40 protein-coding genes and 1 pseudogene (2 of these 41 cut by a window edge) are annotated in these 57,671 nt (G+C 55.7%); 18 read left to right on the top strand and 23 right to left on the bottom strand.

Annotated elements, in window-relative coordinates; translation table 11 throughout:
• Window positions 1-234: the 3' end of a UDP-2,3-diacylglucosamine diphosphatase gene (locus tag K0H79_RS06235; protein WP_220077681.1), read on the top strand. The gene continues 483 nt to the left of window position 1, outside the view; only the last 234 of its 717 coding nucleotides appear in the window; its start codon lies off the left edge, out of view; the stop codon is at window positions 232-234.
• Between the two features lie 22 nt (window positions 235-256).
• Here K0H79_RS06235 and miaE read toward each other — a convergent pair whose 3' ends face one another.
• Window positions 257-1,024: a tRNA isopentenyl-2-thiomethyl-A-37 hydroxylase MiaE gene (gene miaE, locus K0H79_RS06230; RefSeq protein ID WP_220078105.1), complete on the bottom strand. Its 768-nt coding sequence runs from the start codon at window positions 1,022-1,024 to the stop codon at window positions 257-259.
• Between the two features lie 184 nt (window positions 1,025-1,208).
• Between miaE and K0H79_RS06225 the strand changes: the two genes are divergently transcribed.
• Complete coding sequence (locus K0H79_RS06225) at window positions 1,209-1,805, top strand: Yip1 family protein (RefSeq protein ID WP_011759333.1); 597 nt, start codon at window positions 1,209-1,211, stop codon at window positions 1,803-1,805.
• A gap of 67 nt (window positions 1,806-1,872) precedes the next feature.
• Here the strand turns inward: K0H79_RS06225 and glnS are convergent, their stop codons facing one another.
• From glnS to K0H79_RS06210, 3 genes are all read right to left on the bottom strand, one after another.
• Window positions 1,873-3,540, bottom strand: a complete 1,668-nt coding sequence (gene glnS / locus K0H79_RS06220; protein ID WP_220077680.1) for a glutamine--tRNA ligase — start codon at window positions 3,538-3,540, stop codon at window positions 1,873-1,875.
• 159 nt (window positions 3,541-3,699) lie between these two features.
• Window positions 3,700-5,994: a Fe(2+) transporter permease subunit FeoB gene (gene feoB, locus K0H79_RS06215; RefSeq protein WP_220077679.1), complete on the bottom strand. Its 2,295-nt coding sequence runs from the start codon at window positions 5,992-5,994 to the stop codon at window positions 3,700-3,702.
• The gene (locus K0H79_RS06210) at window positions 5,987-6,241 is read right to left on the bottom strand and encodes a FeoA family protein (protein ID WP_203326531.1); all 255 of its coding nucleotides are present in this window, start codon (window positions 6,239-6,241) and stop codon (window positions 5,987-5,989) included. The genes feoB and K0H79_RS06210 overlap by 8 nt, the downstream gene beginning before the upstream one ends.
• A 401-nt stretch (window positions 6,242-6,642) precedes the next feature.
• On the opposite strand from K0H79_RS06210, the gene K0H79_RS06205 reads away from it, so the two are divergent.
• The 12 genes from K0H79_RS06205 to K0H79_RS06150 all read left to right on the top strand — a co-directional run bounded on the left by K0H79_RS06205 (window position 6,643) and on the right by K0H79_RS06150 (window position 25,648).
• Entirely contained in the window at window positions 6,643-7,593 is a 951-nt protein-coding gene (locus K0H79_RS06205) for a DmsE family decaheme c-type cytochrome (protein WP_408733384.1), read from the top strand.
• A 10-nt stretch (window positions 7,594-7,603) separates the two neighbouring features.
• Complete coding sequence (locus tag K0H79_RS06200) at window positions 7,604-9,700, top strand: MtrB/PioB family decaheme-associated outer membrane protein (RefSeq protein ID WP_220077678.1); 2,097 nt, start codon at window positions 7,604-7,606, stop codon at window positions 9,698-9,700.
• Window positions 9,701-9,726: 26 nt separating this feature from the next.
• Entirely contained in the window at window positions 9,727-11,646 is a 1,920-nt protein-coding gene (locus tag K0H79_RS06195; RefSeq protein ID WP_220077677.1) for an OmcA/MtrC family decaheme c-type cytochrome, read from the top strand.
• Between the two features lie 94 nt (window positions 11,647-11,740).
• Window positions 11,741-13,924 carry an OmcA/MtrC family decaheme c-type cytochrome gene (locus K0H79_RS06190; protein ID WP_220077676.1) on the top strand — a complete coding sequence of 728 codons (2,184 nt, stop codon included), beginning with the start codon at window positions 11,741-11,743 and terminating at the stop codon, window positions 13,922-13,924.
• 327 nt (window positions 13,925-14,251) lie between these two features.
• Window positions 14,252-16,441: an OmcA/MtrC family decaheme c-type cytochrome gene (locus K0H79_RS06185; RefSeq protein WP_220077675.1), complete on the top strand. Its 2,190-nt coding sequence runs from the start codon at window positions 14,252-14,254 to the stop codon at window positions 16,439-16,441.
• Between the two features lie 317 nt (window positions 16,442-16,758).
• Window positions 16,759-18,729 carry an OmcA/MtrC family decaheme c-type cytochrome gene (locus K0H79_RS06180; RefSeq protein WP_220077674.1) on the top strand — a complete coding sequence of 657 codons (1,971 nt, stop codon included), beginning with the start codon at window positions 16,759-16,761 and terminating at the stop codon, window positions 18,727-18,729.
• Between the two features lie 128 nt (window positions 18,730-18,857).
• Complete coding sequence (locus tag K0H79_RS06175; RefSeq protein ID WP_258405526.1) at window positions 18,858-19,778, top strand: DmsE family decaheme c-type cytochrome; 921 nt, start codon at window positions 18,858-18,860, stop codon at window positions 19,776-19,778.
• A 12-nt stretch (window positions 19,779-19,790) separates the two neighbouring features.
• Window positions 19,791-21,872 (top strand): MtrB/PioB family decaheme-associated outer membrane protein, encoded by a 2,082-nt coding sequence (locus K0H79_RS06170; protein ID WP_220077672.1) that lies wholly within the window; start codon window positions 19,791-19,793, stop codon window positions 21,870-21,872.
• Between the two features lie 321 nt (window positions 21,873-22,193).
• Window positions 22,194-23,282 carry a M35 family metallo-endopeptidase gene (locus K0H79_RS06165; RefSeq protein WP_220077671.1) on the top strand — a complete coding sequence of 363 codons (1,089 nt, stop codon included), beginning with the start codon at window positions 22,194-22,196 and terminating at the stop codon, window positions 23,280-23,282.
• Window positions 23,283-23,490: 208 nt separating this feature from the next.
• On the top strand, window positions 23,491-24,045 hold the full coding sequence (locus K0H79_RS06160; RefSeq protein WP_220077670.1) for a hypothetical protein: 555 nt from the start codon (window positions 23,491-23,493) through the stop codon (window positions 24,043-24,045).
• Window positions 24,045-24,638, top strand: a complete 594-nt coding sequence (locus K0H79_RS06155; protein ID WP_220077669.1) for a uracil-DNA glycosylase family protein — start codon at window positions 24,045-24,047, stop codon at window positions 24,636-24,638. The genes K0H79_RS06160 and K0H79_RS06155 overlap by 1 nt, the downstream gene beginning before the upstream one ends.
• Before the next feature lie 35 nt (window positions 24,639-24,673).
• Window positions 24,674-25,648 carry a sensor domain-containing diguanylate cyclase gene (locus tag K0H79_RS06150; protein WP_220077668.1) on the top strand — a complete coding sequence of 325 codons (975 nt, stop codon included), beginning with the start codon at window positions 24,674-24,676 and terminating at the stop codon, window positions 25,646-25,648.
• A 48-nt stretch (window positions 25,649-25,696) separates the two neighbouring features.
• Here K0H79_RS06150 and K0H79_RS06145 read toward each other — a convergent pair.
• Window positions 25,697-27,055, bottom strand: a pseudogene (locus tag K0H79_RS06145) (M4 family metallopeptidase); the annotation flags it as partial.
• Between the two features lie 664 nt (window positions 27,056-27,719).
• On the opposite strand from K0H79_RS06145, the gene panP reads away from it, so the two are divergent.
• Entirely contained in the window at window positions 27,720-29,363 is a 1,644-nt protein-coding gene (gene panP, locus K0H79_RS06140) for a pyridoxal-dependent aspartate 1-decarboxylase PanP (protein ID WP_220077666.1), read from the top strand.
• Window positions 29,364-29,477: 114 nt separating this feature from the next.
• Here the strand turns inward: panP and K0H79_RS06135 are convergent, their stop codons facing one another.
• The 7 genes from K0H79_RS06135 to agaR form a co-directional block, all read right to left on the bottom strand.
• Window positions 29,478-30,794: a sugar MFS transporter gene (locus K0H79_RS06135; RefSeq protein WP_220077665.1), complete on the bottom strand. Its 1,317-nt coding sequence runs from the start codon at window positions 30,792-30,794 to the stop codon at window positions 29,478-29,480.
• Window positions 30,795-30,862: 68 nt separating this feature from the next.
• Window positions 30,863-32,113 carry an N-acetylglucosamine-6-phosphate deacetylase gene (gene nagA, locus K0H79_RS06130; protein ID WP_220077664.1) on the bottom strand — a complete coding sequence of 417 codons (1,251 nt, stop codon included), beginning with the start codon at window positions 32,111-32,113 and terminating at the stop codon, window positions 30,863-30,865.
• Window positions 32,106-33,113 (bottom strand): ROK family protein, encoded by a 1,008-nt coding sequence (locus tag K0H79_RS06125; RefSeq protein WP_220077663.1) that lies wholly within the window; start codon window positions 33,111-33,113, stop codon window positions 32,106-32,108. The genes nagA and K0H79_RS06125 overlap by 8 nt, the downstream gene beginning before the upstream one ends.
• Before the next feature lie 3 nt (window positions 33,114-33,116).
• Window positions 33,117-34,310 carry an SIS domain-containing protein gene (locus K0H79_RS06120; RefSeq protein WP_220077662.1) on the bottom strand — a complete coding sequence of 398 codons (1,194 nt, stop codon included), beginning with the start codon at window positions 34,308-34,310 and terminating at the stop codon, window positions 33,117-33,119.
• Between the two features lie 5 nt (window positions 34,311-34,315).
• Window positions 34,316-35,584 carry a class II D-tagatose-bisphosphate aldolase, non-catalytic subunit gene (locus K0H79_RS06115; RefSeq protein ID WP_220077661.1) on the bottom strand — a complete coding sequence of 423 codons (1,269 nt, stop codon included), beginning with the start codon at window positions 35,582-35,584 and terminating at the stop codon, window positions 34,316-34,318.
• 4 nt (window positions 35,585-35,588) lie between these two features.
• Complete coding sequence (locus K0H79_RS06110) at window positions 35,589-36,956, bottom strand: Gfo/Idh/MocA family protein (RefSeq protein WP_220077660.1); 1,368 nt, start codon at window positions 36,954-36,956, stop codon at window positions 35,589-35,591.
• Between the two features lie 18 nt (window positions 36,957-36,974).
• The gene (agaR, locus tag K0H79_RS06105) at window positions 36,975-37,757 is read right to left on the bottom strand and encodes a transcriptional repressor AgaR (RefSeq protein ID WP_220067233.1); all 783 of its coding nucleotides are present in this window, start codon (window positions 37,755-37,757) and stop codon (window positions 36,975-36,977) included.
• Window positions 37,758-38,085: 328 nt separating this feature from the next.
• Between agaR and K0H79_RS06100 the strand changes: the two genes are divergently transcribed.
• Window positions 38,086-40,932 (top strand): TonB-dependent receptor, encoded by a 2,847-nt coding sequence (locus K0H79_RS06100; RefSeq protein ID WP_220077659.1) that lies wholly within the window; start codon window positions 38,086-38,088, stop codon window positions 40,930-40,932.
• Window positions 40,933-40,980: 48 nt separating this feature from the next.
• Here K0H79_RS06100 and K0H79_RS06095 read toward each other — a convergent pair whose 3' ends face one another.
• The 5 genes from K0H79_RS06095 to K0H79_RS06075 form a co-directional block, all read right to left on the bottom strand.
• Window positions 40,981-41,688, bottom strand: coding sequence for a YafY family protein (locus K0H79_RS06095; protein ID WP_220077658.1), 708 nt, complete (start codon window positions 41,686-41,688; stop codon window positions 40,981-40,983).
• Between the two features lie 102 nt (window positions 41,689-41,790).
• Window positions 41,791-42,174, bottom strand: coding sequence for a VOC family protein (locus K0H79_RS06090; protein ID WP_220067230.1), 384 nt, complete (start codon window positions 42,172-42,174; stop codon window positions 41,791-41,793).
• 146 nt (window positions 42,175-42,320) lie between these two features.
• On the bottom strand, window positions 42,321-44,078 hold the full coding sequence (locus K0H79_RS06085; protein WP_220077657.1) for a phospho-sugar mutase: 1,758 nt from the start codon (window positions 44,076-44,078) through the stop codon (window positions 42,321-42,323).
• Window positions 44,079-44,327: 249 nt separating this feature from the next.
• Window positions 44,328-47,888, bottom strand: coding sequence for a M1 family aminopeptidase (locus K0H79_RS06080; RefSeq protein WP_220077656.1), 3,561 nt, complete (start codon window positions 47,886-47,888; stop codon window positions 44,328-44,330).
• Between the two features lie 11 nt (window positions 47,889-47,899).
• Window positions 47,900-48,781 carry an ABC transporter ATP-binding protein gene (locus K0H79_RS06075; protein ID WP_220067227.1) on the bottom strand — a complete coding sequence of 294 codons (882 nt, stop codon included), beginning with the start codon at window positions 48,779-48,781 and terminating at the stop codon, window positions 47,900-47,902.
• Between the two features lie 286 nt (window positions 48,782-49,067).
• Between K0H79_RS06075 and K0H79_RS06070 the strand changes: the two genes are divergently transcribed.
• On the top strand, window positions 49,068-50,258 hold the full coding sequence (locus K0H79_RS06070; RefSeq protein ID WP_220077655.1) for a transglycosylase SLT domain-containing protein: 1,191 nt from the start codon (window positions 49,068-49,070) through the stop codon (window positions 50,256-50,258).
• A 162-nt stretch (window positions 50,259-50,420) separates the two neighbouring features.
• Here the strand turns inward: K0H79_RS06070 and oleD are convergent, their stop codons facing one another.
• The 5 genes from oleD to K0H79_RS06045 form a co-directional block, all read right to left on the bottom strand.
• Window positions 50,421-51,476 carry a 2-alkyl-3-oxoalkanoate reductase gene (oleD, locus tag K0H79_RS06065; protein ID WP_220077654.1) on the bottom strand — a complete coding sequence of 352 codons (1,056 nt, stop codon included), beginning with the start codon at window positions 51,474-51,476 and terminating at the stop codon, window positions 50,421-50,423.
• Window positions 51,473-53,167 carry an olefin beta-lactone synthetase gene (gene oleC / locus K0H79_RS06060; RefSeq protein ID WP_220077653.1) on the bottom strand — a complete coding sequence of 565 codons (1,695 nt, stop codon included), beginning with the start codon at window positions 53,165-53,167 and terminating at the stop codon, window positions 51,473-51,475. The genes oleD and oleC overlap by 4 nt, the downstream gene beginning before the upstream one ends.
• Window positions 53,164-54,081 (bottom strand): alpha/beta fold hydrolase, encoded by a 918-nt coding sequence (locus K0H79_RS06055; RefSeq protein WP_220078104.1) that lies wholly within the window; start codon window positions 54,079-54,081, stop codon window positions 53,164-53,166. Before K0H79_RS06055 ends, oleC begins: the two co-directional genes overlap by 4 nt.
• 14 nt (window positions 54,082-54,095) lie before the next feature.
• The gene (locus tag K0H79_RS06050; RefSeq protein WP_220077652.1) at window positions 54,096-55,145 is read right to left on the bottom strand and encodes a 3-oxoacyl-ACP synthase III; all 1,050 of its coding nucleotides are present in this window, start codon (window positions 55,143-55,145) and stop codon (window positions 54,096-54,098) included.
• A 303-nt stretch (window positions 55,146-55,448) separates the two neighbouring features.
• A complete protein-coding gene (locus tag K0H79_RS06045) occupies window positions 55,449-56,831 on the bottom strand; it encodes a methyltransferase (protein ID WP_220077651.1) in 1,383 nt (460 codons plus the stop codon).
• A gap of 194 nt (window positions 56,832-57,025) precedes the next feature.
• Here K0H79_RS06045 and K0H79_RS06040 point away from each other — a divergent pair, with 194 nt between their 5' ends.
• Entirely contained in the window at window positions 57,026-57,253 is a 228-nt protein-coding gene (locus K0H79_RS06040) for a DUF1289 domain-containing protein (RefSeq protein ID WP_220067836.1), read from the top strand.
• Window positions 57,254-57,274: 21 nt separating this feature from the next.
• Here K0H79_RS06040 and bla read toward each other — a convergent pair whose 3' ends face one another.
• Window positions 57,275-57,671: the 3' portion of a subclass B1 metallo-beta-lactamase gene (bla, locus tag K0H79_RS06035; RefSeq protein WP_220077650.1), read on the bottom strand. Its footprint extends 320 nt past the window's final position; only the last 397 of its 717 coding nucleotides appear in the window; the start codon falls outside the window, past its right edge; its stop codon occupies window positions 57,275-57,277.

Genomic DNA, 57,671 nt, shown 5'->3' with positions numbered 1-57,671 from the left:
GGTAATCAGCTGAAGAGCCAGTACATCATGGATGCTGAACCCCATGCCGTTGCCGACCTCTTGCAAAAGCACGGCTGCACGCAGATGATCCACGGCCATACCCACAGACCAGCTATACACCATGAAAGTGCCGGTACCCGTATTGTGGTGGGTGACTGGTACAGCCAAAGCAGCGTACTGGAGATGACCGCCGAAGGACCCAACCTTCAAGCTAAGCCGCTTGGCGGCAACTGAAAGCTGCGCCAACTAAAAGCGCTCAGATAAGCGGTACGCCGCTGTGAAAGCGGAACTCCTCATCGACTCCTTGAATCAGCGCCGCTTCCACCCCGGTAAAATAAGCGATACGCTGGTCGATATTTTCCCCCGCAATCATCTCGGCAAGGGTCAAATAATCCTGATAGTGCCGGGCCTCTGAACGTAAAAGCGACACGTAAAAACGCTCAAGCTCTTCGTCCATAAAGGGGGCCAGTTTGGCGAAACGCTCACAGGATCGGGCCTCGATAAAGGCGCCTACGATAAGCTTATCAACCAGGGTAGCAGGCTCACTGGTACGCACATGACTCATCATGCCCTTGGCATAACGCCCTGCGTTTATATTGGTATAGGGAATATCTCTGGCATGCATGATTTCAAGCACCTGCTCGAAATGATGAAACTCTTCCTTAATCAATCGAACCATTCTGGCAATCAGTTCGTCGCCAAACGCAAAGCCTGATTTGGGTTTAAGCTCAGTAGCCAGTTCGTTCTTTTTCCCGGTACGGGCCAGGAAGGCCGCCATATCCCGGTCTTTGTGATAGACAAATTCTTCATAAGGCTTAGCCCAGGCAAGTAGCGCCGAACCGCACTCTGGGTCTACCGCATATTTGCGGATTAAGAACAGGGCCGTTTGTGCGGCTTTAAGCTCACAGTTGCAATGGTCAACCAAAATCGACTGTAACACACTGGGGTCTTTGGCTTTCTCAATCCAGGCATCCGGGGTTTCGCAGGCAAGAAATGCTCTGACCGGCGCCAACAACTGCTCTATCACACAGCTTTCCTCATTCGATTAAAGCCCGCCATTCTACTGGCTTCGCCCGCGCGTTAACAGTAGCAAGATTTGCCCACCTTGACGGATGTCAATTTTTGTTCAATAAATAATCTCAGAGCTGTAACAGGCTCGTCTGCAGTTTGGCGAGCTCGGGGATCACTGCTGAACAAGGATAATTATAATGGTACTGAATCACTTATTGGGGTTATACACTCATCCAAAAGAAGAGTGGCACACAATTGAAAAGAACCACGAAGCACTGAAAAGCAGCATGAGCCATCTATTGCTCATCGCACTCATTCCACCCATTTGCAGTTACTTTGCCATGGCCCATATCGGCTGGAATCCGGGCGCAGGAGAGCCTTTATTCCTGACCAGTCAAAGTGCCATCTATATGTCCGTTGGTATGTATTTTGGCTTGATAGCCGGTGTGTTTGGACTTGCCTACCTGGCGCATTGGATGGCCATTACCTTCGATGCCAAACCTGATTTTACTCAGGCCCTCGAATTGGCAACCTACACCGCGACTCCCCTCTTTATGGTGGGCCTGTCGGCACTCTACCCTGTGCTTTGGTTTATGATGGTGGTTGGCCTGATTGGTCTGGCTTACTCGGTTTACCTGCTTTACACCGGCGTGCCCATCATCATGAACATCCCTGAAGAAAAAGGCTTTATCTATGCCAGCTCTGTGGTTACCGCAGGTCTTGTATTGCTGGTTGCTCTGATGGCGGGCAGCGTGATTTTGTGGAGCCTCGGCTTTGGCCCCATGCTTCAGTAATCAATACTGCAAAAACTTACCAATAAAAAAGGCGCCATTGGCGCCTTTTTTATTATCTGCTCAATAATCAGAAGGATTCGCGCAGTGCAACTGTCAGGTTAAACACCAGTTTGCCCGGAGCTGAGTCTTTGCTGTCAGCACAGAAATAACCTTCACGCTCAAACTGATACGCTTGAGAGGCTTTAGCATTGGCCAGCGGCGCCTCGGCAAAACCATGCACCACCTCCAACGAGGCAGGATTGAGTACTTCATCCACGGTTTCAGCGGCTGCCGGATTGGCATCGTTGAACAGACGCTCGTACAGGCGGAACTCAGCAGGCAGAGCGGTGGTCGCTTCAACCCAGTGGATCACACCTTTCACCTTACGGCCATCACTTGGGTTTTGGCCCAGAGTCTCAGGATCGTAGGTACAGTACACAGTGGTTACATTACCTTCGGCATCTTTTTCGCAGCGCTCAGCTCGAATTACATAAGCATTACGCAGACGCACTTCCTTGCCCAGCACCAAACGCTTGTACTGTTTATTGGCTTCTTCACGGAAGTCGGCGGCGTCGATGTAAATCTCACGGCCAAACGCCAGCTCACGCTCACCCATCTCTTCGAGGTTGGGGTGCACAGGCGCCCTCACATACTCGAGCTCAGGGGCGGTGAAGTTCTCGATGATCACCTTAATAGGGCGAATAACGGCCATGGCGCGTGGGGCGTTTTCATTGAGATCTTCACGAATACAGGCTTCGAGCATGCCCACTTCAACCAGGTTGTCCTGCTTGGTCACACCAATGCGCTGACAAAACTCGCGGATAGACGCTGGCGTGTAGCCACGGCGACGCAAACCGGCGATGGTTGGCATACGAGGGTCGTCCCAACCGGACACCAGGCCACGTACCACCAGGTCGTTCAGCTTGCGCTTGGACATCAGGGTGTATTCAAGATTCAGACGGGAAAACTCGTACTGACGGGTACGGTTTGGCGCCTGGAAGTCATTGAGGTTATCCAGCACCCAATCGTACAGACGACGGTTGTCCTGGAACTCCAGCGTACACAGCGAGTGGGTGATGTTTTCCAGCGCATCCGAGATACAGTGGGTAAAGTCGTACATCGGATAGATGCACCACTTGTCACCGGTCTGATGGTGATGGGCGAATTTAACGCGGTAAATCACGGGGTCGCGCATACACATAAAGGGCGACGCCATATCGATTTTGGCACGCAGCACGCACTCACCTTCTTTGAAGCCACCATCGCGCATCTTTTCAAACAGCGCCAGGTTTTCTTCGGGTGAGGTATCACGATATGGACTGTTACGACCCGGCTCTTTCAGAGTGCCACGATACTCACGGGTTTCCTCAGCATTGAGGAAACACACATAGGCCAAGCCCTTGTTGATGAGCTCAACCGCATAACCGTAAAGCTCATCGAAATAGTTGGAGGAGTAGCGAACCTCTCCATCCCACTGGAACCCGAGCCACTTAACGTCTTCCTGAATCGAATTCACGTAGTCGATGTCTTCTTTTTCAGGGTTGGTATCATCAAAACGCAGGTTGCACTGGCCCTTGTAATCCTCTGCAATACCAAAGTTCAGGCAGATGGATTTGGCGTGGCCAATGTGCAGATAGCCGTTTGGCTCCGGCGGAAAACGTGTGTGCACACTGGTGTGCTTACCGCTGGCCAAATCTTCATCTATGATGTTGCGAATGAAGTTACTGGGACGTACTTCGTTGTCCACGTGACTCATGGAGTTCCTCTTGCAAACAGTGGCAAATTTTTCAAAACCTGCATGATCCTACAGAAACCTGCCGCTGACAATGCCTGCACATAAAAAACAGCCCGGTTCAGTGCCTTGATAGTAAAAAAGCAGCCCACAGGCTGCTTTTCGATTTCCCGTTGACGCTCATCACTCTGTGATGATGCGTATCCCGGGAATAATCTGCTGAGTCTTACGACCTTTCTGCTTCAGATAGATGAAGAAGGCTATCAGAGCACCAGCAATAACCGCAGTCCAGAGCACAGTTTGCAGCGGATGCAAAGCCACGTTGCCCCACTGATACACCAGGGTTGCAGTGCCGTAGGCCAGGCCAAAGGTCCAGGTAGCCGCAAACACAGCCCAGCCCTTGCCAAACTCGTTTACCAGAGCGCCCATGGCGGCGACGCATGGGGTGTAAAGCAGCACAAACACCAGATAAGAGAAGGCTGCCAGCTGACCACTGAAACCGGACTGCAGTGCACTGAAGGTTGAGCGATCAACGCCCTGCTCTTCTGCTGCAGTATCCACACTGGATACATCACCCACCGACATGGACATAGGATCTTCAGGGGCAATCCCCAACAAGTTTGCAGGAATGGTGGCAAGCGCTTCACCGAAAGACTCAGACAGCGGCGTCAGTTCCTCTTCATCAGCACCTGGCGTGCTGTACAGGCTGTTCAGGGTGCCCACTACGGCTTCTTTGGCAAAAATCCCAGTGATGATACCCACTGTGGCAGGCCAGTTGCCTTCTTCAATTCCCATGGGTGAGAAAATGGGTGTCACCTTCTGGCTCACTACACTGAGCACAGACTCGCTGCTGTCTTCATGGCCAAAGGTGCCATCCACGCCCACGGCATTGATAAAGTTCAGCAGAGTCACCACCAGCACGATGGTTTTACCGGCGCCAAGGATAAAGCTCTTGGTACGCTTACCGGTACGGGATACCACAGCCTTGAATTTAGGCATCTCGTAGTTTGGCAATTCCATTACCACGGCGCTGCTTACCCCCGGCAGCAGGGTGCTTCGCAGCAACAGCCCGGTGCCGATGGCGGCGATAATACCTATGATATAAAGCAGGAACACCAGATTCTGACCTGAGTTCGGGAAGAATGCAGCCGCAAACAGCGCGTAAACCGGCAGACGGGCACCGCAGGACATGAAGGGCGCCATCATACCGGTGACGATACGTTCACGCTCACTGCCCAGAGTACGGGTAGCCATAATGGCCGGCACAGAGCAGCCAAAGCCAACAATCATGGGCACAAACGCCTTGCCGGGCAGCCCGATGCGGCGCATCAGCCCGTCCACTACAAAGGCGGCACGGGACATATAGCCAGAGCTTTCCAGCACTGACAAGGCCAGAAACAGCGCCATAATCACCGGAATAAAGGTCGCCACGGTTTGAATGCCCTGACCAATACCACCAGCCAGCAGGGTAACCAGCCATTCTGGCGCGCCCCAATCGCCAAGCAGAGCGCCGAAGTGGTCCACAAACAAGGCGCCGGCGGTAATATCGAAGAAATCAATAAAGGCACTGCCCACGTTAATGGCGAACATGAACATCAGATACATGACCAGCAGGAACACGGGCACACCCAATACCGGATGCAACACCAATCCGTCCAGACGGTCACTTAACGTAGGCGCATCATCATTGGCAACAGCCGCACGGTAAACACGCTCCACAAAATTAAAGCGGGTCGTGGCGACCATCAATTCGATGTCCAGCCCCTTGGCCTTAAGCCCATCGGCGCAGCGACTTACTTCCGACTCGAACTCGCTGTTCTTGCACTGACCGCAGCCCAAACCGTTGCCCAGCATGGCAAGTGCACGGCCACGGCTAAGGCCGTTATCTTTTGCCAAAAGCTCAGTGACAGCGCGCTCAATGGCACCCTCATAACCGAGCATCAAGGGAGCTTCTGAGACCTTGCCTTCCAGCAGGGCAACAACCTGCTCCTGCACCTTAAGAACGTCTTTAGCTTCTCTGGCGCATACCGCAATCACAGGACAGTCCAGCTCCTGAGACATCTTTTGAATATCGACATGGACACCACGTTTCAGGGCGATGTCGATTTTATTGACCACCACCACCATGGGGATGCCAAGTTCGCGCAGTTGCACGGTGAGATACAGATGGCGCTCAATATTGGTGGCATCTATCAGATTGATGATGCCATCCATGTGCTGTTCTGCCAGATACTGCTGGGCAATTTGTTCATCGAGGGAACAATCGCAGCTCTTGCCTGCAGGCAAAATATCATAAATACCAGGTAAATCAGTGAGGTAAACATCGGCACCGCTCAGACTGAAATGGCCGGTTTTCTTTTCTACCGTTACCCCTGACCAGTTCCCCACCTGCTGGTTGGCACCGGTTAAGGCATTAAAGAGGGTGGACTTACCGGCATTGGGATTGCCAACGGTGACACAGTGAAATTGCTTAGCCATGAACGACTCCCGCCTCAATGGGATTGACCTCTATGATTTGAGCCAACTCCAGACGCATACAAAGCTTACTGCCGCGGATATCGAGTTCAATACCACTGCCCAGCGGCGCCTTACGGATAAATGTCAAACGGGTGTTGGGCGTTATCCCCATGGACAACAGTTTGCGTTTAACTGTTTGAGGCAGGTCCAATTGCCCTACTTCGGCGATTACTGCTTTATCACCCGGGCGAAGGTCACTCAATTTCATTAACAAGGTCCACCCTGCTTAATCTCAATCATCAACTGCCTGGCATTCTAACCAAGTCCATCAGTCGATAATCGTACCTGGATCAACTTTTTGACTGGTAACGATAATAATTTTCAATTAGTCATCAATTATGCGGCAAAAGATACGCAGAATAAATGCCTCTGTTGAACTAAATCGGTACGTTGCCTAGACCAACCAGCAAATCCAGACGTGACCAGCATCACACTTCCACTATATTCCTTGAAAAATCAAACTAATTATTAATACCTGGATGCAGATGTGTTAATGACTTGTCGCAAATTTAAACTACACTTTTGCATTAGTGTTTCGCTCAATTACTCAATTAGCGAACCATAAATAACTATAAACCCGAACGCGCCTCAGGAAGTGTGAGAATGAAGATGGAAATCCCCGTTCAATGCAGGATGCTGACCCTGTGTCTGCTGAGCCTGCTGTTTTCGTTTCAGGCAGCAGCAACGCCTTGGAAAGACATGCCGCCCTCAGAAGTTGAGGCAACGCTCGACAAAAAATTCGCCGAAGGCAAGTACTCCCCAAAGGGCGCTGACACCTGTCTGATGTGCCACAAGAAGAGCGCAACCGTCATGGCGCTGTTCGACAACGTCCACGGCAGTACCCACTCCAGCGCATCCCCCATGGCCGATCTCCAATGCGAAGCCTGCCACGGCCCCATGGGCAATCACAACAAGGGCGGCAAGGAGCCGATGATCACCTTCGGTAAAGACGCCCCGGTTGCCGCAGACAAGCAAAACAGCGTGTGTCTTTCCTGCCACCAGGACGACAAGCGTATGGCGTGGGAAGGCAGCCATCACAACAGTGCCGACATTCCCTGCGCAAGCTGCCACCTTATTCATGCCGCCAAAGACCCGGTTCAGCAAAGAACCACTGAAGTTGAGGTGTGTACCACCTGCCATCTCGAACAAAAAGCCGATATCCACAAGCGCTCCAGTCATCCGGTCGAAAACGGCCAGATGGTGTGCAGTGACTGCCACAATCCCCACGGCAGTCTGGGGGAGTCCAGCCTCAAGCAGATGAGCATCAATGAAAATTGTTATGCCTGCCACGCCGAAAAACGCGGCCCCAAACTCTGGGAACACGCCCCGGTAACGGACAACTGCGCCAGTTGCCATCAGGTGCATGGCAGCGTTAACGAAGCCATGCTCACCATTAAGGCGCCGCAGCTGTGCCAGCAATGCCATGCCAGTGTTGGCCATACCGCCAATGCCCAGTTCGGCACGGCGCCCAGTGCCTTTACAGCCGGGCAGAGCTGTATGAACTGCCACAGTCAGGTTCATGGCTCAAATCATCCATCCGGCAAGCTGCTGCAGCGCTAAGGAGACTCAAATGAAACCCCATTTCTCCCCCACGCTGAGCCTGATTGCATCCGCCATACTCCTGGGGCTGTCCGGACAGGCCATGGCGGGTTACGGGCTGAAAGACGCCAACCGCACCTCAGTGAAGAAAGACGCCTGGGTTTGCAAAGGATGTGAAAGCAAATCTGAATCCACCTCAGCCATCACCGCCGGCATCGCCTGGCAGGACGGCGAAGACAGCCACTTTGCAAACACCACAGGCACAGACGCCGATGGTGCCACTGGCTATGTCAGTGCTGACATTCAACACCGCGGCGACAAGGATTACCGACTCGATTTCCAGGCCGACAAGCTGGGATTTGATGCATCCAGCGCCAGGCTCGCCATCAGAAAGCCCGGCCACTATCAGTTTTATCTCGACTATCGCGCGCTTGCCCGATACGACACCAATCAAGGGGTAACGCCATACAGTGCCGAGGGTGACCTGCTGGTATTGCCGGATAACTGGCAAACCGCCGGTACCACCGCAGGCATGACAGGATTGCGGGATGCAACTGCCGTGAAACTGGAGAAAAAACGTCAGCGCTTTGAACTTGGCGGCGCCGTTACCGGTGACAGTTTTACCAGTGAACTCAACTTTCGGCACGAAACCCGCGAAGGCGCCCAGCGAAGCAGCGTTAACCTGCTGACCAACGCTGCCATGGTTGCCAAACCCATAGACGACAGCACAGACACCCTCGATGCCAAGGTATATTGGCGCGGTGACAGGTTTTTGGGTGGCATCAACGGCCAATTCAGCAAATACAGTAACGATCATCAGCGTCTTGCATTCGACAATGCCTTCTACCCAACCTTTGGTGCAGCCTATAACGGGCAAATGGCGGTTGATCCTGATAATCAGGCTTTTAGCCTGGGAACCGACCTGCAGTTTTTTGAAGGCGCGCAGCAGGCCATTATGCGGGCGCGCTTCAGCCGCCTGACCCAGGATGAGCCGCTGCTGAATGCCACAGTAACCGGCCCATCGCCTGCATTGCCCGTCATTAGCCCGGATACTCAGGTGGACCTGATGGAGCTGGGGCTCGCCTACAGCAACAGGCTTAGCCGGGAATTTTCGGTGCGCGCCTCATATGATTTTCGCGACCGCGACAATAAAACCCCGGAGTACCTTTACCCTCTGGTTACAACCGACAGCATCTATCGTGGTGAGTACTACAACAAAGGCTACGACAGGACCCGCCAGCTGCTGAAACTGGGCGCAAAATACCGTTTCAGCCGCCAATGGGACCTGGACACCCTCTACCGTTACGACCACAACAGTTACAGCGAACTGAGCCGGGATTCAGTATTCGAAAACCACTTTGAGGCCACTGTCAGAGGGCAGATTATGGCAGGCTGGCGCGTCAGCCTGAAAGGCGAAGTCAGCGCACGCCGTGGCGACAGCTACCAGACCAGCAGCAATACCCAGGCACAGAATCAAAGCGCCATGCGCCAGTATTTTCTTGCCGACAGAGACAAGCGCGAAATCCGCTTGATGACAGACCATTACTTCGCGGATTTATCACTGCAATTCAATGTCCACTCGGGCAATGAAGATTTCAGTGAAAGTGAGCTTGGCCTCGGCGAAGTGCAGTACACAGGTTTTGGCATGAATGCCGGATATCCCTTGACTGAACACCTGCTATTGAACGGATTTTTGGGCATGGACTGGCGTGATACCACTCAGTTTGGCAGCAACTCTGGCGTCAGTCGCTGGACTGGTGAAAGCCGGGATGAGCACACATCCGCCAGCCTTGGGCTGAAATGGCAAAACCTCATGGACAACAAACTCAGCCTCGGGCTCGACTATGGGTACAGCGATGGCAGCAGTGACACCGAAGTCAGCCTGGGTCTGTCAAATATCTACGGTCCCTACAGCGCCACCCGCCATAACGTCAGTGCTTATGCCAATTACCAGCTCAGCGATGCCATGTCGCTTCGTCTCGATTGGCTCTATGAGAACTACAGCGACATGGACTGGGGCAACGAAGGTCTCACACCGGCCAGCATACCCAACCTGATCCTGCTTGGCTCACTGGGCCACGATTATCAGGCGCACTATCTCGGATTCAGTTTCAGTTATCAGTGGTAACAGGCACGCAAGGAAGGAACGCAACCATGAGTATCAGCAAAAGAATAAGCATCAAACGCCTTTGCCACCTGCCACTGGCGGGAGCAACGCTGCTGGCACTGGCCGCCTGTGGCGGCAGTGATGGCGATCCCGGAAAACCCGGTGACCCGGGCGGCGAACCGGCCATGACGATTCAAAGCCTGCATGTGGAGTTTATGGATGTCGGCTTCACCGATGGCATTGCCTCGGTAAAATATCGGGTAACCAACCAGGATGATGAGGTGGTGGTGGGCATACCATCCGCTACCTTTATCGCAGCCCAGTTGGTACCAGAAGGCTTCACCGGCGCAGGCAATGCCAGCACCTGGCAATACTTCGGCTCTGAAAACTGTGCCTCCACCTGCCCCGGCAGTTATACCGACCTGAAAACCGGTATTTACACCTACAGTTTCAGCGCCCCCTTTGATGGCATGAATGGTCAAAGCCTGATAGAGGGTGCCACCCAGCGTTTGGTGATCAAGCTTGGGGGCGATAGCCTGCCCGACGGCACACCACTGCCCATTACCAATGCCCACAAAGACTGGCAAACCGCTGGCGAGCCCGCCTATACCCGTAATATTGTCAGTATCGACACCTGTAACAGTTGTCACAGCAATCTGGCCTTCCATGGCAGCAGATACAATCAGGTCGAAACCTGTGTTACCTGCCATAACGCCACCCGGGTATCCAACCCCGCGAATGTGTTCGCGCCCATGGTTCACAGCAAACACCTGGCAGGGTTCCCCCAGCCGCTGGCCGATTGCGAGACATGTCATAAGCCCGATGAGGCGCTCGCCGACAATCAGAATTGGCACAAAATTCCCACCATGGAGGCCTGTGGCAGCTGTCATACCAACATTAACTTCCCCGCTGGTGAAGGCCACCCTGCCCAGCCAACCAACGCCAATTGTGTAGCCTGTCACAATGCCGACTGGACTGCAGAGGTGCACTCCGATAAAGCAGCCGACGATGCACTGGCCGCCTTTGAGGTACAGCTAACATCAGCCAGCATGGCCGCTGGCACTGTCACGGTGGGCGTAAAACTCGTCAATCCGCAAAATGGTGAAGTCTACGGCGCCGCCGATAGCCTGGATTTCGTGTCGGATTTGCGGGTATACGCCAACTGGGGCGGCAGCATGGATTACACCACCCGCAGCGCCCGCTCAATACGGCTGCAAAGCACAGCGGCTGTGGCCTCTGAAAATGGGGTGAACAGCTATCAAATCACCGGATTGACGGTCCCAGCCGGCACTGAAGCGGACACCGGCACCCTTGCCGTTCAGGGGCGCGTTTGCGCCGCCGATGGCAAACTGGTTGCCTGTGGTGACGGCGTAGATGTGCTGGTCATCAAATCGTCGCACCGCTTCTTTGATTCGTCCATGCTGACCACCGCTGGACGTCGCACCGTAGTGACCAATGAAACCTGTGGTAATTGCCATGGCGATCAGAAGCTTAACTTCCATGGCGCCCGCAACGATTTGGAAGGCCAATGCCAGCTGTGCCACAACCACAATATGCAGGCAGATGCTACTGCCGCCAATCCTGCCCATACAACGGCTGATTTCAAGCAGCTCATTCATGCGCTGCACAGGGGCAAGTTTGAAGGCTTCGAGACCCTCAACTATCCCGGCAACATTGGCAACTGCGCCCAGTGCCACACCAACAACGCCGATGGTGTACTCAGCGTAGCGCTGCCGCTCTCCACAGCAGTGCAGCCCATGGCGCTCAGCGATGGCAGCTTTACCAGCCCCACCGCTGCCATTTGCAGTAACTGCCACGAGTCCGACAGCGCCAAAAACCACATGACCCAACAGGGTGGCGTGTTTGCCGGAACCAAGGCCGATGCCACCGCGGGCACAGAAAGCTGCAACACCTGTCACAGCCAAGGTGGCATGGCCGATGTGCTTAAGGTTCACCCAATTCATTGATGATTAAAAAGCCGCCCAGAGTGGGCGGCGATAATTAGGGGGCCAGCTGTCATCGGCCCCATTCGTGCAATAAACGCAATGCAGGGATACAAAGATGAACTTCCAAAGACAGGTGTACAGGACTACCCGCCTGGCATTGGCCGCCCTGATATCGCTGACACTATTTGCCTGTGGCAGCGACGGTGAGGACGGTAAAGATGGCGAGGACGGCGTTGTTGGCGTCAATATTGATTCTACCGCCACGCTTAAGGTGAACTTCACCGATGCCAGGGTCGAAGATGGCAAAGTCACTGCCGACTTTATGCTGACTAACGCCAATGGCGTTGCCGTGCTTGGGTTAACCAAGACGCATGACCTCCGACTTGGTATCGCCCAGTTAACGCAGGTCACCCAAACCATAGGTGCGGGAGACGACGCCAGAGAAGCGGACCTGGGTTATCAGTGGCAGGCGTATATTAACAGCCTTCGCCAGCCGGGCACTGTGCCGGAGGGTGTGGATGGCCTTACTCCGTCCCCCCAATATCAGGCAGGCGTGGAAGCCGCCAACGGGTGTGACACCTGCTTGGTTGACCATGGCGATGGCAGCTACAGCTACAGTTTTCAGGTGAATATCGCCCAGGTCACAGAGCCATTGGCGGTAGTTTACAACGCGGATGCCACCCAAAGGATCACCATGGAGCTGAGGCTGCCTCAGGTGGTTGCAAACGGTCATTTCGATTGGCAGCCATCCACTGGCAACACTGAGGGTATCCAAACCCGAAACGTGGTCACCATCAACGCCTGTTATACCTGTCACCAACCTGACAGCCTCAAACTGCACGGAGGAAGAAGGATTGATATTGAGAACTGTGTGGCTTGCCATACGGCAACCTCCGGGGATCCTGAATCAGGCAACAGTGTGGAATTCACTTATCTTATCCACGCCATTCACCGTGGTGCAGAGCGTCATACCTTTGATGCCGATGGCAATCAGGTAGATGCCCCTTACAAGATTGTTGGATTCGGCGGCAGTGTGCATGACTATGGTCTGGTGCACTTCCCGAGGAAACCCGCCTCTGACTGCAGTGTATGTCACCAGGAAGGTCAAGGGGCACCGGCCGATGCAGCTCTCTTTAAAGCCGAAAAGAGCAACACCGCCTGCGTGGCCTGTCACTCCGAAAAACCCTCTGCCCACCATGCCAGCACTGACTGTATGGCGTGCCACAATACCGACAACACCTACCATGGTACCGGCAGCCCCACCAAACGCCATGGCGATGTGATGAAGGCATACACCCTGGCAGGCGAACTGAGCGTCAAAGTTCTCGATGTCAGTGCCAATGCAGGCAAAATGACCTTTAAGGTGCAGGTGCTGGACAAAAACGGCGCCCCAATGGATCAGACCTTTATCGACCAAGGCAGCCGCATGGTCGTGGCCTGGGATGTTGATAAAGACTATCCCGCCTACAATGATGCCTCCTACAGCAATCGTCGCATCCGCCTGCGCGAGGGCACCTATGATGCCACTGAAAAGAGCTACACCTTGACGCCAAATGCGGCCCTGCCCGCTATGCCGGACGGAAAGAGCTTCGAGATCTGGTCAACATTGGAAGCCTGTTTTAACAACGGGGGTTATGGGGTCGACGATATCCAACTCACCGATTGCAGCACCGATGGCGTCAGAACTGTGGCCATCAAAGAAAGCCCATATCGCTTTGTCTGGGGAAATAATGGCATCGACAGCTCGCAGCAAGCGGCTATGCGCCGAGCCATTATCGACACTGCCAAGTGTCAGGCGTGCCATGGTCAGGAAATTCACCACTATGATAATGGCGTGAATTGTCAGACCTGCCATACCTCAGATAAGACCCTGAGCAACAGTTCGACTTATCCGGGTGGCCGCATACCCACCAGCTTTGCCTGGAAGGCACACGAGCGCGAAGGGCACTTCCTCAAATATGGTGGGCTGCAATCGGGAACCGTACTCAAGACAGATTGCGCCACCTGCCACACAGAGGCTGGCAACAACGTTACCGGTATCACCCTTGGCCGCGCTCCAGACCGGGTGTGGCGCTATGGCGATACCCAAAACAACGGCGCCGACATCTGGGTATCTTCCGATGCGGGCAGTTGCCTGAGCTGCCACCAGCAGTACTTAAGTGATGCCGCCAAGTCACACATCACGGCCAACGGCGGTATTCTGGATGGTATGAGTGAGGCCGATGTCCGCAATCGTGCCAAAGAGGCCTGTTCTACCTGCCATACACCGACACAACTGATGGAAGTGCACGGCAACTGAGGTGTTTCAGCAGCTTGAATACCTTTAAATGGTAAACAATAAAAAGGGAGGCAATTGCCTCCCTTTTTATTGTGTCTTTTTGTAATCCGCACTCGGTAAATCCGCTTTTATTGATCAAGATTATGTTTTGCTCCGACGCCCAATCTACCTCTAAAGAAATAGTCCGATCTCAATCACATAACCCGGCGAAAGTGACTGATTATTCTGCATCACTTGGTTAGCCTTAACCTTGGAAACATAAATCCACCCATTCGCTGTGGTTAATGAGATTTGTTTTGATTAACCGCAAGTTAATGGCGATGACAAATACACTTGCAGGGAAATATTATGATGAAACGGTTCAACTTCAATGCCGCGACCAAAGCGATATTGGGTGCCGGATTACTGTCTTTAACGCTCGTCGGTTGCGGCAGCGACGGCAAAGATGGTGAAGACGGCAAAGATGGTGTCATTGGCGTCAGCATTGACAAAACATCGACCCTCAAAGCCACCTTTACCAATGCCAGCATCGATGCCGGTGTACTGAACGTTGACTTCACCCTGGAAAACGCCAACGGCGTCGCCGTGTTGGGGCTGACCAAGGATCACGATCTGCGTTTTGGTATTGCCCAGCTCACCGAAGTGACAGAAACAGTGGGTGAAGGCGACCAGGCCACCGAAGCCAATCGCGGCTACCAGTGGCAGGCCTACATCAACGGCAAAAAAGAGCCCAATCCAGCCTGGGTGCCCGAGGGCGATTCCGACATCAACCCCTCAGCTCAGTATCAGGCCAACGTAGAAGCCGCCAATAAGTGCGATACCTGCCTGGTTGACCATGGTGACGGCAGCTACAGCTACACTTTCCAGATTAATATCGCCAACGTTACCGAGCCACTGCCGGTCGTGTTTGACGCCAATAACACCCAAAGGGCTACCCTGGAGCTGGAATTGCCCCAGGTCACCGCCAACGCCCACTATGACTGGCAGCCTGCCTCCGGCAAAACCGAAGGCATTCAAACCCGCGATGTGGTCAGTATTGAGACCTGTTACACCTGTCACCAGCCCGAGAGCCTCAAGCTCCACGGTGGCCGTCGTATCGACCTTGAAAACTGTGCGTCCTGCCACACTGCCACCTCCGGCGATCCTGAGTCAGGCAACAGCGTCGACTTTACCTACATGATCCACGCCATCCACAAAGGCGAACATCGCATGACCTACTCTCCTACCGAGGAGAAAATGGTACAGGCGCCTTACAAGGTGATTGGGTATGGTGGCGGTGTGCATGACTACAGCAAGGTCATGTACCCGCAGGGACCGGCCGCTGACTGCGCTGCCTGTCACGTCGAAGGCGCAGGTGCCCCGGCCAATGCAGATCTCTTTAAAGCCAACCTCAGTAATACCGCTTGTATCGCCTGTCACAGCGAGCTGCCATCGGACACCCACTACAAGTACGGTGCAGGCACCGACTGTATGAGCTGTCACATCGAAGATGGTTACTCACGCAGCGGCGCCGAAGCCCACGGTGATGTGCTCAAGGCTTACGACACCACCAAGGGGATGTCGGTCAAGTTCAGCAACATCGGCGTTGATATTGACGGTAAGTTCACCTTCAAGGTGCAGGTGCTGGATAAAGACGGCAACGCCGTTGGCACCGAGTTCCTCGACACCAGTAGCCGCGTGGTCATGGCCTGGGACAGTGATAAAGACTTCCCCGGTTACTATGAGGGTTCTTACGGCAACCGTCGTATCGCTTTGAAAGACGGCACTTACGATGCCACTGACAAGAGCTACACCCTGACAGCCAGCAAGATTGACCTGCCTGCGGACGCCAACGGCAAGACCTTCGAGCTGTGGTCAACATTGAAGGTGTGCTTCAACAACGGCGGTTACGGTCGCCCTGACGTGGTGATGACCGACTGCGCCACCGACGGCGTGCGTAAGATTGAAGTGAAGGAAGCACCATACCACTTCGTCTGGAAAGACGCAGGGGTGGATGATACCGCCAAACCTGCCATGCGCCGCGAAATTGTGGACGCCAACAAGTGTCAGGGTTGCCACAATCAGGAATACCATCACTACAGTAACGGTGTGAACTGTCAGACCTGCCACACCTCTGACAAGACCACCTCCAATGACAGCAGCTACCCCGGTGGCAAGAAGCCAACCAGCTTCGCCTATAAGGCTCACGGCGCCGCAGGTCACTACCTCAAGTATGCCGGTGCCCAGACTGGTACTGTGCTCAAGACCGACTGCAGCACCTGTCACACCGACAAGGGTATCAACCTGGGCCGTGCTCCTGAGCGTGTATGGCGCTATGGCGACAAGGACAACGGCGGCGTGGATATCTGGGTATCTTCCGATGCCGGTGCCTGCATGAGCTGTCACCAGAAGTACATGGGTGATGCGGCCAAGTCTCACATCGAAACCAATGGCGGTATTGTCGATGGTACCAGTGCTGAAGACGTGCGCAACCGTGCCAAGGAAAGCTGCTCTACCTGCCACACTGCAGAGCAGATCCGTGGACTGCACAACAAATAAGGCTTAGCCTTAAAGTGAAAAAAGGGGGAGCTTGGGCTCCCCCTTTTTTGATGCAACTTGATGCAAATTGTGCAATAAAATCACGCATTTTTTGATCTGAAACAGCTTTATTATCCCGCCGCTGATACCCCTTTTGAAATAGCCGGATCCAGTTCACACATTGAACACGCCAAGACAGATTTTCTACCCCCTATGAGGTAACTTTTCCCTGGGGAATGCTATTTCCAACATTGACTTAGATGGCCAACCCACTAGACGGCACCCCAGATGGTAAGCCGCCCGGTCGCAGAGCAATGTCAACCTATGCAGGGAACATCATGATGAACACACAAAAAACCAAAATCGCACTGCTGATAGCAGCCAGCGCCCTGGGCTTAAGCGCCTGTGGTGGCAGTGATGGCAGCGACGGCAACCCAGGTAACCCAGGCGGCGAGCCTGCAGGTGCCATCGCCGAACTTCATTTCACCTTCAACGATACCCGCATTAACGAGGGTATCACCAAGGTAGAATTCACCGTGACCAACGAAGAAGACAAACCCGTTGTTGGTCTGCAAAAAATGCGTTTCTATGCCGAGCAGTTGCTGCCTGAAGGTGCAACCGGCGCCGGTAACAGCTCCCAGTGGGAATACCTGCTGGACGAAACCTGCGACCTGCCTGCCGGCAAGTGTCCTGGCACTTTCGTGGACCACAAAAATGGTCGCTACAGCTATACCTTCGGTGCCAACCTGGCCGACTCTACCCGCTCAGAATACAAAGCCGAGCTGGCACAGCGCCTGGCAATCCGCAATTACAACGTGCCCCTGCCGGATGGCACCACAGTGCCAGGCACCACTGCTCTGGTCGACTTTATGGGCGATACCGGAGCTGATGCCTTCTACAGCCGCAAAATCGTTGTCAGCGAGAGCTGTAACGCCTGTCACGGTGACGTACAGGAAGCTGGCCACATGACCGGTGATGTGAACTTCTGTGCCAGCTGCCACACCCCCGGCCGCGTGAGTGAAGGCAAAGAATTCAACGTCTTCATCCACGATATCCACTTCGACCTGGATGACGCCGATAACAAGATTAAACCCGCCTTTGGCGTTGCGGCACTGGAAAACTGCCAGAGCTGCCACGTTGAAACCGAAGTTGCCCCTGATTGGGCCAACTGGACCCGTATCCCTACCGCCCAAAGCTGTGGCAGCTGCCACACCAACATCGACTTTGCGGCCGGGAAAGGCCACTCCATGCAGGCCGATAACAGCAACTGCGTGGCCTGTCACAACAGTGATTGGACTGCCGAGCTGCACACCGCCCAGGGCAAGGCTGCAAAAGAGCTGGTCGCCAAGCTTGGCATGAGTACCACACTGGTGGGTAATGAGGACAATAGCGCCACTCTGACTCTGGTGATTACCGATGCCGCAGGCAATGCGGTGGATGCCAATAGCCTGATAAGCAAAATCCAGCGCATTGAAACCATCACCAACGTGGGCCCCAACTTCCCCATCATGGGCTACAACCCAAGCCCAGGAAATGGTCTGCATAAAGTGACCAAAGACTTGGCGAAGTCAGGCGCATTGCAAGCCGATGTGACTGTGGTTGACGGCAAGCTGGTATACACCACCCCCGCCCTGCCTTTCGGCGCCGGCGATACCAATACTGCCTTTACCTTCGTTGGCCTGGAAATGTGTGTCAGCGGCACCGAGTTTGTTGACTGTGCCCAAGGCGTTGCCACCCAGTCCATGAAAGCTCAGCTGGCTCACGGCACCAAGGCCGGTGAGACTGCAAACTTCCGCCACATCGACTCGGTGAACTTCGCCAGCTGTCAGGGTTGTCACGGTGAAACCTTCGACATTCACAAGGGCTACCATGCCGGCTTTATCATGAGCGAGCAGCTGGGCCGCGATGTGAATGGCAAGCTGACAGTGGGTGTCGATGCCTGTGTGGCCTGTCACACCCCTGACGGTACTTACGCCGGTGGCGCCAATAAAGGTGCGTTCGAGATGAAACTGCACGTTGTGCACGGTGAAGAAGGCGTCTTTAACGACTGCCGTCAGTGTCACAACGACTTCAATCTGGACGCCTTCAAGGTCAAGGGTGCGCTGGCAACCTCTGCCGGTAAATACACCACGCCCATCACGGCCACCTGTACCTCTTGCCACGCGCCTGAGAGCATTGGCCACGGTCTGACCAACATGGGTGCCATCGTCGACGGTGACTACGTGGAAGCCAATCAGGCGGCGCAGCAGGAAACCTGTTTCTTCTGTCACCAGCCAACCGTTACCGACCACACTGTGGTGAAAATGTAATTGACCGTATCCCGGGGAGAGTCTTCTCTCCCCTTCCCCTCTGGAGACTGGTCAAATAAGGAAACGAGATGATGAAAACACTAACCCTCAGCGCCATCCTTGGCTCGCTGCTTGTCTCGGGGATACTGATGCACAGCCCCGCACAGGCCGCAAAATGGGACGCCAAGATGACCCCCGACGAGGTTGAGGCCACACTGGACAAGAAGTTCGCCGAAGGCGACTACTCGCCCAAAGGGGCCGATTCCTGTTTGATGTGCCACAAGAAGTCTGAAAAAGTCATGGATCTCTTCAAGGGTGTCCATGGTGCAACCGACTCAAGCAAGAGCCCCATGGCCGGGCTGCAGTGCGAGTCCTGCCACGGCCCCATGGGCAAACACAACAAGGGTGGCAACGAGCCGATGATCACCTTCGGCAAGGATTCCACCCTAAGCGCCGAGAAGCAAAACAGCGTGTGTATGTCCTGTCACCAGGATGACAAGCGCATGGCCTGGAACGGTGGTCACCACGACAACGCCGATGTGGCCTGCGCCTCATGCCACAGTGTGCACACTGCCAAAGACCCTGTGCTGTCCAAGAGCACAGAGATGGAAGTCTGCACCAGCTGTCACACCAAGCAAAAGACTGAGCTGAACAAGCGCTCCAGCCATCCGCTCAAATGGGCTCAAATGGTGTGCAGCGACTGCCACAACCCCCATGGCAGCCTGGGCGATGCCGCACTGGTGAAACCGTCGGTAAACGAAACCTGCTATGCCTGTCACACGGAGAAGCGGGGCCCAAAACTGTGGGAGCATGCGCCCGTCACTGAGAATTGTGCCGCTTGCCACAATCCCCACGGCAGTGTGAATGACGCCATGCTCAAAGCCCGTGCCCCCATGCTGTGTCAGGAATGTCACGCCAGCGATGGCCACGCCAGCCGCGCCAATCTGGGCAACACCGGCTTTGGCAGCGAAGTGGGCGATAACGCCTTCACCGGCGGCAGAAGCTGCCTGAATTGTCACAGCCAGGTGCATGGTTCCAATCATCCATCCGGCAAGCTGCTGCAACGTTAAGGAGGCGCCATCATGAGATTTCAACTCAATATGATCACCCTGGCGCTGCTTGCGGCCTCGGCTCCGGCACTGGCCGGTGGCTACAGCCTGAACAATGCCAACACCGACAAGGTAAAATTCGATGCCTGGGCCTGTAAGGGCTGTACGCTGGAAACGGGCACTCAGGGTATCATAGGCGTAGGCGTCGGCTATCAGGACACAGACGATGTTCGCTCCGCCAACAGCTTTGACAGCGACGAAGAAGTGCCTTACAAACTCGATGCGGACGTGCGCCACGTCACTGAGTCAGGCTATCGCACCGAGTTCAATGCCGAGAACCTTGGCATGGATAACGCCAGTGCCAACCTGAAAACCGGTCGCCCCGGCAGCTACAACCTGAGTCTGGACTATCGCAGCATCAAGACTTACGAGTCTGATACCCTGGTCAGCCCATTTGAGGGCATTGGCTCGGGTAGCCTTACCCTGCCCCGAGACTGGGTTTACTCAGGCTCCAGTGACGGTATGAGCGGCCTTGCTTCGGCCAATCCCTTTGAAATGTCACTCAAGCGCGAGCGGGCGGGTCTGGGCTTTGAATATCAGAGCGAGTCAGCTTTTGCCACCTATGTGCACTATCAGCGGGAAGAAAAGACGGGGCTGAAAACCGCCTCCGGCAGTTTCTTCAACCAGTCCATCATGCTGCCAGAGCCTGTGGATTACACCACGGACACGGTGGAAGCCGGTGTAAAGCTTAAAGGCGATAATGGCTTCCTGGCGCTGGTGTACAACGGCAGCCGTTTCTCCAATGGCTACAGTGAGCTGAGTTTTGATAATCCCTTCCACCCCACCTTTGGTGCGGCCAGAAGTGGTGCCATGGCGCTGGACCCTGATAATCAGGCCCACACAGTGTCACTGCAGGGGCTCTACAACGATGGAAAGAGTCAGCTTACCGGACGCCTGATGGCAGGCCAGATGAGCCAGGATGAGCCACTGGTCACCACGGGCTATGGTTATGCCCTGCCCGTTGAAGCACTGGATGCCAAAGTGGACATCATTGGCATGACCCTGAAAGCGTCCAGCCGCGTCAACAAGGACCTTCGCCTGTCAGGCAGTTACGATTACAGTGACCGTGACAACAAGACTCAGGTTGAAGAGTGGACCCAAATCAGCATCAACAATGTGTCCGGCAAGGTGGCGTACAACACCCCCTATGACCATACCAGCCACAGATTCAAGGCCGGTGCCGATTACCGTATCAGCCGCGGCATAAAGCTGGATGGCGGTGTGGATCACAGGGTCGATGAGCGTAACTACCAGGACAGAGAAACCACGGAAGAAACCACTGGCTGGGCAAGACTGCGCCTGGGTAACTTCGAACACTGGGATTTCTCACTCAAGGGCAGTTACGGCAGCCGCGGTGGCAGTGAATACCAGGCGAGCGAATGGACCTCATCGGAAAACAATGCCCTGCTGCGCAAGTACTATCTGGCCGATCGCAATCGCACTCAGGCTGAGATGCGCGTGTCCCACACACCGCTCGACACCCTGAGTCTCGATTTCGGAGTGCGTTATGCCCTCGATGATTACGATGCGACCCAGATTGGCCTGACCGAATCCAAGGACCTGGGTTACGATGCCAGCCTCAGTTGGCAGCTTACCGAACGTCTGCTTTTGAGCGGTTTTTACACCCACCAAACCATTGACTCGGCCCAGGCTGGCAGCAGCAACTTTGCCACCGCCAACTGGTTCTCCGATATCGAAGACAAGGTGGATGTGTACGGTCTGGGTCTCGCCTACAACCAATTGATGGATGGCAGGCTGAAACTCGGTGCCGATTACAGCTTCTCGGATTCACAGAGTACAACTCAGGTACGTCAGGGGATCACCGGCGACTACGGCGATTATTTTGCCAAGGTGCACAATCTGAACCTGTACGCTCAATTCCAGGCCAGTGAGCGCATGGCCGTGCGTCTGGACTACCGCATGGAAAACTACCGTGACAACGATGAAGCCCGGGATATTGCCGTGGATGGCATCTGGAATCTGGTGAGTTTTGGTCCCATGAACCATGACTACAATGCCCACCTGATCATGCTGAGCATGAGTTATCGTCTCTAACACCTCCCCCCGAAAAAGCCCGCTGCTGCGGGCTTTTTTATTGGTCAAATCCCCCTTTCCCACCTTCTGGCGTCTATGGGTTTCAGCAAGCCAGAACTGCCGCATACCGGATAAGGGCATTTGTGGTGCCCGGATGCATTACAGAATGACAACCCATAAAAACAACCGTTTGACAGCGAATTACGCCATAAGCCATCAAAAAGACAAAAATACCTGTTGCATCGCTAAAGACAAAAGTCTTACACTGCCAGCGCTACATTTTTATAACATATATAACAATCACAGTTACAAACCTGATAACAAGCTAAAGGACTCGCAAACATGAAACACTCGACTCTGCTGACCGGCGCACTGCTGGGAGGAATGTTGTTTTCTACTTCAGCGCTGGCAGATGGGATACGTGCCAGCCTCGAAATGAGCAAGCAAAACTTCGCCGCCAATGAAGACGTGACCGTGCGCGTTACCCTGACCAACGATGAAAAAGTGCCTGTGAAGGTGCTCAAGTGGTACACAGCGGCAGACGGTGTGGAAGAGTCATTGTTTAAAGTGTCGGTTAACGGTGAAGAAAAACATTACCTCGGCGCCCATTTCAAGCGCCCGGCACCACAAAGCAAAGACTACATCAAGCTCAAGGCCGGTGAGAGCGTCAGCTATGACGTTGAGCTGTCTTCCCTGTACGACATGACCGAACAGGGCAATTATGAAATCGCTTACCAGGTCAGCTCTCTGCAACTCTTCGCCCCGAATCCTGGCCAGCAAAACAAACTGGCACGTCTGGGTATTGAGGGTATTCAATCCGATGCAGTCAGTTTCTTCCACGAAGGGATTGAAGCCAAGAGCGGCGCGAACAAAGGCAAACCTGGCGGCGGTGATGGCGGTACCCCAACCGAAGGCGTGAGCTTCAGTGGCCGCTGTTCCAACAGCCAGATGAGTGACACCCTGGCAGGTTTAGCCGCCGCCAAATCCATGGCTGCCGATGCCAAAGGCTATCTAGCCAATAACAACAGCCCTGCCAGTTCAGTGCGCTACAACACCTGGTTTGGCAGCTACAACAGCAGCCGCTGGAACACCGTCAGCAACAATTTCAGCGCCATCGACTCGGCCCTGAATACCCAACCACTGACGTTCGATTGCAGCTGTAAGAAGAGCTACTACGCCTACGTGTATCCAAATCAGCCTTACAAGATTTATCTGTGCAGTGCCTTCTGGAGCGCGCCAGTGTCAGGCACCGACTCCAAAGGCGGAACCATCGTCCATGAGATGAGCCACTTTGATGTGGTCGCCGGCACCGACGATGTCGTATACGGCCAGAGTGGCGCCAAGAGCCTGGCCCAGAGCAATCCGGACCAAGCTATCCAGAACGCCGACAGCCACGAATACTTTGCTGAAAATACACCGTTCCAAAACTGATTTACCCGCCGGTCTGTGGACCGGCACTCCCTTTGGGAATTGCCAGTTACCTTGTGAATTTTGGGCAGAGGATCTGCCCTCTTTTTTTACGCTTTTACCGCCAAAGCGTGAGAAACACCCAAAAGCCATCATAAATCCCATCATCACCGTTGCATGCCGCGCCACTTTAGGAGAAGGTTAACCAAACTTATCTCCAGGGTTTGATGTCATGCCGTTGAGAATATTACTGTTATTACCTTTTTTACTGACCGCATTGCCCGTGTATGCCTTTGACCCATCCGGAACAAGAGCCACGGCGTATTTACTGCTGGGCCTCGGGGGATTTACGGCGCTGAATTTACTCGCTCAGTTGGCGTTTTTCGCCGCTGGCTTTTATCAGCATCCCGGATTTACCAAAAAACACCTGTTGTTGTCTTTGCTGCCGGTCGCTTTGGGTGCAGTGCTTACCCTTTGGGACACGCGGGGAGGCGCCGATCTGGTGATGAATGGCGGCTTGCTGCTGGTGTCACTCGCCTTTGCCCTGTTGCCCTGGCTGCTGGCTGAAAAATCCGTCACGGCGAGGCCACTCATAGCAGCCGTTCTACCGGTGCTCTTTTTAGCCATGGGCTGTTTTATCGGCCCCGTTACGGCCTTTGCACTTATCACGGCCCATGCCGCCAGGCCCAAACAAACCCCTGTCGGTAAATATCTGTGTGTACTGGTACTCTGCCTTGGGTATCCACTGCTGGGCTACTACCTGTATCAATTGGCAGGCAAGCTCTGATGCAAACGCTGGCGGTACTACTTGAAGAAGTGCGGGCCTGCCATTTATGTGAGGGCCTGCCGCTTGGCCCCAACCCCATATTGCAAGCCGCAAGCGGCGCCAAAATCCTTATCGCCGGTCAGGCACCTGGTGCCAAAACCCATGAGAAAGGCCGACCTTTCGATGATGCCAGCGGTGACAGGCTTCGCCATTGGCTTGGTGTAGATAAGGCGTCCTTCTACGATCCCGGGCGCTTTGCCATACTGCCGATGGGGTTCTGCTTCCCCGGCTCCATCATCCGGCAGGGACGACGTCAGGGAGACATGCCGCCCCGGCCCGAGTGTGCTGCTGCGTGGCGCGAACGCTTGCTCGCCCATCTTCCCCATGTCGAACTCACTCTGGTGCTTGGCACCTATGCGCTTGACTGGCATTTGCCACAGCACAGGGGGCTCACGGTCGAAGCCACCGATTGGCAAGCCCACTGGCCCAAGCTCCTGGTGTTACCTCACCCCAGCCCCCGCAACGGCCTTTGGCTGAAACGCCATCCTGAATTCGAAGCCAACGTCATCCCTAAGTTGCAACAACGGGTATCAGGCCTGCTCGGGCTGAACTAAACTTAATACTTGGGACAGACACACGGAGGTCACCGATGAGGGCCTACGGATATCATTCATTTCGTGACATACAGGTCAACGAAATCGACTGGCTGAGGTGGCAGCGGCTTGTGGACACGGTGGCAGAGATGTTCCACGCACCCGCGGCCTTTATCAATCAGGCCAACACCAAAGGGATTGAGGTGCTGATAGCCTCCGAGCTCCCCACCACGCGTTATTCCCCTGGCCATATCGCCACCATAGACCAGAACGTATATAGCCACTATGTGGTGCAAAAAAATCAGCTGCTGTATGTACCTGATGCAAGTCTGGATCCCCGTTGGCATGACAATCCCGAATTTCAGGACGACCACTACATATCCTATCTGGGCATGCCCATCATCTGGCCCGACGGCGATACCTTTGGCACCCTGTGCGTATTATCCGATGTCGTTACCCAGTACCCTGCCACCTACTTGAAGGTGCTCAATGTCATTCGTGATGTCATCAACGCCGATTTGGCACACATGTACCGTGAAAATCAGCTGATTAATCAAAGCTATCTTGACCCTCTGACCAAAATCTACAATCGCCGTGGCTTTGAAGAGTTGTTTGAAAAGAATCAGCAACTGGCGCTGCGTCTGGGCCGTAAAATGGTGTTGCTCAGTTTTGATTTGGACGGGTTCAAGCCCATCAATGATAATTACGGCCACATCACGGGAGACAAGATCCTGGCTTTTTTCGCAACCAGTCTGAAATCGAGCTGCCGCGGCAGTGATTTAGTTGCCCGCTGGGGTGGCGATGAGTTTTTGGTGCTGGCCCACTCAGAAACCGAGCAGTTGGAGAACTCGGTACTGGTAAGGCTGGATGAACACCTTGCCCACCAAACCCAGCTGCCTAAATTTGACTACTCCGTGGGTATGCTGCAACTGGACCCCGCCACCCAATACGAGCTGGACAGCTTACTGCCCAGCGTCGATGCCCGCATGTACCACCACAAGCGCACCAAACAGACAAAAAAAAACCAATAAAAAAGCCCGGAATCTCCGGGCTTTTTCGTGCGCTTTGGCTTACTGGCAGCTTACGCCAACAGAGGCGAAAGCAGAGCTCACGTCAGAAACTGAGTAGCCCTGATCTGCAGCAGCAGCCTGCACGCCGCAAGCACCCTGGTTATAATTGCTTGTCGCAGTCCAGTAGTGCTGGTTTGCCAGTACAAAGACTTCGAAGGCTTTACGGGTATCCCAGCCATTTTTCCTGGCCAGCAGGTAGAAGGCCTTGTTGTACACACCGGAAGAGTAGTGCACATCCATACCACTGGTGTAATCAGAGGCGTGACCAATTGAGCGGCCATCCTTGGTTGGGTCGTCCATGTAACGCAGGGCACCATTACCCTTGAAGATGTCATGACCCACCATCCAGTCGTTGCTGCCACGCATAAAGAACTCGGCAGCTTCACCGGCCATGTCAGAGAAGGCTTCGTTCATACCACCTGACTGGGCACTGTATTCCAGACCGGAATTTTGCTCAGTAAAGCCGTGGCTGACTTCGTGGGCCGACACATCCAGGCTCACCAGAGGATAGAAATAGCTGGCACCATCACCGAAGGACATGGCACGGCCATCCCAGAAAGCGTTTTCATAGTTGCGGCCATAATGAACACGCATTTCCAGCTGGAAGGTCAGCGGGGCTGTGTTGTACCAGTCTTTGTACATGTTGAAAATCACGCCGCCGAAGTAATGGGCATCGTTCAGCGGAGAGTATGCGCCATTGATGGCACGGTAGGTGTTTTCAGGACAGGTAAAAGAGTAAACAGTGCCACGGCGAGTGCTGTTGGCCATGTCCACCGTCTTCACGTTGGCGTTGCTCATGGTACATACGCCGTTGGCCTCTTCCACCTTCAGCGGACCGAAGTCACTGCCGTAGTAGTACTGACCGGTCTTGGCATTACCACCCGGGCCAGTGGCATCAAATGCGCTGCCCGGAGTCGTGCCGCCACCATTGCCTGGCTTGCCGGCGCTGTTCTTGGCGGTCATCAACTCGTTCCAGTGACGCACCACTTCACCGGTCATGGCATCCACCAAACCAGCCGGACGGGAAATCTCGTTTACACCTTCACTGAGGAAAGACACGCGGTAAGCCAGACGAGGGGCCTCCCCTTCAGCCAGAATAACCAGCTCTACGTCTTTATGGCCAGATGCCAAGGCGCCGGGATACACTTTGTTCAGCGCGGCAATCGCCTGGCCGCGGGTCAATGCTGGGGTGATGTTAAAGTCGGCGTCGATAGCAGCAGCCTGACCAAAGATATCGCCATCAGAAGACACGACCAGGTGGTGGCCGTATACCTTTACACCATTGAACATTTGCTGCTGCTTTACTTTTTGGTGACCAGCGGCAGTAGTGAAAGATTTACCGGCAGCAAAGCTGTTGCCATGGGCCAGGCCCATGCGGTGTTCCAGGGTATTGCCAGCCTGCAGTGCGCCGGAAACACACAGAGCCAGTGTTGCAGGGATTAAAGTGTATGCTTTCATGTCCTGATCCTTTTGTAGTTGTTTTGTCCAAGAGTTTCCCCTTGGTCGGGACAAACTGTCACAAAACAATCGGGTGCTCAAGAATGAATGCAACCTTAAATTAAAATTAAATTTACCACTGTGTAACACATTGGTTACATAATGATACAAGTGTTAGATTTAATTCGGGTTTTGCTATAACAGCCAATCCCACCACTTACAGAATGGCATCCCAAATAATTGATAATTATGGAATAAAAATGCCACAGAATATTTCGAACGCACTGAAATCTGTTAAGGAAAGCCCCTATGACTCACCAGTGGCAGAACCCCTTCGGCGCGGTCAAGCGGCTGGGGTTTGTGGAGCAAAGATAAGGTAAAGTCCACAGGCCCCCAGCGGCAAAGGCCGACATAAAATCCTTCCGCTGGCCCTTGATGGTATGCTGGTGCGGCGCAAGGCAAGCCGCTTTTGGGCAGCTATCCCCAGCCCGGCGTTGCATACCCTTGATGCAAACCAGACCTTGCAGTAAAGTGAGCTCCCTTTTCGCCGCCATACATGCCACTGGCGGTGCACAAGACAGCCAGACGTGATGAGATGACAGAAAAACACCTGCGCAAAGCCACAGCCTCTGAAGACAACCTGATGCGGATCTTTACCGTACCCGAGGCGGCAGACTCAACCCTTGGCCGTATCGAGCAGCAGCTGTCTGCCGATCTTGCCGGTTTCTTGCAGGATAATATTGCCGCGCTGGAACAACCTCTGTCAGACATTGAAGATCACTTCTACAGTGTCGAAGTGCCACCACAGCCCCAATTTGTGTCCGATTACGTGGAAGACATCATGTCCCATTTGGTGGCGCAGTCGGTACACACTGCCGCACCATCCTTTATCGGCCATATGACGTCTGCCCTGCCCTATTTCCTGTTGCCGCTGTCGAAACTGATGGTGGGGCTGAATCAGAATCTGGTGAAAATCGAAACCTCCAAGGCCTTTACGCCCATGGAGCGCCAGGTGCTCGGCATGATGCACCACCTGATTTATGGCCGCGATAAGGATTTCTATCAGGGCTTCCTCCACAGTGCCAGCCATGCACTGGGGGCTTTTTGCTCCGGCGGAACCGTGGCCAACATTACAGCGCTGTGGATTGCCCGCAACCAGTTGCTGAAAGCCAGCGGTAACTTCAAAGGCGTGACCCGCGAAGGCTTGCACAAAGCGCTCAAACATTACGGTTGGGATGATTTGGCAATTCTGGTGTCGGAGCGTGGCCACTATTCCCTCGGTAAGGCCGCTGATCTGCTCGGCATCGGCCGGGACAATATCATCAGCGTGCCGGTGGATGCTCACAATAAGGTGGATGTTGAAGCCATGCGCGTTGCTGCAGCCCAATTGCAGGCGCGCAATATTCGGGTGATGGCCATAGTTGGCGTCGCCGGCACCACCGAAACCGGCAATGTGGATCCCCTGGCTGACATGGCGTCGCTTGCCAAAGAGATAAACTGCCATTTCCATGTGGATGCGGCCTGGGGCGGCGCTACCCTGCTGTCCGAGAAGTATCGCCACCTGCTTGGCGGTATCGAGCTTGCGGATTCAGTCACCATTGATGCCCACAAGCAAATGTATGTGCCCATGGGCGCAGGCATGGTGCTCTTTAAAGATCCAAGCTTCGCCTCTGCCATCGAACATCATGCCGAGTACATCCTGCGTCAGGGCTCCAAGGATCTGGGCAGCCAGACCCTGGAAGGTTCACGTCCCGGGATGGCCATGCTGGTTCATGCCTGCTTGAACATCATCGGTCGCCAAGGCTACGAAATCCTTATCAACGGCTCACTGGAACGCGCCCGATTCTTTGCCGGGCTCATTCAAGCCCAGGCGGATTTTGAGCTTATCAGCGAGCCAGAGCTGTGTCTGCTGACTTACAGGTACGTGCCTGCAAAGGTGCGCCAGACACTGGCACAGGCCGTGGCTCAGCAGGATAAAGCGAAACTGGACGCCATTGGCAGTCTGCTTGATGACCTCACCCGCGCTATCCAGAAAACCCAGCGCGAGCAGGGTAAATCCTTTGTCTCACGCACCCGTATCACGCCCAAAGTCTACGGCAACGACAAGCGCACCGTGTTCAGGGTTGTGCTTGCCAATCCCCTTACCACCGAAGCCATATTGGCCGCCGTACTGGATGAGCAGCGTGTGCTGGCAAGCGGGGAAACTGACATACTGCAGGCCCTCGACGCTCTGTGTTGAGCGTGAAATACCAGGCGGCCGATACCGGTACTGAGTCTGGAGAAACGGCTAACAAACAACAAAGCCCGGCAGAGATGCCGGGCTTTGTTATTCAGGCTTAGGCGAAAGGAACTATCAGGCCTGGCGCAAGCGGTGGCCCTTAACGGCATAGAAGAAAATCATGCCATAACAGGGAAGCAGCAACCCATACCCGAGCTGATGGCTGAGGCCCGACTGTACCAGCGCACCGTAGGCCAGTGGCAGCAGAGCGCCACCGGCAATGCCCATAATCAGCAACGCCGAGGCGGTGGCGGTCAGGCGACCAAGACCCTGCAACGCCAAGGGCCAGACAGCGGGCCACACCAGCGCATTGGCAAACCCAAGCAGTGCCAGACACAGCACGGTATCGGGGACTGCGGCTATGCCAAAGGGTTGCAACAGCCAGGCGGCAAGGGTGGTGCCCTGCTCATCACCAAACATTATCCCAAGGGTAAACACCAGACCCGCAATGGCCGAGCCCGCCAGTGCTGTTTTCTGGCTGATAAATCTTGGGATTGTGGCGATGCCCACCAGATAACCCAGCACCATAAACGCCATGGTGTAGGAGGTCAGTACCCCGAAATTACTGAGCCCCAGGTGTTGTCCATAAAGGCCAATACTGTCACCGGCGATGACTTCGGCGCCCACATATAAAAAGAGTGTCAGGGCCCCCAGCATTACCTGAGGATACTTGAGCAGCTCACGCCAGTGACTCTGTTGAGATGACTCATCGGCACTGATATTCGGCTCAGGCAGGGGCGAAAAGCGCACATAAAACAGCAGTGCTATCAGGACTGCCGCCATGGCAAGGTAGGGCTCCACCAATCTTGCCGACAGGGCCAGCAAAGCCTCTGCTTTATCGGCTTCAGACAGGGCCGCCAGCGCGGTTTCTGTGTAGGCGTCCATCCCGGTCAGCACCCAGGCACTGAAGATAAGGGGCACCAGAATACCTGCACCCTTATTCACCACGCCCATACAGCTGATGCGCATGGCAGCACTCTCGCTGGGGCCAATCACCACTATGTAAGGGTTGGCGGCGGTTTGCAGTATGGTCAGCCCGGTGCCGAGCACAAAAAGCGCCAGCAAAAACAGTCCGAAGGTGTGGCTGAACGCCGCAGGAATAAACAGCAAAGCCCCCAGTGCCATCACCCCCAAACCGATTTGCAGCCCGGCGCGGTAGCCAAAACGGCTGAGTAGCCCGGACATGGGCAGCGCCATCACGAAATAGGCGATGTAAAACACAAAGGTGACCATATAGGCCTGCAGCTCATTGAGTTCGCAGGCAATCTTCAAAAACGGGATCAGGGCGCCATTGAGCCAGGTGACAAACCCAAACACAAAAAACAGGATGCCTATCAGCACCATGGGTAACAGCGTGGAAGAGGTCTTGGTTGTTTTCATTATATTTTCCATAGGGTTATCCAGCTTCTATTCCATTCCGGTTGCTTTTTTTCTGTACTTTTATGCCAATGAAGGCGCTTTTATTCCAGTGAAGGCTCTTGGCCTGCCACCAGTTGAGCGGCTTGCCAGCGGCCCTGTTGATAAAGGGCATCATTCAGGAGCACAAAATCGGCGCGGCAGTTCGGTGCCAATCGGCCTCTGTCCTTTAGACCCAAAAACGCTGCCGGTGTGGCCGTTGCCATCCACAACGCCTCGGCCGCGCTCACCCCGAGCATGGCGCAGGCCTGACGCACGGTCGCCGTCATGGTCAGCACAGAGCCAGCCAGCGAGCCATGTTCGTCCCTGAGCACCATGCCATCCCTTCGTACCTTGCCGCCGAAAAAGTCAAAACTCTCCTCACGGGTACCCGTGGGCGACATGGCGTCTGTGACCAGCATAAGTCTGTCACTGCCTTTAAGTCGCCAGGCCAGGGTAGCGGAGGTGGCGTGCACATGCTCACCATCCAGAATAATGCCGCAATATGCATTCGGGCTGGTCAGCGCCGCGCCCACCATACCCGGCTCCCGGCCCTGCAAGCCCGACATGCCGTTAAAGAGGTGGGTAAATCCGCTGGCACCGGCCGCGAGGCTTGCCTCGACCGTGGCAACATCGGCGTTGGAGTGGCCAAGGCTGACCCTGACGCCGAGCGCGACCAAACGCGCAATATCGTTAGGCGATACCGCTTCCGGTGCCAGTGTCACCATGCAGCACCCGAGGGCGGAGACGGCCTGGGCGTAGAGCGCAAATTCGGCCTCTCCGATGGGGCGGATAAGCGCCGGGCTGTGACATCCCTTTTTGGCGAGCGATAGATGCGGCCCTTCAAAATGAATGCCCACCACAGCGTCATCGCCCCCTTGCCTTGCGGCAATGGCGCCGTCGAGCGCCTGCCTCATCACAGTGATGTTATCGCTTATTACCGTGGGCAAGAGTGCGCCGGTCCCATACTGGCCGTGGGTTTGGGTAAGCCTGTTGATGCCCGCCGCGGTGGGCTTATGATTGATAAGTACCCCGCCACCGCCATTGACCTGGGTATCCACCAGCGCCGGGGCCAGAATGCCCGGTAGCCGGTAATGGGGTAAATCAGCGTCCGGTTCGCGTGCTATTGCCTCGATGCGGCCTTGGCGTATTTTAAGCCAAAGTCCCGGTACCAAAGCGGCAGATACCAAAGCCGCAATGGTATCGCCGGTGGAGCAAAACTCACGCCCATAGTCTGTACCAAGGAGCGCAAACTCCGGGCAAAGCCAGCAATCGTTGAGGTTTTCAGGCAAGTTGTTTCCATCAAAATCAGCCATGATGCCTCCTTTGAATGTCATCGGCAGCCGTCGCTATGCCGCTCGTGCCGGCAAGGCAATCTTCGCTGAGGGCCTTACCCAGCAGCGCCGCGCCGCGCACCCCACTGGCTGCGCCAAATTCCGCGACACGGAACTGCGGCAATTTGGCACTGGCAAAGAGGTGCCTTGCGGTTGCATCGGGCAGCGCCGCGATGATTTCATTGACCTCGGAAATACCACCACCGAACACCAGGCAGTCCGGATCCAGGCTGAGAATTTGCCCCGCAAGCACGCTGCCGAGGGCATCCATATAGGCTTCAAAGGTGCTGATCGCCGCAGCCTTGCCCGCGCGGTAGTCCGCAAGCCAGGTATAGGTATCGGCAGTGCCGCCAAAATGCTGGTACAGGCGCCCAAGGCCGGTGCCCGAGACATAGGTCTCGGCGCAGCCGGTTAAGCCGCAGCCACATTCGAACAGCGGCAGCTGATGTTTGATGATGACAGAGGCCGGCAGACCAATATGGCCAAACTCGCCGGCCAGACAATGGGCGCCTAAAATCAGTTTCTTACTGATACAGACGCCGCCACCAAGGCCTGTACCGAGGATAACCCCAAGCACACGCTCAAAGCCCACACCGGCACCAAGCATTACTTCCGACAGGGCAAAGCAGCGGCAATCATTCCCAAGCGCAACCGGTCTGCCGAGCCGCGCGGTGAGCTCATTGGCCACCATGCGACCATTGAGGCAAGGTACATTGCTTGAGAGTACCGTACCGTCGCTGAGAATAACCCCGGGAAGCGCAATGCCCACAGAGCCCTTGGACACCGCGGCAGGCTGCACTGCAACACCTGGGTGCTGCTGCGCCAGTTCATCGGCGCGCTCAACCTGGGCACAGACCTCATCCAGAAACTGACCATAATCGGCCACAGGGGTCGGAATTTGCCAGCGCTTCACACAGGCCATGCTGTCATCAAATAAGGCGAGCGCAATCTTGGTGCCGCCGATATCCAGTCCGTAATGCATCCGTTATACCCCGACTCCCGGCAACCGGTATTGGTTGAGGGGATGGATTTTGACCCCCTGGACCACGCGATTCACCTGGCCACCGGGGCAAGGGTTGTCGGCACTGATCCCAAGATTGAGGGCCTTGAAGTAAGCAAAAAGTTGACAATACAGGATATAGGGGAAGGTAAGCCAGACATCCTCGAGTAAGGTCTGACCATCTGCACCGATATTTTCTTCGCAAAGACGTACCACGGCACTGGCCGCGCCATCCCGCTCAAGCTCGGCGGCCATGTCCAAATCATAGGCGCGGGCATAGGGCTCGGATGAGCAAAGTACCACTACCAAAGAATCCCTATCGATAAGGGACTTTGGGCCATGGCGGAAGCCAAGGGGACTCTCATGTACCCCCATCACGGCGCCGGCACTGAGTTCCAGTAACTTGAGCGCGGCTTCCCGGGCGATGCCCTGCAGGGCGCCACCGCCCAAAAATACCGCCCGGGATAGCGGTGATGCGGCAAGCCGGGCAATCTCATCCACCCTGTCGCTGAGCAGGCGCTCTGCCAGGGTAATCGCCCTCGCCAGGGCACTGTAATTGCCAGCAAACAGAAGAAGCACGCCCAGGTACATGCAAGTAAAGCTGCTGGTCATGGCAAAGCTTCTGTCATGGCTGCCTTCCGGCATCAGCCACAGGCAGGCACGGTCGGCCTTTTGCTCACCGTACCTTGCCATGCTGCCCTGTGGATTACAGGTCAGCAGCAGGTGGTAACACTGGGGCAAGAGAGCATCGCACAGTTCGATGGCGGCCATGGATTCGGGACTGCTGCCGGAGCGGCCGAAAGAAATCACCAGTGTCGGCCTTGCCGGATGCAGGTAGAGATGCGGATGTGACACCAGGTCCGTGGTGGCAATGGCCTCCACCGTTTGCCCCACCAGCGGCATCTGGGTCGCCAGAAAGGGCGCCAGCGCCTCGCCGATATACGCCGACGTCCCCGCACCAGTGAGGATAACCCGCAAGTCAGGCAGGGCCAGTAAGGGCGCGGCGAAGTCGTGTAATCTGTCCTTCTCCTGCACAAACTGCTCCGCCATTTGCCGCCACAGTCCGGGCTGCTGACAAATTTCCTCTGCCGTCCAGTGACTGCCCTTCGGTGGCTGACGCAGCGCGTCTTCACCGAATTCCAGACAGATCTTGGTCTTTGATAGGTCGTTGACTTGCATAAATATTATCCTTTAATTGCGCTCAACTGGCAGGCGTCTTCGTAGCGTTCAAGCACCAGACTGATATGGTCGAGCACCAGCGACAGGGCCGTCGCCGGCAGGGCCTGACGCAATACTTTGGAGTATTGCAGCGGCAGGTATTGGCTGATGAGTGGCAAAGGGATGGGGTCTTTGAGATTAAACAGCAGGGTGTCTATCGCCTGAGACAATTCCGGCCAGTAATAGCGAATACGGTCGCTGTAGCTGAATCCCAGTTGCCAGTCCCGCGCCAGTGGGTCGGTGTAAAAGTGCTGCCAGAATTTGGGGTCCGCCTGCATCTTGTCTTCGCACAGGGCTCTGAGTCCCGCGCGCTTCGCCTGGGGCACCAACAAGGCCTCGATATGGTCAAGGGCAAACAGCGCTTCGCGCAGGGCGAAGGTCAGTTCAGGCCCGACCTTGAGAATGGCGAAATGGTCCGCCACCAGCGACTTATAGTGTTCCGGCAATTGGTAATCGGTGGAATGCGCCTCGTACACCAAGCCGGGCTGGCGGCGGATAAAACGGCGCTGAGCATCCAGCAGGCTGCTGTTGTACTGATGTATGTCACTGTGGCCGAATTCCACCCCGGGCTGAACCACCAGGGCAATCACCCGCTGCCATACCTCATCACTGAGCCCGGCGGCGTCAAACGCCATTCTGTGGGCCGCAACGGTTTGCTCGATAGCCGGCACCGGGGTGACTTCCAGCGCATGCAGGCTGGCAACACCGCCGGGGGGCGGCACTTCGGTGCCAATCACGTAGCAAAGTGGCCGCCCGCAGGCAGCCTCCTCCGCCGCCTTGCAAAGGCGGGCAGCCCGCGCGGCAATCAGGCTATCGCCCAGAGGCTCGGCTTCACCCTGACAGCCCATGCTGGCATCGAGGTGGATTTTTTCAAAACCCGCTTTAACAAAGGCTCGCACCATGGCCTCGGCCTTATCCATGGCCTCATCGGCAGGCAGATGTTTCCAGACGACGGGGCCCAAATGATCGCCGCCAAAGAGCAGGCGTTCACGGGGCAGGCCTTCGGCCTCGGCCAGGGATTCGACAAAGCGGATAAAGTCGGCAGGCACCATGCCGGTGTATCCGCCAAATTGGTTAACCTGATTGGCCGTGGCCTCAATCAGCACGGGAGAGCCCGTCGCTACGCCGTGGCGCAGCGCGGCTCGCAGGACCAGCGGCTGTGCCGAGCAGACGGCAAAGATGCCCCGCTGCTCGCCACGCTTGTTGGCCTCAATAATGGATTTGAGTACCGACATCTGCTTACCCCACGATTCCCAGAGGCTTGGCACTCTGCCATACGCCACGGGTAAAGTCGGGGAAGTCGCGGGAATTACCGCGGTCAGCCACCGATTCGGCAGACAGAGGCTGCACCGCCGACCAGGCCGCACCGTCGTATACGTCCTGATCCAATGGCTCACCATTACGCAGGCAATAAATCATGCGCCAGCACATCAGGAAGTCCATGCCGCCATGGCCGCCGTTCTGCTCGGCTTCGCGGCCCATGCGGGTCCACAGCGGGTGATCGTATTTACCGTACCAGTGTTCCATGTCCTGATCCCACTCGTGGAAACTGCCGCGGCCATTGTTTTCCAGGGCGATACGGTTGGGGAATCCGGCAAAGACGCCATTGGTGCCCTGGATCAGGTTATGGCGGCTGTAGGGGCGCGGTGTGGTGGTATCGTGCTGCACCATGATGGTCCGGCCCTTAATGGTTTTGATAAGGCTGGTGTTCATGTCGCCGCAAATGTAGTTGAGCTGATTGCGCTGGTGATCTTTTGGAAACTCGCGCTGGGCATAGGCTGCGCGGCCAAGGGCCGGGGAGCTCATGGACGAGAGGTAGTCGAAGCGATCGCCACGGTTGATGTTCATGTACTGGGCAACCGGGCCAAGGCCGTGGGTGGGATACAGGTTACCATTGATTTGGGCATGGTAGCCGGTACGCCAGGAGCCGGTCTTGCGGTCCAGCTCTTTCATCTGCCAGCGAAGTTCATGGATGTACGCGGCCTCACCGTGGAGCAGCTCACCGAAGAGGCCCTGGCGCACCATATTCAGTACCATCAGTTCGTCGCGGCCGTAGCAGACGTTTTCCATCATCATGCAGTTGCGCTGGGTCAGCTCGGCGGTGTCCACCAGATCCCACAGCTCTTCGATGGTCATGCCCATGGGGACTTCCACAAAGGCGTGCTTACCGGCCAGCATGGCGGCTTTGGCCATGGGGTGATGCAGCGCCCAGGGCGTGGCAATGACCACTATGTCCACATCTTCGCGGGCCACCAGATCAAGATAGGCCTCTTGCCCCTTGCTGTAATAGGCAGGCTGACCACGGCCATAATCGGTCATGATTTTTTGGGCACGGGAGATAACCAGGGGATCCGTATCGCAGATGGCGGTAATGCGCGCGCCTTCGATGTTATTGAAGTGATGGATAAAACCCACACCACGCTCACCCACACCTATGAGGCCCACTCTCACTTCGGCCATCTTTGGCACCACCAGGCCCATCACGGACTTGCCCGCTGCCTTGGGTGTTACACTGCCGCCCTGCTGACTGGCACAACCCGCCAGCGCCGCTGCAGCCACAGATGCCATAGAGGCCTTCAAAAATCCACGACGATCGATTCCCGCCATTGTTCTCCCCTTAAATCGCTATTGAGTGCGTTCTACCAGGTGCAATTGCACCCCTTGTTTTTCGAGTGCCTGGGCGTAACGCTCAGGAATGCCTGTGTCTGTGACCAGCCTGTGTATGCGAAGCAACGGGCAGATCACGTGAAAGGCCTGCTGATCAAACTTGGATGAATCGGTCACCACTATGACCTCGGTGGCAATGTCCACCATCATCCGGTTCAGACAGGCTTCTTTCTCAAAATGGGTGGTCAGTCCGGCCTTCAAGTCGAAACCGTCCACACCGAGAATAAGTTTGTTGAAGTTGTAGTCACCCAGGCTCTTCTCGGCAGCGCTGCCATAAAAGGACATGGATTTTTTACGCAGCAGACCGCCGGTAAGCATCACGTCCACCGACTCGGACTTGGACAGCACAGAGGCAATGTTCAGCCCATTGGTCATCACGATAAGGTCATCGTGCTGCATCAGATGATGGGCGACCTGCTCTGTGGTGGTGCCCGAGTCCAGGAGCAACCTGTCACCGTTTTGCACCAGACTTGCCGCCGCCGCGCCCAACTCCCGTTTCAGTGCCGAGTAGCAACTGCCCTTTTCCTTGAGGGACAACTCGCGGCTGAGCTCGGTATTAACGATGGCGCCGCCGCGGGAGCGCACCAGCAACTGCTTTTGATCCAGGGTTGCCAGGTCGCTGCGAATGGTGACCTCTGACACCCCGAAGCGTGCCGACAGATCGCTCACCGACACCTTTCCCTGCTGTTGGGTCAGGCGCACGATTTCCTGTTGTCTCTCTATGGTGTTGAGAATGTTCATTTCGGTTATCCCATCATTTGCTCGAAAGCCTCAATGTATCACAGCGGATAAACTTTCAATAGGTTTCGATATCAGTCAAAGCGGCTTATTAATGCCATCAACCATTGAAATTCAGCGACTTAAGTTTAACTTTTGTGACCTTGCCGGCTTTCGATATCAATCAATATGCCTCCATTCGAAAGAAAATAAAAGCTATTTCACATTTTTTTGTTGATCAAAACACTTTTTTAACATTATATGTAAGCATTCGAAAGCCAATTAAGCCTTTTGTTATTTTCGAATAAGCCATAAGAACGAGTCACAAAAGCATCTGAATGGAGGGGAGAGCATGTCTTCTTTACGTACCCAAGTCGCCACTCTGGCGCTGGCGGTCAGCACCGCACTCTGGATAACACCTGTGTGCGCGGCCGAAGCCGAACAAACAACCAAAAACACCGAGGAAAAAGCCAAGCAAGCCGAAGAAGCCAAGGAAGAGGATGTTGAGCGTATTGCGGTTTACGGTATCCGCTCCAGCATCAAGGAGTCGATGTACCTCAAGCAAAACGCCACCAGCGTGGTGGATTTGGTGGTGGCCGATGACATAGGCAAATTCCCCGATGAAAACCTGGCCGAAGCCCTGCAGCGTATTCCCGGGATCACCATCACCCGCAACGGCGGTGAAGGACAAAACATTCTGGTGCGTGGTCTGGGCGCCGGTTATAACGTCACTACCCTCAACGGCCGTAAACTGGCGTCAGAATATGCGGGCCGTGACTTTAACTTTGATACCATCGCCTCTGAGCTGGTGAATGTGCTGGCGGTGTACAAGTCGCCCGAAGCCCGTCTCACCGAAGGTGGCATTGGCGCAATCGTCGACATTCAAACCCGCAAGCCGCTGGATCTGAATGGCTTTACCCTGCAGGCCTCCGCCAAGGGGATCCACGAGTCACGCACCGGCGACATCCATCCCCATGCCTCTTTCATCATTGGCGATCAGAATGATGATGGCAGCCTGGGCGCGCTCTTCTCTGCCGTGTATTCGAAAAAGACCCTGAGGGCCGACACCTATTCCGCTGACGGTTTCTTCGATGAAGACGAAGGCTGGGGCGTGGACAGTGCCGGGGTGCCCGTGGATGCCAACAACAATGGCACCATAGATGAGGGTGAAATCTTCGCCTCCAAAATTCCCAGCTACATGTACTTTGCCAACGCCCAGGACGTTCGTGAGCGCATCGGCTCTACCCTTGCCCTGCAGTGGCGCCCGAGCGATGACCTGACCCTGAGCCTGGATGGCCTCTTTTCCCGCTACAACACCGACGGTAACCGCTATCAGATTGGTTTTGTGAACTACGACGAGTCCTGGACGCCGGGCACGCCGCTGTTTACCGACGCCGAGTTCGACGATTTGGGCCGGGTGGTCAAGATGAAGCAGACCGGTGACAACACCATGGTGGAGCTGCTGAACATTTCAACCCCGCGCCAGACCGACACCTGGCAGCTGGGCCTGAATGCCGAGTGGCACCCCACTGACCAATGGTCTGTATACGCAGATGCGGCCTATTCCCAGGCCGAAAACAAAAACAAGGGCGATAACCGCTTCATCGTGGCCCGTGGTTTTGTAGACAGCATCGGCATCGACTACAGCACCGGCAACACCCTGCCGGATGTGGTGATAAGCCCGGCACTCACCTCTGATCAAACCTACGGCGCCCACTACAGCTACAACAGCGGTACCGGGGTAAAAGACAAGGTTAATGACCTTAAACTCGAAGCCATCTATGAACCCGAAGACAGCCTGGTGAGCAAGGTGCACTTTGGGGTGAACTATGTCAAACAGTCCAAGACCCAGAACGCCTATGGTTCCCGTAACCCCAGTCAGTTCAGTCGCGGCGGCTTTTATCTGACCCGCGACGGTTACGACTTTGCCCCGGGCCAGGTATTTACCCAGGGCGAATTTGAGCTGTTCCGCATTCCGGAAAACGTGTTTGTACCTGCCAACTTCGATAACTTCCTCGACGGGGAAAACAGCGTATCGCCAGACCCCTGGCCAAGCTTTGACTATGATGCCCTGCTGGCCTTTTACCGCTCCATCAATGCCGAGGCCGCCGACGCCAGTATAGTCGCGACCCAGAGCAAGTCCGGCAGCTATGAGGTATCTGAAGCCGTGACCTCGGCCTTCGTGCAGGTCACCCTGGAAGATGAGCTGTGGGAACTTCCTTACATGCTGAACCTGGGCCTGCGTGCCAGCCACACCCAGGTCGACTCCAGCGGTTTTGGCTATGACCTGTCCAAAGTGGTACTCGACAGCGCCGGCAACCCCAGCAACAACGACTGGCGCGCAGTGTTGCCGGTGGGACATGAAGGCAGTTACAGCAACGTGCTGCCGAGCCTGAACTTCCGCCTGAACCTGCAGGATGATTTGCTGTTGCGTGTCTCTGCCGCCCAAACCCTGAGCCGCCCATCCCTGTATGCCCTGCGTACCTGGGCCAATCCCGACTTCGTCAACCGCAAGGAAGGATTGCCGACCCTGAGCCGTGGTAACCCCGGCGTGAGTGCTGAAGAAGCCTATCAGGGCGATGTGACGCTGGAGTGGTACTACGGTGACAGCAGCTCACTGGCGGCCGGTGTGTTTGTGAAGGATATTCAATCCTTTATCGAAAACGATGAAAACGCCATGGAGGTAGAAGGCAACCTGTATATGGTCAATCAGCCTGAGTCAGGGGAGTATGGCGCCCTGATCACAGGGTACGAAGTGGCCTGGCAACAGTCACTGGAACAATGGCTGCCTTCACCCCTGGATGGTTTCGGCGTGCAGCTGAACTACACCTATGTGGACAGCGAATATGATGACCCGGCCCGCAAAGAGCAGAACCTGCCCTTCGCCGGTATGTCTGAAAACTCCTACAACGCAGTGCTCTACTACGAGAAGTACGGATTGCAGGGTCGTGTTGCCTACAACTGGCGCAGCAAATTCCTGGTTGACCCAGAAGCCTGGGGCGGTCCTGCCTGGATAAACGCATACGGCCAGCTGGATGCCAGCTTAAGCTATGCGCTGCTGGAAAACCTGACTGTGTTTGTTGAAGCCTCCAACCTTGGCAACGACCGTTACTCTGGCTATATCAAACGCCCCGATCAGGTGAACTACCTGGAGCGCTTCGGTACCCAAGTTGCCTTCGGTGTCAGGGGCAGCTTCTAACCCCCACAGCGTAAAAATGGCGGCCCCGGCCGCCATTTTTTATGCGCATCAATCGGCCTTTTGGGCCTTTTCATACTCCCGGCTCGCCTCATCCATGCGCGCCACAAAATCCGCCAACTCCTGCCCCGGAGTATGGGCAAACTGCTTGGTTTCGCACTCGAGGCTCACAATACGGTCGGCGCGAAAACTGCGAAAATCCCCCCGAAGTTCGCACCAGCCCAGCAGAGTCCAGGTGCCACGCCAGAAATAAATCGCCAGAGGCCTGAGACGCCGCTCTGTCACCTCATCCTTGGCATCCCGATAGCAAATCTGGCAATACCGCCGTTCTCTGGCGGCAATCCTGAGGGGGTCCAGAAATTGAAACTCGGCATCATCGAGATAAAAGTCCGGCGAAAACATCAGGGACTGCATGTCTTTCAGGCGATTTGGCAGTACGGCTTCAACCTTGATCAGCGCCTGGGTTGCCGCTTGCCCAAGGGCCTTGCCACCCCAGGTTTGCACCATACGAATGCCCACCTGAATCGCTTCCAGCTCCACCTCGTTGAACATCAGCGGCGGCACATTCACTTCCTGGCGCAGCAGGTAGCCAACACCGGCCTCCCCTTCGATGGGGATGCCAGAAAGACACAGATCCTGAATGTCCCGGTAGATGGTTCTTGGCGACACCGCCAGGCGCTCGGCAAGCTGCGCCGCCGTGGTCAGGCGTCTGTGCCTTAAGATTTGCACGATTTGAAACAGTCTGTCTGCGCGGCGCATACCCTATCCATGCAAGGGCAGGTACGCCAATGCGCCCGGCCCAAGCTCTTCTGTCATTGCTGGCTCAGTACCAAAATACCCATGCCTTTATGCCCAACATCGTCAGAGCGAGGGGCTCCACAGGCCGACAGTGTTGCCTTCGCTGTCGACAAACAGGGCTATGTAGCCACACTCGCCGCCCTTGATGCCCATGGGTGGCATGACGATTTGTACCTGGCTGTGTTCCAGTTTGCCCACCAGCGGGCCAAGATTATCTGTCAGATGCAGGTACAGACAGGCGCCACCCTGACCTGGCTTAAACTCGGGGTGTTTCATCAGGCCTATGGTGGCGGCCTTCTCATCGCTGCATTCGAGGATGGCGTATTCCACCTCATCCATGTCTTCCCGGCGAAAACTCACGCCAAACTGGGTTTGGTAGAAGGCGATGGCTCTTGCCATGTCACTGACAGCGATTTCGCCCCACACCAGGGGTTGAGTTGCTTGCATATCCCTATCTCCTTGTTGAGTAAACTTTATATATCAATGCTTTGAAGTAGATATTACTTCGCGCTTCATCGATAGAGTCAGCTTAATCCCCCCCTGCTGACAACATGGTGTCAGCAGGGTTTATCAGGAGTCGGATTTTTTCGGTGTCAGCGGGGCAAACTCGCCTGATGACCATCCACCAGCGCAGCCATCAGGGCATCCCCTTCTCGCTGGGCATCGGCCATGGCAATCCCATCTGCCATGGGCAATACCAGCTCGTAGTAGCATTTTATCTTGGGCTCGGTGCCCGATGGCCTGACTATCACCCGGGCACTGGAGCCCGGCGTGGCGGCAGATGCCCCCAAATGGTAAATGAGTACATCGCTCGCAGGCAGAGCTATTACCTCTTCCCGGCCATCGGCATAGACTTTACGCAGGTGCTTTAAGTCTTCCCGGGCTACCACAGGCCGCCTGTCTATCTCGGTTGGCGGATTCTCCCTGAGCCAGGCACCTATGTCCGGCGTCCCTTCCCCAAGGGCAATGCTCACCTGTCGGTTTACATAAAGCCCATGGCGGCGATAGAGCCGCTCCAGCGCCGCCCACACATCCTGGCCTTCGGCCAGAAGCTCCGCCGCCAGATTGGCAAAACACAGCTGGGCGCTGATGCCGTCTTTATCCCACACCAGATTGCCCACGGTGTAACCCAGGGCCTCTTCATAGGCAAACAGAAACGGCTGCTGCGGGGTTTCCAGCTGCTGCGCCGTGTTCATCAGCCACTTAAAGCCGGTGAGTGTGGTGTAGCTGCGGGCACCATAATGGGCGGCAATGGCGTGCAGAAGCGCCGACGAGACTATGGTATTGCCCACCAGGGGCACGCCTGCACCTTGCCAATGGGACAGCAGATAATCACACAATAAGGCGCCTGTTTGATCCCCGGACAGCATCCGATACCCGCCATCACTCTGGCGGACCGCCAGCGCGAACCGGTCGGCGTCCGGGTCGTTGGCACAGGCCAGCATGGCGCCCTTGTCACTGGCCTCATGGATAACCATATCCATGGCGCCCGGCTCCTCAGGATTGGGGAAGTTCACCGTGGGGAAATTTCCATCGGGCTCGCGCTGGGCCGCCACGCTGTATACCTGGCTGAAACCCGCATCCCTGAGCACCCGCTCGGCCATGGGCGCACCGACCCCATGCATCGCGGTATAGGCAATCCCCAGATTGGCACGCCCGGCCTGACTTTCACCGGCGGGATGCAGCAGTGGCGAATGTAATATGGCGCGGCGATAGCGCTCAAAAAAATCATCCTGCAAAAACGAAAGCCGCCCCTGTTTTACCGCTTCGGGCTCAGGCATCCAGGGCAGTTCGAGATTGGCAGCCCGGTCGATGCAGGCCGCGATGCCGGCGTCGTGGGGCGGAATAATCTGCGCGCCGTTTTCCCAATACACCTTATAGCCGTTGTATTTGGGCGGATTATGGCTGGCGGTGACCACAATCCCGGCGGCGGCTTCGAAGTGTTTTACGCCAAAGGCCACCAGCGGCGTGGGGGCAACATGGCTGGTCAGGCGCACTTTAAAGCCCATGGCGCTGAGCACGCAGGCCGCATCGTGGGCAAATACCCGTGAGTCATGGCGGCCATCAAAGCCAATAACCAATCCCCGACGCTTGGCATCCTTGAGTTGTGCTTCGAGATAAGCGCCCAGACCGGCACTGGTTTCGCGCACCAACAGGCGATTCATGCCCATGGGGCCCGGACCGACAATGCCGCGAATTCCGGCGGTACCAAAGGCCAGTCTGCCACCGAAGGCGGCTTCGAGCGCCTTGTCATCCCCTGCCGCCACCAAAGCCTCCAGTGCGGTGCGGCTTTTGGCATCGGGATCCCTTGCCAACCAGTTTTTTACCTTGAATGCGAGCTGGGTATCCATAACCTCTCCTTGTGCCACCCGGTGACCTTACCGTCACCCTAACCTGTGCCAAGCGCTCCAATACAGACCCGATAAGCGGCAAAAAAACCGCTGTCAGGCTCAGCCTGATATCTGGATACGGGCGCTTCCTCTTGAAACCACAATAGGCACTCAGCCATGAGCACTCAAGCAAATTTGCAGTTTGCGCCGCGATACCAGACATAAAAAAACGCGGCCCCACAGGGAGACCGCGCCTTTAATGTCAAGCAGTTACAGCTTAAAGATGTTGTCTTTACTGTCTCTGTCCACCAGCTTCACGAAGGGGTCAACGCCGACGTAGCTTGGGGCTTTATCCAGCTCAAAGGACAACTGATTGTCGCCGGATTTGAGTGGATGTTTCTCCAGCAAAAGCACCTGCTCTTCCGAGTCAATGCTGTCAGGGTCGGCAGCAAAGAGCCCTATATCCACCCGCTCATTGAAGGCCTCTTCCTGCTCCTTGCCTTCATTGTCGGCCTTGAGCAGCCCGGCATGGATATCCAGATCCACCCGCACCTTGCCGTTCTCAAGCTCGGTGATCCTGGCATCGGTCAGGCGCAAATCATAGAGCTTGATGTCTCTGAAAGCACTGTCCACAAACGCCAGCTCGTCATCATCGAGGCCTTGCTTCAGGTACGAAAGCAAATCCAGGGTGGTTGGGAAGGGGTCGGCACGATAACGATAGCGCTCGAGGAAGGCGGCAAGATTGGCATTAAGCTTCTCTTCACCCACCATGTCCTTAATGGCCATCATCACCACAGACCCTTTCTGGTAATGGATGTACTGCTGATTTTCACTGCGCAGCAGCGGCATCTCGCCAATACGCTCACCGCCGCGGCCGCGCAGGTAGCGGTCAAGCTCGTAGCGCAGGAACTTCCTGAGCATATGGGCGCCGTATTTCTTTTCCATCACCATCAGGGCGGCATACTGCGACAGGCTTTCGGAAATCACCGCACTGCCCTGCACATCGGCGGCACCGACCTGATGGCCCCACCACTGGTGAGCGACCTCGTGGGCAGTCACGTAGTACACAGGGTCAATCTTGTCGGGATCCCTGAGGTCGGTAATAAAGCCGATTCGCTCAGAGTAAGGCACTGTGTTGGCAAAGCTCTGGGCAAAGGAGCGGTATCCCGGAAACTCCATAATCCGCAGCTGACGATGCTGATAAGGACCAAAGGCCTCACTGAAATAGTCGATGGAATCCCGCACCGATTCCACCATGCGGTCAACGTTCCAGGGATGGTCGGGGTGATAATACACCTCGATGTTAATGCCCTTGTACTGCTCCTTTTTCACCTCAAAACGGCCAGACACGATGGCGAAGAAATTCACCATGGGGCTGTCCATTTTGTAGTGGAAGAAGTTGCGACCATTTTCCTGCCATGCCCTGGTCAGGTAACCCGGAACCAGCGCCGTTTGGTCACCCGCGGTGGACACCGTGGCTTCAAAGTCAACAAAGCTGCCCTGGGGACCAAAGAAGTTGACCTGATGGAAACGTTCGTCTTCGAGTTTGTTGGCTCTGTCCTTGGGAGGCAGACCACGCTTTTCGCGCTCGTGTCTGTCGAGCAGTTCGGCATCACTCTGGTAGCCAAAGGCTGGCAACAATTCGAAGTTATTGATGAAGGTGCCGTTTTCGACCAGGGTCAGGTCGAAGTTGTTTTCGGCAATCCCCGCGTTTTCACGCACCAGGCTTATCTCACCCGCTACGTCGGCGCCATTGGCAATGGGTGTATCAAACACCAACCAGGCCACCGGCAGGGATTCATCCTCATCGGTTAAACGGGCACCGGGAATATCAAACTTCAGCGACGCCCTGTTGGTATGCTCCGGCAGGCTCACCAACATGCGGGAGATAGGTTCGCCGCTGCGGTTTTGCCAACGCATCTCGACACGTGCCTTCAGGCGGCGCTCGCCGGGGTAGATATCGAAGTGACCCTTTACACTCACAGGTGACAACACGGGCGCATCGGCGTACTGACGATAGCGCTTTTCGTATTCGGCCTGGCTGTCGGTCATCTCATCAGGAATACGATAGTCGTTGACCACTGTGGTTTGGTAAAAGAGATAAGCCCCCATCCCCGCAAATACCGCCACCGAGGCAAACGCCAGCACGCGGCCGCCGTTGCCGAGCTGATATTTCAGCAGGCCCAAACGGTGCCTGAGCCCCACTTCCGGGCCACGACGATATAAGCCGAACGCGAGCAGGAACAGCAGCACGGAGAAAGCGCCCCAGTACAGCATATACAGGGCATGGCTTTGCAACGACCAGCCGTAACCGTTCATGTCGGAGTATGGTAAGGTGGGTGAGCTGGCAAAGTTATTCAGGCTGTGACCAAAACCCCAGCTGGCCAGGATCAGGCTGAGGACGTAATAGCCCACGTACAGCCCCATACCGGCATACTTATTGGGTGCCAATACCTGGAAGAAAAATGCCAGCACCGCCGACATCATCAGGGGCAGCAAAATCATAAAGCCCAAACGGATGGCGTATTGCGACAGCTCCAGGTTCATCTGCCCCTTGATAAGCTGGAATACAATGGTGGTCAGCATGGCAATCAGATACAGAATCACCATCACCAGCGACAAGGCCACGAACTTGGAGCTCAGGAACACCCGATTGGACACCGGCAGGCTGTCGATGATGTCGCCCATGCCGGTGCTGCGCTCACGCCAGACGATTTCACCGCAGTAAAACACCAGGATGATGACCATCAAAAGGCCGGTGGAACCCAAAATCAGATCCACCATGTCCTGGGTCAGTGGCCAGTTGCTGGTGCCATACCAATTCAGGTCCCCGGCAATCATGGGCCCGAGCAGGTTAAAGATACTCAGGGCACCCAGGATGTAGAAAGGCGCCGTAAAGAGTACCTGCTTGACCTCAAAACGCACCCGGGTCCAGAACTGGGCGCTGCCACTGATAGTGGGTGTGCGCACCAACGCCGACAATGGCGGCATCACAGGCACCTTGTAGGCGCGCTGCTTTTTCCCTTCGGTGCGGCGGGTTAAGGATGGCTGACGGTGCAAACCACTGATAGCCAGAATAAAAGCGGTAATACTGAGCCAGAGAACCCGGTTTTGCAGCATCAGGCCCTCAAGGCCCATGCTGATGGTGTTTTTCTCGGCAATGGTCCAGTAGCGCGCCACCTGGCTGTAGGTGCGAAGCGCGAAAGGATCGAGTAAGGCCGCAATCTCACGGTACTGTGGTTGGCTTGCCAGTTGCCCGGCCAAACCATAGAGAATAAATACCGCCACCGCAGTCAGGTACAGGGCCATCATGGAGCGGAACTTCTGCGCCATGGCGTAGAAGAGAGCCGACAAAAACAGCAGACTTGGCATCACCAGCAGCAACATGGGCTTGAGGTAAAACCAGAGGGAGATGTCCCCAAAACGGCTGGAATCCACCCAGGGCATCAAAGAACCTAGCAAATGCCCAAGTGGCGCCAGGGTAAACAGAGTCATGACCACCAGCGCGCTGCCCGCAAAGCGGCCAAGCTGATAGCCTATTGGCGACAGCGGCTTAACATAAAGCAGCTCTTCCATCAGGCATTGCTGGTTACGTACCGCCGTGCTGCCAACGAAATTCACCACAGCAAACATGGCGATCACCCCGGTGATGAGCAGGGTCTGGCCGATGGCAAAGGGACTGTTTTTTAAGACTTCACCGCCACTGCCGATTTGGACGTTATCGGTTGCGGTGGCAAAAAAGCACACCAGAAACAACAACATCCCAACCACGTAAAAGGACGGCTGACGCAAATAGTAGCGCCATTCAAAGGAGAGTGTGTGTAAAAACATGCTGCCCTCTCTTATGCGGCCTGATGGCTTCTGTGGCTGTGCAGGGTCGAGAAATACAAGTCCTCAAGCCCGGCATCCGTGCCTTCAAACCCTTCGGGACAGGCTTCCGACATGACATTCAGCACAGTGCGGCCGGCGAACAGGCGCTTGGAAATCACCGGCAGGCGCGCTTCAAGCTCTGCGGCTTCCTGCTGGGACACGGTACGGCGCCAAATTCTGCCATTCAGGGAATCCACCAGCTCTTGCGGGTTGCCTTCAAGCAATATGCTGCCCGATGCCAGTACAGCCATTTGTGGGCACAGTTCGGCCACGTCTTCCACTATGTGGGTCGAGAGAATGACAACCCGCTCCTCACCCAGGCTCACCAGCAAATTGTGGAAACGGTTGCGCTCTTCGGGGTCGAGGCCCGCGGTGGGTTCATCCACAATCAACAATTTGGGGTCACCCAGCAAGGCCTGGGCAATACCAAAGCGCTGACGCATGCCGCCGGAGTAGCCACTGACCGATTTGAATCTGTGTTGATAGAGGTTGGTGTGAGCCAGCAGGCCTTCAACGATTTCCTTGCGCTCTTTGGCATTACCAATACCTTTAAGCACCGCCAGGTGATCCAGCAAATCCAGCGCAGTCACCCGGGGGTAGACGTTAAAATCCTGAGGCAAATAGCCCAGCATGGTGCGCAGTTTCATGGGATCGGCCATCACATCTATGCCATCGAAATGAATGCTGCCACTGTCGGCCGATTGCAGGGTTGCAATGGTACGCATCAGGCTGGACTTCCCGGCTCCGTTGGGCCCTAACAGGCCAAACATACCCTTGGGGATTTCCAGATTGACATTGTTCAGGGCTTTCACCCCGTTATCGTAGGTTTTGGTGAGGTTTTTAATGCTTAGCATGGGTCCTTTCCGCTTATTCGAGTTCGCTAATCCGACCCGAACATACCAGAATGAACCTTAACGTCACCCTAATAATTGTAATAATTTTTCAATAATTTACAGCACGACATTCTACATATCTGCAACATTGTTATTTGTTTGCGGTCATACTGACGGCTTAACGCGCTTTTTTACCGGTAAGGGCTCCCGGCAAAAATATTTATTCATCCCCCCGATGCCAAGGGGTAACAACAGGCGTATGATTTAGCGCTTTTCGCCCCGCAGGGCAGACAGGGAGGGAATAATCATGGGAAAAACAATCTTTTTGAACGCTCTGCCTGCCAGCAGACAAGGCCGTATCAGGGCCTGGTTCTTGCTGCTGTTAAGTCTGTCAGTCCTCCCAGGCTGTCAGGTAAACACCCAAACACCCGATGCCTCCCGGGATACAGAGTTAAGCGCTCAGCCTGAAGCGATTGTCCCCGTCATAACAGAAGACACCAGCACACCGGAGTCACCGACGCCTGAAGCAACACCGCAGCAAAACCTGTGGCAAAAAATCGCCGATGCACAGACCATTGCCGTGCCTTCGCACCCGGAAGTCGATTATTTCCATGGACTTCACCGCAATAACGGCCTCTTCCCCATCAATGCGCCCGCTGCCGCCGAACCCTGGCTGTACGACATCATCAGTGAGCTGGATGCACGGGATATGCCGCTGGAACTTGCCCTGCTGCCGCTGATAGAAAGTGGCTACCACCCAGGTATCAAGGGATTGGGGGGCGCCGGACTGTGGCAACTTGCCGCCCAGACAGGTCGCAATCACCATCTCCGGGTCAATCAAAGCTACGATGGCAGATTGGACCCGAACCCAGCCACCCGCGCCGCCCTGGATTACCTGCTGTACCTGTACGAGATGTTCAATAACGACTGGCTGTCGGCGGTAGCAGCCTACAACATGGGTGAAGGCAAGCTGAAATCGGCCATTGAGCGCAATCGCCGCAAGGGCAAAGCCGAGGACTTTCTGGCGCTCGGACTGAGTCGTAATCAGGCGCCCACCCTGTACAAATGGCTGGCGGCGCTGGCGGTTTTACGGGACCCACAAACTCAGTCGGCCAGTTTCCCCCCCATTGCCAACGCGCCCGTAATGGCAAGGGAAGCTGTGCCCAACGGTGTGGCACTGTCCAACATTGCCCAGGCGCTGGGCATGTCTGCCAAAGAACTCTCCAGACTGAATCCGGCCTTCAGGGACGGCATCGTGCCCTTCAGCGGCAAATATCAAATCAACCTGCCAAAGACCCAGCTGGCCGCCCTTAACACGGCGCTGGTGAACTTAACGCCATCTACCCCCGGTAAGGGCGGCAGCTATCAGGTGAAATCAGGCGATACCCTGAGTGGCATTGCCAAGCGCCATGGATTATCCCTGGACAAGCTGCTGACGCTGAATGGGCTCAATATGAAGAGCATTATCAAACCCGGGCAACAGCTGCGACTGGAATAATGATGGTGCCGGGGCTGGCGTAAGCCAGCTTTGTGCCTCATCTGGCGTGAAGTCTGTGAGGGTATTTTGAATGGCAATAGCGTCAGCCCCGAGACAAATCGTCTTGGGGCTTATTTGGGGAGCTGGTTTGGGGCGCTGATTTTTGGGGTTTCCGTTTGGAATCTATTGCTTCAGTGACGCCTTGAGCCGCGCCATGCCCTCATCCAGAGAAATCAGCGGCTCGTAGCCTAAAATCTCCCGCGCGGCACTGATATCGTAGTAGTGGCTGCAAGACAGCTGCCTTGCCACAAAGCGGGTCATCAGGGGTTCCTCCTGTTTGCCAAGAAGACCATACACCCCTTCCAAAAACGCGCCCATGACGTAAGCAAGCCACACGGGTACCCGGCGGGTCACGCCCGGCAAACCGGCACAGGCGAGAATTTTCGACAACATTGAAGCCATGGTGACCGGCTCGCCGTTGCTGAGGAAAAATGCCCTGCCGCCACACTCGCCGGGCTTTTCGAGCAAAGCAAGCGCCGCCAGCACGTGGGCATGGGCGGCGTTATCCACATAAATGGTATCCACCAGCTTATCTTCGGCCCCCAGGAGACGCAGACGACCGGCGCGGCCACGTTCCAGCACCCTGGGTACCAGATGGGGATCGTTTGGCCCCCAAATCAGATGGGGCCTCAATGCAGTCGTCACCAGTGACGGCGAGCTCGCCTTCAACATCATGGCCTCGGCCTCGGCCTTGGATGCGCCGTAATGATTCAAAAAGTGCGCTGCATAGGGCGCAGACTCATCGATACCCGATTCATCTTTACCATCAAAGGTCACACTGGGGGTGCTGGTGTAAACAATGGCTTTGATGCCAAGATACCGGGCCGCCTTCAGCACATTGCCAGCTCCGGTGACATTGGGGCCATAGTAACTTTCACGGCTGCCCCACACCCCTGCCTTGGACGCCACATGAAACACCAGCTCGCAGCCTTTCATGGCCGCAGCTAGGGCCTCAGGGTCTGTGATATCGCCACGGTGCATCTCTACACCCATGGCATCAAGGGCTGGATAGGCCGAGCGGGCAATGCCGACGACCTCAATACCGGCACTCAGCAACTGCCGGCAAAGCGCCTCCCCCAAAAAGCCCCCTGCGCCTGTCACCAGTACGCGGCTGACGTGGCTTTTGAGTCGTTTGGCGGCATCCAGCTGCGCCGGATGTAAGGAAAAAGCCTGGGTCATTTGTTCAGACCACCTGAGAGTTGCTTTTCGGCCCACAGCGCCAGTTTTTCTCTGAAAATCTTGGCGTTGTGGCGAACATCCATGGGGAAGGACTCGTGGATAAGGAAGAAATCTATTCCCTGGGTTATCTCGTGGGCCTCGGCCATTTCACGCAGCTCACGGTAGAGGCTGCTGGCATTGTTACAGGCCTGAGACCGCTCGAGTTCCAGGCAAACCAGCGGGATCTTATCCCCATGACGATGTACCCCAACCAGTGCCGAGCGGGCAACCAGTGGATGGGTATTGAAAATTCGCTCACAGGGAATGGAGAAATAGCGTTTCCTGAAGGCGCCGCCTTCGGTGGCATCCACCCGATGGGCCTTGCGGCCACACATCCACAGACGCCCCAGCTCATCCAGATAGCCAAGGTCACCCATGCGATGCCACATCCCCTCGCCATCGGCAATTTTGGCCACACTGGTGGCTTCATCTCTGTGATAGTAGGCGCGGCTCACCATGGGGCCTTTCACCACTATCTCTCCGATTTCATAGGGTTGCAGTTTAAGCTCGTCCTGCCACTCGGCAATTAGCGCCTCATCGATGGCAATGATTTCAAGCGCGACGCCCTGCACGGGTTTACCCACCAGGATGCCACCACCTTTGGCCGTCACCTCACCGCTGTCAAGGAGCTCATCACTGGCGACAAAGCACAGTGGCAGGCCTTCAGTGGCGCCGTAAGAATTCAGCACAGGCGCATCCGGCGGCAGTATCTGGCGGAAGCGGCTGATGGCATCAATGGACGCAGGTGCCCCGGCAGAGATAACCCGCCTGACGCCATTCAGCGTCAGTGCATTCGCCTCGCCGTAACGGCCAAGCTTATCCAGCAGCGCCGGATTCAAAAACAGGTTGGTGCACTGGTAATCGGCGATGGCCTTGAACAGGTACTCGGGTTTTGCCTTGATAGGCCGACTGGCATCCATACAGGGCACGATGGAGGCCATGCCAAGCGCAGGGCCAAAGAGGGCAAACAGCGGGAAAGTCGACAGATCCCGCTCGCCGTGACGAATGCCATAATCCTGTTTAAGCGCTTGAATTTGCGCCTCAAACATCTGGTGACTGTACTCGACACCTTTGGGGATACCAGTACTGCCACTGGTAAACAGGATAGCGCATAGCGCCTGCTCATCGAGCAGTGCCATGGGATAGGGTCCCATATCCTGGCCGCGTTTTTCTATCTGGGCCAGGGTATTGCCGCCCCAGAGTTTGAGCCCCCGGCCAACGGTGACCAACTGGGTAACCGTCTTTTTGCCCCATGAAAACAGCATCCGCGCCACATGGGCCTTGGGGATACCGATAAAGGCATCGGGCGCCGCCTCATCAAAGCACTGACCGAGATTTTTGATACCCATGCCGGGGTCAACCATCACGGGGATGATCCCGGATTTAAACAGCGCGAAAGTCAGGGCGAAAAAATCCAGCCCGGGGGTCACCATGAGCACGGCCTTGTCACCGGCATTCAAACCTATGGCATTCAGCCCATGGGCGATGGCGTCACTGCGGCGATTAAGTTCACTCAGGGTCAGCTCGTCGTAGCAAAGCTCACCAATTCCCCGCGGTGGCTTGCCGAATCTGTGCCTTTGTACCGCAACAGCCAAGCCCTGGGGCTGGGCCTGTGCAGCCGAAACCAAATGGCGGCACAGGTTGGCATTCATGATGCGAGGGCCTCGGCGGTCGCAGGGACTGCCACGAAACGCTGAATGTGGGCTATCACTTCGTCGCTGGCATCTTCAAGGATGTAGTGACCACAGTCTTCGAAGGCGTGCACCTCGGCCTGAGGCAACTTTTCTTGCCACACGGTGAGGAAATGCCGGTCGAACACAAAGTCTTTGAGTCCCCAGCAAATGAGTGTTGGCACACGGGTAAATTGCGCCAGGCTCTGCTCTATTCGGCTCACTTCATCCCAGGCGGTGTCGCCTGGCTTCAGGGGGATATCCTGTACAAAACGCAGGGTAGAAATACGATTGGCCCAGCTGTTAAAGGGCGCGACGTAAGCGCGACGCATCTCTGCACTCATAGGATTGCGCTTACAGCCAATCACAGAGGCAAGCCCGGCAAAGGCATTAAAGCCACGCACCAGCAGGGTTCCAAGCCAGGTATCACGGCAGATTTTAAGCCTCAGCGGCAAGGGCTTGCTGGCAGGCAAGTGAAATGCTGCCGTGTTTAAAATCACCAACCTTTCAATGGCATCTGGATATTTGGTCGCCCAGCCCATGCCAATCATGCCACCCCAGTCGTGCACCACCAGGGTGACTTTTTCGGTCACATTGAGGTGCGCGAGCAAGGCTTCGAGATCGCCAACCCGGCTTGTCAGGGTGTAATGATAACGGCTGTCATCGGGTTTATCCGACAAGCCACAACCCACGTTGTCCATGGCAATGCAGCGATACTCGCCTTTGAGGGCGCCAATCAGATTGCGGTAATACAGGGTCCAGCTCGGGTTACCGTGCACCATGACGACAGTACCTTTTGGCTCAATATCGCCCTCTGGTCCCTCATCGATAAAGTGAATATTGTGGCCGCCGTGATTGAAAAAGCGGCGACTGAAAGGCAGCAGGCTGTCCAGCATTTTATGATTATCCATTACCAGCGAAGCCCCAACATCATGCAGTTCAGCCCCGAACCTATGCCGAGGAAGCTGACCTGATCCCCCGGGCGTAAAAAGCCCTGGTCGTGGGCAATGGCCGCCGATACCGGCAAGGACACTGTGCCCATATTGCCAAGCTCGGCAAAGGTGGGAAATTCTTTTTCTTCAGGAATTTGCAGTGCCGAGAGCACCTGCTTGCGGTTGGCCGCGCCCACCTGGTGACAAATCACCTTGTCCACCTGGCTTGCCAGCCACTCACGCTGACCGAGGAAGTGCTGCCAGGTTTGTTTGGCAAGCTCTACCCCTTCTTTAAGCAGCGCCACTGCGTCGGTGCGCATAAACTCACGGTACAGGCGATGACCTGTTTCCTGAAGCCCCCACTGGCACAGCTCATGGTGTTCCGGAGCGGCCAATTGACTGGCACCCAGCAATTGATGGTTGCGCGCCGTCGCCAAATTAAAGCTGCCATCGGTCAGCAATACCGCCACCGCGCCGGAGCCGCCGGTCAGGGTCGCCAGCGACTGAGCAAAATTCTGCATGGTGGGCTCTTCGAGCATCCGCTCTATGGTGGCATCCACTATGTCGCGGGCCGATTCACAGGACACCACCAGCCCGGCGCGGATTTGGCCAAGCTCAATGCGGTTGGCGATATCCAGAATGCCTGACAGTACACCCAGGCAGGCATTGGAGATGTCATAGATGGCGCTGTCGCGGCCCACACCCAGTGCGGCCGCAATGCGGCAGGCGGTGGCGGGTTCATGTTGGTCGCGGCACACCCCTGTGTACACAACGGCGCCCAAATCGGTCGCCTTCAGGCCTGTTTCATTCAGTGCCTTGTTGGCAGCGGCAATGGCGCCATCGGACAGTTTATGCCCCAGCGGCCACCAGCGGCGCTCACGAATACCGGTAAGGGCTGCCAATTGTCCCATGGGTATACGAAACTTCTGATACAGGGGAGCAAGACGTTGTTCAAGCTCTGAGCTTGACACCACAACAGGGGCCAATTCATAGGCCATGCTGTTGATAAAAACGCGGGAATATTTCATTCAGTTCTTGTTATCTAGGATGCAAAGCACGCCCGGCCGAATGCCGTTAAGGCCCGATAATAGAGGGCCATTATCCAGAGAAATGCCTCTGTCGCCAACCAAAATACTCAAGTTTAGGCCCTCGAAGTCGGCTCATCCGACCCCTTGAGCAAAGGTTTGAGCCTCAGTCGGCCCGCTATTCAAACAGCCCTGGCTGAAACCAGCCTGAGAACGCCGCGGCTTTTCGCCCACTTTCAATCGGTGATAAAGGGTACGGCAAACGAAAAATGCCGCTGCCAATAAAGAGGGGTAAGTGACGCGGTTTCAATCACGACGGGCGTCAATCAGGGCATTACGGGGCGTCACCCCCGGAGGGCAGAACGCACTGAGGCTGACTCGGTAGCCCGACTCCAACAAAAATGCAGCCCTGTCGAGTAGCAGATACTGCTCAATCACAGGTCTGAACAGGTGCGCCACCAGATCCAATCGTCGGGTCAGGCGCTGGCGCTGGCATCCTTGCGCCAACCACTCATTACCACAAAAATCCTCAGGTAACGCCAGGCCTTTAAGCTCACAGGCCCAGCGACAAAAGGCATCAAAACTGCCGGAAAGCAGGCTTTGGCGCACCGAGGGCAAGGGTAAGTAACTGTCGTCCCGGCGCAGATGACGCTGCAGGCTGTCGAACCCCAGGCGCCACTGAACTTCCTTCAGCCGGTCCTGGTTTTCTTTGGCGCTGGCGACGACCGAGTGATTGAGGGGGAGCTGCAGGCCATGCTTGTCGAGCACCAGTCCGGTGGCTCTGGCGCTGTCGCTGAGCCCAGCGTACTGCTCCCCTTGAATAAGATGATAACAACAGGGTGACAGACTGATGGCGCGGGTTTTGGCCGCTGCGGCGCGCCTTAGCAGCACCAGATGCAGCTCACCGCAGGCGTGGAGCGCCAGCGCATGCTGCTCACCCTGTAGCAGCTCCGCCTCTTCGGAAAAGGCATCGGCACACACAAAGCGTTGGTTGACACCGCGCTTTTGCGCTTCTTTTTCCCCGTCAAGGCACAGCTGTTGCTGCCACTCAAGACTCAGCACGGGTTTGTGGCTTACCGCGCCAATGAGTCTCCCAAGATGCCCCTTACCGGCGCACCACTCCAGCACGGGGTAAGGTGTGGGTGATTGCGAGAGCGCGGCGGCGAACCGGCTGATTTGCTCCCACTTGCGCCCCTTGATGCCTGCGGCAAAACGGCTGACTTGCCGCTCTGGCAGTAAGGCGGCAGAACGCTGCTCAATGCCTTTAAGCTCGGTGAGTTTCCATGAAAACAACGCGCTGTTCCAGCTAAGTCCCGCCTGGCTGAGGTCGGTTTCAAGCGCCGGTCTTAGGGTCTCGTATAACTTATCCTGACTCGCATCAAGCGCCTCCAGAGCCTCATCTTCCAGCGCCAATACAAAGGATGCCAGAGCCGGAAAAGACGCCTCCCACGGCAGGGTTTGGCAATTAAAAGTGCGTATGTCCCACAGTGCGCGGGCATCGATGAGTAAAGCGGCAAGTTCGCTCAGGGTGTGGCTAACTCTGGGCAACTGAAGCTCAAAGGCCGGATTCAGGGGTGCCGGAGATACACCGTTTTTTGCATCATCAAAGGAATGCGCGAAGGCTTCATGAGTATCTTTTGCAGGCTCACTGACATGGGTATTGTTCGGCGCTCTTTCTTCTGGGGACATGGATAACTCATCCGGGGCCACACCATAGCCGTGACCCAATTAAACAGGGCATCATTATAACCTCAGGCCCGGGTCCTTGACAGTGTGGGCCTCGGCAACGCCCTTTGCTGCCCTGGCTTCTGTGGGAATCCTGTCTTTGCGGTGGTAGACTCTGGCCTCCCACAACACCCGCTGCCAGTTTGGAGACCCCTATGATACAGTCGCCCTGCGTTGCCCGCTGCGGCTTGAATGATGATGACTACTGTATGGGCTGCCTGCGCCATATCGATGAAATCGTCGGTTGGTCTCAATCAAGTGATGAGCGCAAACTGGAGATCCTGGCCAGTCTGCCCGCCCGTAAAAAAGCCCTCGAAGGTGAAAATAATCAGCCACTCAGCAGGGCCAAGTGGCTGGAGTCAGAAGCACGGTTGGGACTCGATTAATCCGGGTAACATTAACCCACTTTATTGCGCCTTGAGCGCCGCCTCGGCCAGTACCCTGGTGTGCTCAAGCAGGCGCTTATCCCCCAGCGCGCCATGGCCCGGCACCACAGTGATGACATCAGGGAATTTCGCCATCACCCGCGACATGGACTCAGGCCAGGCCTGCAGCGACCCATCGCCATAAAATCCCATCGACCGCGTTGACGCCTCCCGCACCAGACAGCCGCCAAAGAGCAGCTTTTCGTGAGGCAGGTACACCACCAGATTATCCATCGCATGGCCGGCGCCCGGGTAAAACATCTGGGCCTTGTTGCCAAAGTACCGTATCTCGTCGCCACTGAAGGTTTGGGTCGCCAAGGTCTTTTGATGTTGCCTGAGAAGGGCCTGGGTCGCCTCAGAGCTCAGGGTGGTGATACCG

Source organism: Shewanella sp. FJAT-52076, from assembly GCF_019457455.1.
Taxonomy (GTDB): Bacteria; Pseudomonadota; Gammaproteobacteria; order Enterobacterales; family Shewanellaceae; genus Shewanella; species Shewanella zhangzhouensis.
This window is presented reverse-complemented; position numbering and strand designations above follow the sequence as displayed.

What these genes read in the sequence shown, in the direction of transcription:
- K0H79_RS06185 (WP_220077675.1), top strand. Translation starts at nt 14,252, where the DNA reads ATGATGAAACGGTTCAACTTCAATGCCGCGACCAAAGCGATATTGGGT.
- K0H79_RS06055 (WP_220078104.1), bottom strand. Translation starts at nt 54,081, where the DNA reads ATGCTGGACAGCCTGCTGCCTTTCAGTCGCCGCTTTTTCAATCACGGC.
- K0H79_RS06225 (WP_011759333.1), top strand. Translation starts at nt 1,209, where the DNA reads ATGGTACTGAATCACTTATTGGGGTTATACACTCATCCAAAAGAAGAG.
- K0H79_RS06110 (WP_220077660.1), bottom strand. Translation starts at nt 36,956, where the DNA reads ATGGCGGGAATCGATCGTCGTGGATTTTTGAAGGCCTCTATGGCATCT.
- glnS (WP_220077680.1), bottom strand. Translation starts at nt 3,540, where the DNA reads ATGAGTCACGTGGACAACGAAGTACGTCCCAGTAACTTCATTCGCAAC.
- K0H79_RS06115 (WP_220077661.1), bottom strand. Translation starts at nt 35,584, where the DNA reads ATGTCGGTACTCAAATCCATTATTGAGGCCAACAAGCGTGGCGAGCAG.
- K0H79_RS06195 (WP_220077677.1), top strand. Translation starts at nt 9,727, where the DNA reads ATGAGTATCAGCAAAAGAATAAGCATCAAACGCCTTTGCCACCTGCCA.
- K0H79_RS06200 (WP_220077678.1), top strand. Translation starts at nt 7,604, where the DNA reads ATGAAACCCCATTTCTCCCCCACGCTGAGCCTGATTGCATCCGCCATA.
- K0H79_RS06205 (WP_408733384.1), top strand. Translation starts at nt 6,643, where the DNA reads ATGGAAATCCCCGTTCAATGCAGGATGCTGACCCTGTGTCTGCTGAGC.
- K0H79_RS06075 (WP_220067227.1), bottom strand. Translation starts at nt 48,781, where the DNA reads ATGCTAAGCATTAAAAACCTCACCAAAACCTACGATAACGGGGTGAAA.
- K0H79_RS06125 (WP_220077663.1), bottom strand. Translation starts at nt 33,113, where the DNA reads ATGCATTACGGACTGGATATCGGCGGCACCAAGATTGCGCTCGCCTTA.
- K0H79_RS06135 (WP_220077665.1), bottom strand. Translation starts at nt 30,794, where the DNA reads ATGGAAAATATAATGAAAACAACCAAGACCTCTTCCACGCTGTTACCC.
- K0H79_RS06100 (WP_220077659.1), top strand. Translation starts at nt 38,086, where the DNA reads ATGTCTTCTTTACGTACCCAAGTCGCCACTCTGGCGCTGGCGGTCAGC.
- K0H79_RS06150 (WP_220077668.1), top strand. Translation starts at nt 24,674, where the DNA reads ATGAGGGCCTACGGATATCATTCATTTCGTGACATACAGGTCAACGAA.
- K0H79_RS06170 (WP_220077672.1), top strand. Translation starts at nt 19,791, where the DNA reads ATGAGATTTCAACTCAATATGATCACCCTGGCGCTGCTTGCGGCCTCG.
- K0H79_RS06095 (WP_220077658.1), bottom strand. Translation starts at nt 41,688, where the DNA reads ATGCGCCGCGCAGACAGACTGTTTCAAATCGTGCAAATCTTAAGGCAC.
- K0H79_RS06175 (WP_258405526.1), top strand. Translation starts at nt 18,858, where the DNA reads ATGCACAGCCCCGCACAGGCCGCAAAATGGGACGCCAAGATGACCCCC.
- oleC (WP_220077653.1), bottom strand. Translation starts at nt 53,167, where the DNA reads ATGAATGCCAACCTGTGCCGCCATTTGGTTTCGGCTGCACAGGCCCAG.
- K0H79_RS06155 (WP_220077669.1), top strand. Translation starts at nt 24,045, where the DNA reads ATGCAAACGCTGGCGGTACTACTTGAAGAAGTGCGGGCCTGCCATTTA.
- K0H79_RS06165 (WP_220077671.1), top strand. Translation starts at nt 22,194, where the DNA reads ATGAAACACTCGACTCTGCTGACCGGCGCACTGCTGGGAGGAATGTTG.
- feoB (WP_220077679.1), bottom strand. Translation starts at nt 5,994, where the DNA reads ATGGCTAAGCAATTTCACTGTGTCACCGTTGGCAATCCCAATGCCGGT.
- K0H79_RS06190 (WP_220077676.1), top strand. Translation starts at nt 11,741, where the DNA reads ATGAACTTCCAAAGACAGGTGTACAGGACTACCCGCCTGGCATTGGCC.
- K0H79_RS06090 (WP_220067230.1), bottom strand. Translation starts at nt 42,174, where the DNA reads ATGCAAGCAACTCAACCCCTGGTGTGGGGCGAAATCGCTGTCAGTGAC.
- K0H79_RS06080 (WP_220077656.1), bottom strand. Translation starts at nt 47,888, where the DNA reads ATGTTTTTACACACACTCTCCTTTGAATGGCGCTACTATTTGCGTCAG.
- K0H79_RS06050 (WP_220077652.1), bottom strand. Translation starts at nt 55,145, where the DNA reads ATGAAATATTCCCGCGTTTTTATCAACAGCATGGCCTATGAATTGGCC.
- oleD (WP_220077654.1), bottom strand. Translation starts at nt 51,476, where the DNA reads ATGACCCAGGCTTTTTCCTTACATCCGGCGCAGCTGGATGCCGCCAAA.
- K0H79_RS06085 (WP_220077657.1), bottom strand. Translation starts at nt 44,078, where the DNA reads ATGGATACCCAGCTCGCATTCAAGGTAAAAAACTGGTTGGCAAGGGAT.
- K0H79_RS06120 (WP_220077662.1), bottom strand. Translation starts at nt 34,310, where the DNA reads ATGCAAGTCAACGACCTATCAAAGACCAAGATCTGTCTGGAATTCGGT.
- K0H79_RS06160 (WP_220077670.1), top strand. Translation starts at nt 23,491, where the DNA reads ATGCCGTTGAGAATATTACTGTTATTACCTTTTTTACTGACCGCATTG.
- K0H79_RS06045 (WP_220077651.1), bottom strand. Translation starts at nt 56,831, where the DNA reads ATGTCCCCAGAAGAAAGAGCGCCGAACAATACCCATGTCAGTGAGCCT.
- panP (WP_220077666.1), top strand. Translation starts at nt 27,720, where the DNA reads ATGACAGAAAAACACCTGCGCAAAGCCACAGCCTCTGAAGACAACCTG.
- K0H79_RS06070 (WP_220077655.1), top strand. Translation starts at nt 49,068, where the DNA reads ATGGGAAAAACAATCTTTTTGAACGCTCTGCCTGCCAGCAGACAAGGC.
- nagA (WP_220077664.1), bottom strand. Translation starts at nt 32,113, where the DNA reads ATGGCTGATTTTGATGGAAACAACTTGCCTGAAAACCTCAACGATTGC.
- K0H79_RS06210 (WP_203326531.1), bottom strand. Translation starts at nt 6,241, where the DNA reads ATGAAATTGAGTGACCTTCGCCCGGGTGATAAAGCAGTAATCGCCGAA.
- agaR (WP_220067233.1), bottom strand. Translation starts at nt 37,757, where the DNA reads ATGAACATTCTCAACACCATAGAGAGACAACAGGAAATCGTGCGCCTG.
- K0H79_RS06180 (WP_220077674.1), top strand. Translation starts at nt 16,759, where the DNA reads ATGATGAACACACAAAAAACCAAAATCGCACTGCTGATAGCAGCCAGC.